Origin of the sequence: Streptococcus sp. 2020WUSS089 (genome assembly GCF_044427405.1) — a bacterium.
Taxonomy (GTDB): Bacteria; Bacillota; Bacilli; order Lactobacillales; family Streptococcaceae; genus Streptococcus; species Streptococcus hashimotonensis.
In genome coordinates, this window is sequence record NZ_JAOTGD010000002.1 from 172,320 (window position 1) to 229,990 (window position 57,671).

58 protein-coding genes and 1 pseudogene (1 of these 59 only partly in view) are annotated in these 57,671 nt (G+C 40.8%); 11 read left to right on the plus strand and 48 right to left on the minus strand.

The genetic code is table 11. The features are described from left to right. The 15 genes from ODU46_RS03265 to ODU46_RS03335 all read right to left on the minus strand — a co-directional run. Positions 1–717: the 5' portion of an epoxyqueuosine reductase QueH gene (locus tag ODU46_RS03265; protein ID WP_105115674.1), read on the minus strand. The gene continues 39 nt to the left of window position 1, outside the view; the window shows 717 of its 756 coding nt (coding positions 1–717); the start codon lies at positions 715–717; its stop codon lies off the left edge, out of view. A 300-nt stretch (positions 718–1,017) separates the two neighbouring features. Continuing rightward, the gene (locus tag ODU46_RS03270) at positions 1,018–1,728 is read right to left on the minus strand and encodes an ABC transporter ATP-binding protein (protein ID WP_002937288.1); all 711 of its coding nucleotides are present in this window, start codon (positions 1,726–1,728) and stop codon (positions 1,018–1,020) included. After that, positions 1,728–2,492 (minus strand): ABC transporter ATP-binding protein, encoded by a 765-nt coding sequence (locus tag ODU46_RS03275; protein ID WP_002937291.1) that lies wholly within the window; start codon positions 2,490–2,492, stop codon positions 1,728–1,730. The genes ODU46_RS03270 and ODU46_RS03275 overlap by 1 nt, the downstream gene beginning before the upstream one ends. Further along, entirely contained in the window at positions 2,492–3,439 is a 948-nt protein-coding gene (locus tag ODU46_RS03280) for a branched-chain amino acid ABC transporter permease (protein ID WP_002937293.1), read from the minus strand. The genes ODU46_RS03275 and ODU46_RS03280 overlap by 1 nt, the downstream gene beginning before the upstream one ends. A 2-nt stretch (positions 3,440–3,441) precedes the next feature. Further along, positions 3,442–4,329 (minus strand): branched-chain amino acid ABC transporter permease, encoded by an 888-nt coding sequence (locus ODU46_RS03285; RefSeq protein WP_012027482.1) that lies wholly within the window; start codon positions 4,327–4,329, stop codon positions 3,442–3,444. A gap of 200 nt (positions 4,330–4,529) precedes the next feature. After that, complete coding sequence (locus tag ODU46_RS03290) at positions 4,530–5,699, minus strand: ABC transporter substrate-binding protein (protein ID WP_398579218.1); 1,170 nt, start codon at positions 5,697–5,699, stop codon at positions 4,530–4,532. Positions 5,700–5,830: 131 nt separating this feature from the next. Then, positions 5,831–6,103: a YlbG family protein gene (locus ODU46_RS03295; protein ID WP_014638365.1), complete on the minus strand. Its 273-nt coding sequence runs from the start codon at positions 6,101–6,103 to the stop codon at positions 5,831–5,833. A 126-nt stretch (positions 6,104–6,229) separates the two neighbouring features. Beyond that, entirely contained in the window at positions 6,230–6,841 is a 612-nt protein-coding gene (locus tag ODU46_RS03300; RefSeq protein WP_223375679.1) for an ATP-dependent Clp protease proteolytic subunit, read from the minus strand. 101 nt (positions 6,842–6,942) lie between these two features. After that, positions 6,943–7,572, minus strand: coding sequence for a uracil phosphoribosyltransferase (gene upp / locus ODU46_RS03305; RefSeq protein ID WP_012027487.1), 630 nt, complete (start codon positions 7,570–7,572; stop codon positions 6,943–6,945). 79 nt (positions 7,573–7,651) lie between these two features. Further along, the gene (locus tag ODU46_RS03310) at positions 7,652–9,268 is read right to left on the minus strand and encodes an alpha-glucosidase (RefSeq protein ID WP_398579219.1); all 1,617 of its coding nucleotides are present in this window, start codon (positions 9,266–9,268) and stop codon (positions 7,652–7,654) included. A gap of 71 nt (positions 9,269–9,339) precedes the next feature. Continuing rightward, positions 9,340–10,788: a sucrose phosphorylase gene (gene gtfA, locus ODU46_RS03315; protein ID WP_398579220.1), complete on the minus strand. Its 1,449-nt coding sequence runs from the start codon at positions 10,786–10,788 to the stop codon at positions 9,340–9,342. Positions 10,789–10,857: 69 nt separating this feature from the next. Continuing rightward, positions 10,858–11,688 carry a carbohydrate ABC transporter permease gene (locus ODU46_RS03320; protein WP_024391950.1) on the minus strand — a complete coding sequence of 277 codons (831 nt, stop codon included), beginning with the start codon at positions 11,686–11,688 and terminating at the stop codon, positions 10,858–10,860. A 10-nt stretch (positions 11,689–11,698) separates the two neighbouring features. Next, complete coding sequence (locus ODU46_RS03325; RefSeq protein ID WP_044692240.1) at positions 11,699–12,571, minus strand: carbohydrate ABC transporter permease; 873 nt, start codon at positions 12,569–12,571, stop codon at positions 11,699–11,701. A gap of 134 nt (positions 12,572–12,705) precedes the next feature. Next, positions 12,706–13,941, minus strand: coding sequence for an extracellular solute-binding protein (locus tag ODU46_RS03330; RefSeq protein WP_167787081.1), 1,236 nt, complete (start codon positions 13,939–13,941; stop codon positions 12,706–12,708). A 12-nt stretch (positions 13,942–13,953) separates the two neighbouring features. Beyond that, the gene (locus tag ODU46_RS03335; RefSeq protein WP_398579250.1) at positions 13,954–16,128 is read right to left on the minus strand and encodes an alpha-galactosidase; all 2,175 of its coding nucleotides are present in this window, start codon (positions 16,126–16,128) and stop codon (positions 13,954–13,956) included. A gap of 105 nt (positions 16,129–16,233) precedes the next feature. On the opposite strand from ODU46_RS03335, the gene ODU46_RS03340 reads away from it, so the two are divergent. Next, positions 16,234–17,073, plus strand: coding sequence for an AraC family transcriptional regulator (locus ODU46_RS03340; RefSeq protein ID WP_002937318.1), 840 nt, complete (start codon positions 16,234–16,236; stop codon positions 17,071–17,073). Between the two features lie 31 nt (positions 17,074–17,104). Here ODU46_RS03340 and ODU46_RS03345 read toward each other — a convergent pair whose 3' ends face one another. Both ODU46_RS03345 and ODU46_RS03350 read right to left on the minus strand, forming a co-directional pair. Next, positions 17,105–18,265, minus strand: coding sequence for a MalY/PatB family protein (locus ODU46_RS03345; RefSeq protein ID WP_024384884.1), 1,161 nt, complete (start codon positions 18,263–18,265; stop codon positions 17,105–17,107). Between the two features lie 3 nt (positions 18,266–18,268). Further along, complete coding sequence (locus ODU46_RS03350; protein ID WP_074391807.1) at positions 18,269–19,360, minus strand: cystathionine gamma-synthase; 1,092 nt, start codon at positions 19,358–19,360, stop codon at positions 18,269–18,271. 477 nt (positions 19,361–19,837) lie between these two features. Between ODU46_RS03350 and ODU46_RS03355 the strand changes: the two genes are divergently transcribed. The 4 genes from ODU46_RS03355 to ODU46_RS03370 all read left to right on the plus strand — a co-directional run bounded on the left by ODU46_RS03355 (position 19,838) and on the right by ODU46_RS03370 (position 21,445). Further along, positions 19,838–20,092 carry a hypothetical protein gene (locus ODU46_RS03355; RefSeq protein ID WP_202846142.1) on the plus strand — a complete coding sequence of 85 codons (255 nt, stop codon included), beginning with the start codon at positions 19,838–19,840 and terminating at the stop codon, positions 20,090–20,092. Between the two features lie 9 nt (positions 20,093–20,101). After that, positions 20,102–20,353, plus strand: a complete 252-nt coding sequence (locus ODU46_RS03360) for a hypothetical protein (RefSeq protein ID WP_024407104.1) — start codon at positions 20,102–20,104, stop codon at positions 20,351–20,353. An 80-nt stretch (positions 20,354–20,433) separates the two neighbouring features. Continuing rightward, positions 20,434–21,183 (plus strand): tRNA1(Val) (adenine(37)-N6)-methyltransferase, encoded by a 750-nt coding sequence (locus tag ODU46_RS03365; RefSeq protein WP_105212362.1) that lies wholly within the window; start codon positions 20,434–20,436, stop codon positions 21,181–21,183. Continuing rightward, positions 21,173–21,445 (plus strand): GIY-YIG nuclease family protein, encoded by a 273-nt coding sequence (locus ODU46_RS03370; RefSeq protein WP_274807082.1) that lies wholly within the window; start codon positions 21,173–21,175, stop codon positions 21,443–21,445. Before ODU46_RS03365 ends, ODU46_RS03370 begins: the two co-directional genes overlap by 11 nt. A 14-nt stretch (positions 21,446–21,459) precedes the next feature. Here the strand turns inward: ODU46_RS03370 and ODU46_RS03375 are convergent, their stop codons facing one another. The 5 genes from ODU46_RS03375 to ODU46_RS03395 form a co-directional block, all read right to left on the minus strand. Next, complete coding sequence (locus ODU46_RS03375; protein WP_398579221.1) at positions 21,460–22,071, minus strand: FMN-dependent NADH-azoreductase; 612 nt, start codon at positions 22,069–22,071, stop codon at positions 21,460–21,462. A 119-nt stretch (positions 22,072–22,190) separates the two neighbouring features. Then, positions 22,191–22,601, minus strand: coding sequence for a GNAT family N-acetyltransferase (locus ODU46_RS03380; protein ID WP_398579222.1), 411 nt, complete (start codon positions 22,599–22,601; stop codon positions 22,191–22,193). A gap of 130 nt (positions 22,602–22,731) precedes the next feature. Then, positions 22,732–24,312, minus strand: coding sequence for a DEAD/DEAH box helicase (locus ODU46_RS03385; protein ID WP_024407111.1), 1,581 nt, complete (start codon positions 24,310–24,312; stop codon positions 22,732–22,734). 433 nt (positions 24,313–24,745) lie between these two features. Continuing rightward, positions 24,746–25,339, minus strand: coding sequence for a YitT family protein (locus ODU46_RS03390; RefSeq protein ID WP_024386456.1), 594 nt, complete (start codon positions 25,337–25,339; stop codon positions 24,746–24,748). A 77-nt stretch (positions 25,340–25,416) separates the two neighbouring features. After that, positions 25,417–25,800, minus strand: coding sequence for a PH domain-containing protein (locus tag ODU46_RS03395; RefSeq protein WP_002936200.1), 384 nt, complete (start codon positions 25,798–25,800; stop codon positions 25,417–25,419). Between the two features lie 226 nt (positions 25,801–26,026). Here ODU46_RS03395 and ODU46_RS03400 point away from each other — a divergent pair, with 226 nt between their 5' ends. Continuing rightward, the gene (locus ODU46_RS03400; RefSeq protein ID WP_318802727.1) at positions 26,027–26,779 is read left to right on the plus strand and encodes a hypothetical protein; all 753 of its coding nucleotides are present in this window, start codon (positions 26,027–26,029) and stop codon (positions 26,777–26,779) included. Between the two features lie 109 nt (positions 26,780–26,888). Here the strand turns inward: ODU46_RS03400 and ODU46_RS03405 are convergent, their stop codons facing one another. The 4 genes from ODU46_RS03405 to ODU46_RS03420 form a co-directional block, all read right to left on the minus strand. Then, positions 26,889–27,167, minus strand: coding sequence for a hypothetical protein (locus ODU46_RS03405; protein ID WP_398579223.1), 279 nt, complete (start codon positions 27,165–27,167; stop codon positions 26,889–26,891). Positions 27,168–27,318: 151 nt separating this feature from the next. Further along, positions 27,319–27,486 (minus strand): hypothetical protein, encoded by a 168-nt coding sequence (locus tag ODU46_RS03410; protein ID WP_398579224.1) that lies wholly within the window; start codon positions 27,484–27,486, stop codon positions 27,319–27,321. A gap of 162 nt (positions 27,487–27,648) precedes the next feature. Further along, positions 27,649–27,885: a hypothetical protein gene (locus tag ODU46_RS03415; RefSeq protein WP_398579225.1), complete on the minus strand. Its 237-nt coding sequence runs from the start codon at positions 27,883–27,885 to the stop codon at positions 27,649–27,651. A gap of 210 nt (positions 27,886–28,095) precedes the next feature. Next, a complete protein-coding gene (locus tag ODU46_RS03420) occupies positions 28,096–29,640 on the minus strand; it encodes a peptide chain release factor 3 (protein ID WP_002935863.1) in 1,545 nt (514 codons plus the stop codon). Between the two features lie 236 nt (positions 29,641–29,876). Between ODU46_RS03420 and ODU46_RS03425 the strand changes: the two genes are divergently transcribed. Next, positions 29,877–32,213, plus strand: a complete 2,337-nt coding sequence (locus tag ODU46_RS03425) for a cation-translocating P-type ATPase (RefSeq protein ID WP_398579226.1) — start codon at positions 29,877–29,879, stop codon at positions 32,211–32,213. A gap of 29 nt (positions 32,214–32,242) precedes the next feature. Here ODU46_RS03425 and ODU46_RS03430 read toward each other — a convergent pair whose 3' ends face one another. The 14 genes from ODU46_RS03430 to yycF all read right to left on the minus strand — a co-directional run bounded on the left by ODU46_RS03430 (position 32,243) and on the right by yycF (position 46,518). Then, positions 32,243–32,941 (minus strand): TIGR02206 family membrane protein, encoded by a 699-nt coding sequence (locus tag ODU46_RS03430; protein ID WP_398579227.1) that lies wholly within the window; start codon positions 32,939–32,941, stop codon positions 32,243–32,245. A 160-nt stretch (positions 32,942–33,101) separates the two neighbouring features. Beyond that, the gene (locus tag ODU46_RS03435) at positions 33,102–33,698 is read right to left on the minus strand and encodes an NAD(P)H-dependent oxidoreductase (RefSeq protein WP_398579228.1); all 597 of its coding nucleotides are present in this window, start codon (positions 33,696–33,698) and stop codon (positions 33,102–33,104) included. 93 nt (positions 33,699–33,791) lie between these two features. Then, entirely contained in the window at positions 33,792–34,331 is a 540-nt protein-coding gene (locus tag ODU46_RS03440; RefSeq protein ID WP_161498328.1) for a Crp/Fnr family transcriptional regulator, read from the minus strand. A gap of 11 nt (positions 34,332–34,342) precedes the next feature. After that, complete coding sequence (gene murF / locus ODU46_RS03445; protein WP_398579229.1) at positions 34,343–35,704, minus strand: UDP-N-acetylmuramoyl-tripeptide--D-alanyl-D-alanine ligase; 1,362 nt, start codon at positions 35,702–35,704, stop codon at positions 34,343–34,345. 158 nt (positions 35,705–35,862) lie between these two features. Beyond that, positions 35,863–36,531: an ABC transporter ATP-binding protein gene (locus ODU46_RS03450; protein ID WP_398579230.1), complete on the minus strand. Its 669-nt coding sequence runs from the start codon at positions 36,529–36,531 to the stop codon at positions 35,863–35,865. Positions 36,532–36,540: 9 nt separating this feature from the next. Beyond that, complete coding sequence (locus tag ODU46_RS03455; RefSeq protein ID WP_398579231.1) at positions 36,541–37,617, minus strand: ABC transporter permease; 1,077 nt, start codon at positions 37,615–37,617, stop codon at positions 36,541–36,543. Next, positions 37,618–37,998, minus strand: a complete 381-nt coding sequence (locus ODU46_RS03460; RefSeq protein ID WP_014637684.1) for an OsmC family protein — start codon at positions 37,996–37,998, stop codon at positions 37,618–37,620. Positions 37,999–38,101: 103 nt separating this feature from the next. After that, positions 38,102–39,148, minus strand: a complete 1,047-nt coding sequence (locus ODU46_RS03465) for a D-alanine--D-alanine ligase (RefSeq protein ID WP_398579232.1) — start codon at positions 39,146–39,148, stop codon at positions 38,102–38,104. A gap of 104 nt (positions 39,149–39,252) precedes the next feature. Then, complete coding sequence (recR, locus tag ODU46_RS03470) at positions 39,253–39,849, minus strand: recombination mediator RecR (RefSeq protein ID WP_172030720.1); 597 nt, start codon at positions 39,847–39,849, stop codon at positions 39,253–39,255. Positions 39,850–39,857: 8 nt separating this feature from the next. Further along, entirely contained in the window at positions 39,858–41,927 is a 2,070-nt protein-coding gene (gene pbp2b / locus ODU46_RS03475; protein WP_105150758.1) for a penicillin-binding protein PBP2B, read from the minus strand. A gap of 91 nt (positions 41,928–42,018) precedes the next feature. After that, positions 42,019–43,404, minus strand: a complete 1,386-nt coding sequence (gene vga(F), locus ODU46_RS03480) for an ABC-F type ribosomal protection protein Vga(F) (protein WP_014637680.1) — start codon at positions 43,402–43,404, stop codon at positions 42,019–42,021. Positions 43,405–43,661: 257 nt separating this feature from the next. After that, entirely contained in the window at positions 43,662–44,465 is an 804-nt protein-coding gene (locus tag ODU46_RS03485; protein ID WP_044681030.1) for an MBL fold metallo-hydrolase, read from the minus strand. A 6-nt stretch (positions 44,466–44,471) separates the two neighbouring features. Continuing rightward, positions 44,472–45,821: a cell wall metabolism sensor histidine kinase VicK gene (gene vicK, locus ODU46_RS03490; RefSeq protein WP_002935841.1), complete on the minus strand. Its 1,350-nt coding sequence runs from the start codon at positions 45,819–45,821 to the stop codon at positions 44,472–44,474. After that, a complete protein-coding gene (yycF, locus tag ODU46_RS03495; protein WP_004298854.1) occupies positions 45,814–46,518 on the minus strand; it encodes a response regulator YycF in 705 nt (234 codons plus the stop codon). Before yycF ends, vicK begins: the two co-directional genes overlap by 8 nt. 193 nt (positions 46,519–46,711) lie before the next feature. Between yycF and ODU46_RS03500 the strand changes: the two genes are divergently transcribed. From ODU46_RS03500 to ODU46_RS03515, 4 genes are read left to right on the plus strand one after another with little or no spacing between them, the layout of a single operon-like run. Continuing rightward, positions 46,712–47,473: an amino acid ABC transporter ATP-binding protein gene (locus ODU46_RS03500; protein ID WP_002935839.1), complete on the plus strand. Its 762-nt coding sequence runs from the start codon at positions 46,712–46,714 to the stop codon at positions 47,471–47,473. A gap of 10 nt (positions 47,474–47,483) precedes the next feature. Next, positions 47,484–48,323 (plus strand): transporter substrate-binding domain-containing protein, encoded by an 840-nt coding sequence (locus ODU46_RS03505; RefSeq protein WP_029187766.1) that lies wholly within the window; start codon positions 47,484–47,486, stop codon positions 48,321–48,323. Between the two features lie 14 nt (positions 48,324–48,337). Then, positions 48,338–49,036: an amino acid ABC transporter permease gene (locus tag ODU46_RS03510; protein ID WP_024410916.1), complete on the plus strand. Its 699-nt coding sequence runs from the start codon at positions 48,338–48,340 to the stop codon at positions 49,034–49,036. Between the two features lie 14 nt (positions 49,037–49,050). Then, positions 49,051–49,710, plus strand: coding sequence for an amino acid ABC transporter permease (locus ODU46_RS03515; protein WP_024384909.1), 660 nt, complete (start codon positions 49,051–49,053; stop codon positions 49,708–49,710). 45 nt (positions 49,711–49,755) lie between these two features. Here the strand turns inward: ODU46_RS03515 and ODU46_RS03520 are convergent, their stop codons facing one another. The 8 genes and pseudogenes from ODU46_RS03520 to ODU46_RS03555 all read right to left on the minus strand — a co-directional run. Then, positions 49,756–50,619: a hypothetical protein gene (locus tag ODU46_RS03520; protein ID WP_398579233.1), complete on the minus strand. Its 864-nt coding sequence runs from the start codon at positions 50,617–50,619 to the stop codon at positions 49,756–49,758. A gap of 64 nt (positions 50,620–50,683) precedes the next feature. Further along, a complete protein-coding gene (thrS, locus tag ODU46_RS03525) occupies positions 50,684–52,633 on the minus strand; it encodes a threonine--tRNA ligase (RefSeq protein ID WP_398579234.1) in 1,950 nt (649 codons plus the stop codon). A 148-nt stretch (positions 52,634–52,781) separates the two neighbouring features. After that, positions 52,782–53,108, minus strand: coding sequence for a MazG-like protein (locus ODU46_RS03530; RefSeq protein WP_398579235.1), 327 nt, complete (start codon positions 53,106–53,108; stop codon positions 52,782–52,784). Positions 53,109–53,376: 268 nt separating this feature from the next. After that, positions 53,377–53,751: a hypothetical protein gene (locus ODU46_RS03535; protein WP_395423508.1), complete on the minus strand. Its 375-nt coding sequence runs from the start codon at positions 53,749–53,751 to the stop codon at positions 53,377–53,379. A 14-nt stretch (positions 53,752–53,765) separates the two neighbouring features. Beyond that, entirely contained in the window at positions 53,766–55,079 is a 1,314-nt protein-coding gene (locus ODU46_RS03540; protein ID WP_024384913.1) for a glycosyltransferase family 4 protein, read from the minus strand. Continuing rightward, a complete protein-coding gene (locus tag ODU46_RS03545) occupies positions 55,080–56,078 on the minus strand; it encodes a glycosyltransferase family 4 protein (protein ID WP_014637671.1) in 999 nt (332 codons plus the stop codon). A 103-nt stretch (positions 56,079–56,181) separates the two neighbouring features. Next, the gene (locus tag ODU46_RS03550) at positions 56,182–56,595 is read right to left on the minus strand and encodes an LPXTG cell wall anchor domain-containing protein (RefSeq protein ID WP_398579251.1); all 414 of its coding nucleotides are present in this window, start codon (positions 56,593–56,595) and stop codon (positions 56,182–56,184) included. Continuing rightward, positions 56,575–57,476: pseudogene (locus tag ODU46_RS03555) on the minus strand (DUF445 family protein); the annotation flags it as partial. The pseudogene ODU46_RS03555 and the gene ODU46_RS03550, both read right to left, overlap by 21 nt. Between the last annotated feature and the right edge of the window lie 195 nt (positions 57,477–57,671).

Here is a 57,671-nt window from a genome sequence, read left to right on the forward strand (position 1 = left end):
ATCTCTGTGCGTTTTTAAAAATTCCAAGGCTTCTTTTTTTACCTGTACGAGATTGACACCTTGGGCATTGGCCCCATAGACACAGCCACAATAGCACTGGCGATAAATGTCATACTCTTCACACATTTGAACTGAACGCTGATAGCCTCCATTTTTCTTAAAGTCACTCGGAAGATACTGGGTATCGTATAATTTCTGCACCTCAATCCCAACAGCATTGATGGTCTGCGAATTCTTATGTGGACTGATTGTCAAAGCCGAACCAAAATAGTCAAAACCAAGCTCAACTGCCTTCTCCGCAGTCTTATCCAACCGATAATCATAGCAAACCTTACACCGATCTCCTCCCTCTGGCTCATTGGCTAGATGCTGAGTTTTCTTGAAAAATTCCTGAGGGCTATAGTCAGCTTCTAGGTAGCCTACCGACTGTCCAGTTTTCTGATTAAATTCTTTGACAAACTGGGCCGTCACGGCTGCCCGCCGCTGGTACTCCGCCTTTGGATGAATATTGGAATTCGCAAAATAGATGGTTACATCTGCATATTGAGTCAAGTACTCCAATGTATAGGTCGAACATGGTGCACAACAGACATGCATGAGAATTTTCGGTCGAAACCCCGCTTCCTGCCACGTGCTTGCCATTTTTTGAAACACTTTATCATAGTTAACCTTTTGATTCGGTGATAGAGTCGATAAAATCTCTTCAACTTTAATCATACAAACCTCCAAATATACATTCATTATACTATATTTGAAGACCACTGCATAGACAGTAATAACATGAGAGAAGGCTCCCCATTTCCAACCTAAAAAGGTCCCCCGGACATTGATATAAAGAAAAACGCCTGCCGGCATCTCTCATCTCCAACTTAAAACGTGGGGTAACCCACTTATAAAGAAAACCGCTTACCAGCGGTTCTCATTTCCAACCTAAAAAGGTCCCCCGGACCCTGATATAAAGAAAAACGCCTGCCGGCGTTTCCTATTTCCAACTTAAAACGTGGGGTAACCCACGTTTTAACCACCCAGATATGCTTTTTTGACTTCTTCTGATGCGAGGAGTTCTTTTCCTGTTCCTGAGAGGACAACTTTTCCTGTTTCTAGAACATAGCCACGATCTGCAATAGCGAGAGCTTTGTTGGCATTTTGCTCAATCAAGAGGACAGTTGTTCCTTGTTTTTGGATATCTTGGATGATATCAAAAATTTCTTGAATGAAGATTGGAGCCAAGCCCATTGATGGTTCATCAAGGAGCAAGAGCTTTGGTTGGCTCATTAGGGCACGTCCCATGGCCAACATCTGTTGCTCACCACCTGAAAGGGTAGCTGCATCCTGGTTTTTACGTTCTTCCAAACGTGGAAAACGAGCAAAGATTTTTTTCAAGTTTGCTTGGTTTTCTTCACGATTGTTACGAAGGAAGGCACCCATTTCCAAGTTTTCCATAACTGTCAAGCCTGCAAAAACATGACGACCTTCTGGAACTTGTGATAAACCGTCTGCTACGATTTTACGTGCAGGAACTTTTTGAATCTCATTTCCAAGGAAAGAAATCGTCCCAGCTGATGGACGAACAAGTCCTGAAATAGTACGAAGGATAGAGGTTTTACCAGCACCATTAGCGCCGATAAGTGTTACAACTTCACCTTCATTAACCTCAAAGCTAACATCTTTAACAGCTTCGATAACACCGTAGTTCACGGAAAGATTTTTTACTTCTAACATTGCCATTAAGCTTCACCTCCAAGGTAGGCTTCAATTACACGCTTGTTATTACGAATTTCTTCTGGTGTACCATGGGCAATCAAACGACCGTACTCCAATACGTATATACGCTCCGTCACTTCCATAACTAAGCTCATATCGTGTTCGATCAAGATGATAGTAATGCCAAATTCTTCTTTGATCTTACGGATAAGTTGGGTCAATTCTGCCGTTTCTTGTGGGTTCATACCAGCTGCTGGTTCATCCAAGAAAAGAATTTTTGGTTCAGTCGCAAGGGCACGAACGATTTCCAAACGTCGTTGTTGCCCGTAAGGAAGGTTTTTAGCTAATGTATCTGCATCTCCATCCAAATCGAAGATTTTCAAAAGTTCAATCGCTTTTGTTTTCAACGCTTCTTCATTCTTATAGAATGCTGGAAGACGGAAGAAACTTGCAAATACTTCTGATTTACCATGGTTGCCAAGACCAATCAAAACATTTTCCAAAACGGTCATATTTTTGAACAAACGAATGTTCTGGAAAGTACGACCAAGACCAAGCGAAGCAATTTTTGATGGTGCTTTACCGTTCAAAATAGTCCCTGCAAGAGAAATTGTCCCCTCGCTTGGCTCATAAACACCTGTCAAGAGGTTGAAAAGAGTCGTTTTACCAGCACCATTTGGACCGATAAGACCAACCAATTCCCCTTCATGAAGTTCCATGGTCACGTCACCAACGGCAGTCAGGCCACCGAAGTTCTTGGTTAAATCTTTTACTTCAAGTAATGCCATTACTTAACCTCCTTCTTCTTGAGTAGAGCTGCTACGCTGAATTCCTTAGTTCCCAAAAGACCTCCTGGACGGAAAATCATCAAGAGAATAAGAGCTAATGAATAGATAATCATTGAAATATCAGAGTAACTCTTGAGGAATACGTTCAAAATACCAAGTACAATGGCTGCTACAAAGGTACCTGTGATAGAGCCCAAACCACCCAATACAATGATAATCAAAACGTTAACGGAGGTCATAAAGGCAAAGTCTTTCGGAACAATTGTCCCAACATATCCTGCATGGAGACCACCTGCAATGGCTGCCGTCATGGCACCAAATACAAAGGCTGAAACTTTCACAAATGTTGGATTGACACCTACAGATTCTGCCGCAATTTCATCCTCACGAACAGAAATTGTAGCACGTCCCATCGGACTGCGCAAAAAGTTAACTGTCACCAAGGTTGTGATGATTACAAAAATATAAACTAAAGGCCAGCTTGTAAAGAGTGGAATAGACATAATACCTGCTGCACCATTCGTTACACTACCACCATTGATAATTAAAATACGAATAATCTCTGCAACACCAAGAGTCGCAATTGCAAGGTAGTCACCTTTCAAACGAAGGGTTGGAATACCAACTAAAAGAGCTACTGCACCTGAGATTAACATCCCAACAATCAAGGCGATAGCAAATCCACCATAAGTTGGCATCATTTTCCCAAGAATACCTACTGCATAAGCACCAATAGCCATAAAACCAGCATGACCAAGTGAAAATTGACCCGAGAAACCAACAATCAAGTTTAAACCAACTGCCAAGATAATTTGAATACCAATTTGCTGAACAATCTGGATGTAATAAAAATTCAGAATCCCTGCTGATACAAGACCTTGAATAAGTCCAAAACCAGCCAATAAGATAGCCAACCAAATCGCATTAACTTTTAAATTTTGCTTCATGGTTACACCTTCTCTTTCACATTTTTACCAAGAATACCACTTGGACGCACCAAGAGGATGATGATCAAAACAGTATATACGATTGCATCGCGGAAAGTATCGAATTCAATCACATAGGTAAATGTTTCGATGATACCGATAACGAAGCCACCAAGCGCAGCACCTGGAATAATACCGATACCGCCCAATACTGCCGCTACAAAGGCTTTCAAACCTGGGGTCATCCCCATCAAAGGCTCAATCTGGTTGTAGTAGAGACCTAGGAGAACACCCGCAGCACCCGCAAGAGCTGACCCAAGAGCAAAAGTAAAGCTGATTGTACGGTTTACATTGATCCCCATAAGCTGAGCTGCATCGCTATCTACAGAAACCGCACGCATGGCCTTCCCCATTTTTGTACGTTTGACAATTAATTGAAGAGCGACCATCAACGCAAGCGATACACCAAGAATAATCAACTGGATATTGGTAACAGAAACTGGACCAAGGTTAAAAGTCACAGCTTCGATTGCTTGTGGAAAGGCTTTTACGTCTGCTGTAAAGAATTTAATCATAGTGTATTCTAAGAAGAAGGATACACCGATAGCCGTAATCAAAGCTGCAATACGTGTTGAATTACGCAAAGGACGATAGGCTAAAAACTCTATAACGACACCGAGAATAGCCGTCCCTACCATCGCTAGAATGAGAGCAACAAAGAAACGCGTTCCGCCATCTGCAATAAAAGTTAAATTATTTAATAGGAAGTACCCCATAAAAGCACCCATCATATACAAATCACCATGGGCGAAGTTAATGAGTTTGATAATTCCGTACACCATGGTATAACCAAGGGCCAAAAGGGCATAAACAGAACCAAGAATCAAACCATTGACAAGTTGTTGAAGCATAGGTTCACCAATCTTTCTAAATATTTTTCGAGCTCAATAGCATTATTACATTATACAAAATTTTCTGAAAATAAGCAAGTTAGATAGAGAGTTTAATCATTAAAATTACCGAAAATTTAACCAAATTTTAAAGCAACATGTATACTATTCTATACATTCTGGCAAGTGAAAAAGAGGGATTTCCCTCTTTTCGTCCACTATTAGTCAATAGAGATAGTATCTACAGATGATTCTTCTCCGTTTGTTAAACCAACAACATAAACTGATTTAACGACATTGTGCTCTTTGTCAACAGACATTGTACCAGTCACACCTTCAAAGTCTTTCAGAGCTGCAAGATTAGCTTTCACTGCTGCTGAATCAGCTGCACCTTTTGCCGCTTCTGCTGCCATGTAAACCGAGTCGTAAGCTAGAGCTGAGAACATTGATGGCTCTTCATTGTATTCTTTCACATAGGCATCATAGAATGCTTTTGCTTTTTCACTTGCTGATGTTACAAATCCAGAAAGGTAGTAAACATTTGATGCTGCTGATGCAGTTGCCAATTCAGTAAATTGTGGTGAGTCAAAACCATCTGAACCAAGAATTGGCTTGTCAATACCCAAACCGCGTGCTTGCTTCACAATTGTACCTGTTTCATTGTAGTAACCAGGCATGATGATGGCATCAAATTCTTTATCTTTCAATTTTGTCAAAGCAGCTTGGAAATCCTTATCGCCAGAAGCAAATGTGATTTCTGAAACAATTTCTCCTTTGTAAGCCTTCTTGAAAGCCTCTGCTACACCCTTACCATAATCAGAAGAGTTGTCAAAGTAAAGAACAACTTTCTTAGCTGACAAGTTCTCAGTAGCGTATTTAGCCATAATTTGACCTTGGTATCCATCTGTAAAGGTTGTACGGAAGAAGTATTCTTGGACCTCACCTTTATCGTTCACAACCAGGTTTGTTTGAGTTCCTGAAGGAGTAATCATAGGAACACCAGCAGATGTCAATGCTGGAATAGAGGCTGCTGAAGCTCCTGATGTAGCAGGACCAATCACAACGTTTGCCCCTTCACTTGCCAAGCTTGTTGCAACAGTAGCTGCCTCTGCTGTTTCAGACTTGTTGTCTTTTGTAATCACTTCGATTTTTTTGCCGTCAATACCACCCGCAGCATTGATTTCTTTCACAGCAAGGTTGGCACCTTTTTCCTCTGTTTGACCATAAGATGAAACAGCACCTGACAACTCCAAGTTGTAGCCGATTTTAAATGTATCACCTACAGAAGAACCTGCGGCTGAAGTATTGGTTGTCGAAACATTACCACATGCAGCAAGTAGAGCTACAGAGGCAAATGTAGCAAGCGCTACTGCAAATTTTCTTGTTTTCATGAAAACTCCTTAAATCTTTCTTAAATTTTACGATGTATCTAATATACTGAATTATCTGAAAATTGTCAACAAAAAAAGAAAAAATTTTTAAAATAAAAAATTAGCAGGTATGTATCCCCTGCTAATTCCGACTATCCTGCGACTGATGGTTCTTCATCTCTCCATAGATTACCTACAAAGTTTTGGTCTAATTCCTTAATGTACGAAGGAACCACTTTTTTTACAAAACGTTCCTTTTTCAATTTTAATATGGTAGCTTCTACTAGTTCTTGATCCATATACACCAAAACATATCGCAATCGTTTGGAATGGTAAACAATATCTCCATATTGACTGAGTTTACGTGCATCACGATTGTAGTGTAAATAGACAGTTAAGCAAGTGCGATTTTTCTTCTCAAACATGTCTTCTCCTCTAAAAATTCTCTTTCTATATTATACCGTTTTCAATGATAAATGAAAAGCTCCAACTACCTGTAAAAGAGTTGGAGCTAATAGGAATAGTCAGTGTTATTACATATTTGTCACTGCTTATTTGACTTTTGTATTGTCCATAATCTGGTCAATAAATCCGTAAGCCAAGGTTTCTTCTGCTGACATCCAGTAATCACGTTCTGCATCCTTATGGATTTGCTTGACTGTCTTACCTGAATTGTCTGCCAAGATTTTTTCTAGCTTATTACGTGTTTTTAATAGGTGCTCTGCTGCAATAGCCATGTCTGTTTGCTGAGTGCCACCACCTGTTCCACCCATCGGTTGGTGAATCATGTACTCTGCATTTGGCAACATGAAACGTTTGCCCTTGGCACCGCTTGATGCAATGATGGTTCCCATGCTCGCAGCTGTTCCCATAACGATGGTTTGAACATCAGCTTTAATGAAATTCATCGTGTCTACAATGGCAAGACCTGCTGACACCGATCCTCCTGGCGTATTAACATAGAGGTAAATATCCTTTGTAGGATCTTGGGCATCAAGGAAAAGCAATTGTGCAATGATAGAGTTTGCCATATTGTCCTCAACTGGTCCTGTCAACATGATAATGCGATCCTTGAGCAAACGGGAATAAATATCATACGAGCGCTCACCACGGCTAGTTTGTTCAATAACTACTGGAATCATAAAATTACTCCTTTTCGAGATTTTCTGTACCCATTATATATGAATAGTCAAAATTGGTCAAATAAAAAACACGATTTCAGGAAATGAAAAAGAAACCAGCAGAGCTGATTCCTTTTAATCAATTATTTTGTACCGAACAAGCGGTCACCTGCATCTCCCAAACCTGGTACGATGTAGCCTTTTTCATTGAGTTTTTCATCCAAAGCTGCTGTGTAAATATCAATGTCTGGATGTGCATCTTGAAGAGCTTTTACACCTTCTGGAGCTGAAACAAGAGCAACAAATTTGATATTTGAAGCACCGCGTTTTTTCAATGAATCAACTGCAAGAATAGCTGAACCACCTGTAGCAAGCATTGGGTCAACTACAAAAATATGACGTTGATCAATGTCTTCTGGTAATTTCACAAGATACTCAACGGGTTGAAGGGTTTCTTCATCGCGGTACATACCGATGTGACCAACTTTAGCTGCTGGTACCAAGCTTAGCAAACCATCAACCATACCAACACCTGCACGAAGAATTGGTACGATAGCTAATTTTTTACCTGCAATTTGTTTCTGAACTGTTTTAGTGATTGGCGTTTCAATCTCCACATCTTCAAGTGGCAAGTCACGCAAAACTTCGTAACCCATCAGCATCGCGATTTCATTAACCAACTCACGAAAATCCTTTGTTGAAGTAGATGTACGACGAAGGATAGACAACTTATGCTGAATGAGTGGGTGTGAAATGACTTGGAATTTCCCCATGATGATAAAACCTCTCTTTTTTGTTTTTTCTATTTTACCAAAAAAATTGAAAAAATGCTTGAGAATATGGCAAATTTATTTATTTTTTGAAAACGATAGCTTCAAAAGGTCTCAACATCCCTTTATTAATCGCCTCTTCGTTTTCATAATTGTTCATAAAAATAGAATATTCTTCCACAGCTATAGTATAAGCCTGCTCCTGGCTTGAAAAGTTTACTAATATGATGAAATCATCCTGTTCATCATATTTACGGTAAGCCATTACCGAGCTATTTCCAGTCTCCATCACTTCATATTTTCCTTCAGACATACAAGGATACTCTTTCCGAAGAGCGATTAATTTTTTATAGGTATAGAAAAGCGATTGTTTGTCTGCAAGTGCTTTTTCAACGTTGATGTCTTTGATAGTATCTCCCAAAGCCAGCCAGGCTTGACCTGTACTGAAGCCCGCTCCTTCTGCTCCTGTCCATTGCATTGGACGGCGAGCATTGTCACGACCTTTGGCATTTATAGAAATAATCAATTCCTCCTTGGTGAAGCCATTTTCAATCCGTTCCGCATACATGCGACGTGTTTCAATATCGTCCGCTTGGCTAATATCTGTAATCGGAGTATTGATCATACCGATTTCCTCACCTTGGTAGATATAAGGTGTCCCTGACATAAAATGAAGATAAATAGCCAACATTTTACCACTTAGCTCACGAAATGCAGGTTGATCATCACCGAAGCGAGAAATGGCACGAGGTAAATCATGGTTATTCCAGAAAAGTGAGTTCCAGCCTTTACCAACCAGTTCAGTCTGCCATTTGGATAGAACCTTATGCAGACGAGCTGGGTCAAGCGGTGCCAAATCCCACTTTTCTTTCCCTTCCTGCTGATCAAGTCCTACGTGTTCAAATTGGAAAATCATCGAAAATTCTTTTCGATCAGGATGCGAATATAACTGAGCATTTTCTGGATTGGCACTCCAGGTTTCCCCGACAGTCACTAAGTCGTATGCACCAAAGGTTTTCTCATTTAATTCCTGAATAAGAGGATGGAGAGTCGGTCCATCAGCTGTAATTAATTTTTCCGGTTCTTTTCCAATCAAATCAATCACATCTAGCCTGAAACCGCCGACACCTTTTTCAATCCAAAAATTGATCATGTCCCAGATTTCTTGTTTCAGAGCAGGATTTTTCCAGTTCAGATCTGGTTGCTTAACAGAGAATTGGTGGAGATAGTATTTGTTCAGATGTGGAACGTATTCCCAAGCAGAGCCTGAAAAGGTCGAGCGTAATTCATTCGGCTCATCAGCCCAAACATAATAGTCATAATAGGGATTATCTGGTCCTTTGAGGGCTTCTTGAAACCAGAAATGTTCATCCGAGGTATGATTGAGCACCAAATCCATGATTATTTTGATATTGCGCTTATGGCCTTCTGCAATCAGCTCTTCCATATCTTCCATGGTCCCAAATTCTGGAGCAATTCCTTGGTAGTCACTGATGTCGTAACCATTGTCATCCATGGGTGACTGATAAACAGGACTGAGCCAAATAGCATCAATTCCTAGCTCGTGAAGATAGTCTAATCGGCTGATAATCCCTCGAATATCCCCTACTCCATCTCCATTTGAATCTTGAAAACTACGAGGGTAAATTTGGTAAATGACGGACTTCTTCCACCAATCTGTCTTTTGTATTTCTGACATTTGATTGATCCTTTCTGTACAATCTTATTTACGCAAGAAAAGGGGAATCCCCCTCTTTCTATATAATCATATTATAACTCAATTGTGGTAATTTTGCCCTCTTCTATTTCAACAATTTCAAAGGTTTTTTCTTTTAGGTTTGCTGTTAGACGGGCAGACACCCCTGCATCTTGATTATTCCAGAAAATTTCCATACTTGTTTCATCCAGCATCTTAACAGAAAACTCTCCGTCGAAAGCTGGACTTGTATTGCGGAATTTAAGGAGTCTGAACAAGGATTGTACAACTGGCCGTTGTACTTCGTGCTCAATTTCTTCCAAATCATAGTAATGGCGATTGATATTGCGACCTTCCTTACTTGATTCTAAAAGTTCAATATCATTTTCGCCTGCAAGTAAACCAACATAGTAAATCTGTGGAATACCTGGTGCAAAACATTGAAGAACTCGCGCTAATAGGTAATCTTGATCGTTATTGCCAAGGGCAGAATAATATGTACAGTTAATCTGATAAATATCCAAATTATTATAGGCTTCTGTACTATAAATTTTCTTCACATTAGCACCTTGTGCATATAAGGCTTCACGCGTCTCCTCTGTCTCCTCATCCGTCAGCAAATCCTTAACGTCCACAACACCTATTCCATCATGTGTATCAAGAGTTGTAAATTGCTTACGAGGGCAAATCTCCATCCAGTGAACCAGACGATTGACATGACTAGAATACAAAGCGTGGAGAACCAGCATTGGCAAGGCAAAGTCATAAACATAATAATCCTGTTCCGCAATTTTTTGCTGAATGGTGTAGTGTTCATGAATTTCTGGTAAGATTTCTACATCTTTTGGTGCTAATAACTGACGTGGAAAATGGAGCATTTCCCAAATATCAGGCTCCACAAAGAAACAGTTGGTTCCTATTTTTTTATTGGCATAAGCAAAGGCGTCCAAACGAATAATCGAAGCTCCATGTTCTGCCAACTGTTCTAAATTTTCTTGGATGAACCGACGTGTTGTCTCTGTAGTCACATCCAAGTCAATCTGTTGCTCATCAAAGGTACACCAGACCTTCTCCTCGCTACCATCAGCAAATGTTGCAATTCTATATGGAGCACGAGGTTTGCGTTTGTATATCAAATCAACATCTTCTTGTGTTGGCTCACCATTTGGCCAAAAGTTTTTATAGCGAATAAACAAATCCGCATAAGCTGATTTATCTTTCTTTTCAAGAAAATCAAGGAAATAAGGAGATTTTGCAGAAATATGATTGATCATAAAATCGAACATGAGATAGTAGTCTTTGCTTAGTGCTTCAATATCTGACCAATCTCCAAATGCAGGATCTACCTTTGTATAATCCATTGGCGCAAACCCACGGTCACCTGATGATGGGAAAAACGGCAGAATATGGATACCTCCCACAACATCCTTCAATGGCCCCTCAAGAACTTTTTTCAAATCCTTGAGATTCTTGCCTAAACTATCCGAATAAGTAATCAACATAGCTTGATTTTTAATTTTCATAGATTTTCTCCTTTGCAAGCCTTTTCTTTTTTCATTGTTAGAAAAGGTTGAACAAGTCAACCTTTCGATTTATTTGACAGAACCACTCGTCATACCTGAAATAATATGTTTTTGGAAGATGAGGTAGACAAGTAGGATTGGGATAATTCCTACAACATAGGACGCAAATGATGGTCCATAATCACTGAAATACATGCCTTGATAGTTGTATTGGAAAAGAGGTAAAGTCCACATACTTTGATCACGGTTCAATACTAGTAAAGGCAAGAGGAAATCGTTCCAAACCCAGAGGGCATTGATAATCAAAACAGTTGCATGCATAGGTTTCATAAGTGGGAAAATGATTTTCCAGTACATGGTAAATTTATCACAGCCATCAATAGCTGCCGCCTCATCCATTTCTTCAGGAACAATGGTCTTAATATAGCCGACGTAGAGGAAGAGGGCCTGAGGAACTGCATAGGTCAAATAGAGGATAATCAAACCGACAATATTGTTCAAACCAAGGCTTGACATTAATTTGGTCATTGGGAGCATAATCACTTGGAAAGGTACAAAAATCCCAATAATCAAGAAAAAGTAGATAAAGTTAAACACTGTCTGGCGTTTCATTTGACGGGCTACGGCGAAAGCTGCCATTGGAATAACCAGTAAAATCAAGCCAACAGCTACAATCGTAATCAAGGCAGAATTGCCAAAATATTGTACAATCCCATCATTAAACAAGCGTTCGTAGTTATTTAAGGTGAAATGTTCAGGAAGACCAAAGAAGTTGCTCGTGATTTCCTTGGTTGGTTTAAACGAACTTATAATCGTCACAAGTAGCGGAATAAACATGAAGAGAATACCGCTGAAGAGCACGAGATAGACCCACCAATTTTTTTGTTTTTGAGTATTCATGACAGTCCTCCTAAATTTCAAATTTCTTCGAAATTCTCATCTGAATCAATGAGATGACAATAATGAAGATGAAGAGTACTACAGCCAAAGCATTGGCATAAGAGAATTTGTTGTCTACAAAGGCATAGTTGTAAACGAGTAAACCCAAGGATTCTGTTTTGCCATCTGGTCCACCACTTGTCAATGCAAAGATAAGATCAAATGCTGTCAAACCTGATTTCATAGCCAAGATGAAAACCATACTGATAGATGGCAATAAGAATGGAAGCTCAATGTTGAAGAACTGTTGAGAACGACTTGCACCATCGATTGCAGCTGCTTCTTTCACATCTTCTGGAATACTTTGTAAACCAGACAAGAAGATGATGACTGGCATCGCCAACCCTTGCCAAAGAGCTACAAAAAGTACAGCTAGAATGACCGTATTTTCTTGAACCAATAAGTTTTCCATCAACCAATCGATATGCAGAATCTCACCAATCTGTGTAAAACCATAGTTGAACAATTGGACAAAAATCAATCCTAAAGTGACTGTGGATAGCACTGCTGGGAAGAAATACCAAGTTCTAAAGAAACCAACTGCTTTAATCTTACGATTGAGGAGACTAGCCAACCAAATCCCTATAACAATTTCTCCGATGACCAAACCAATGGTGAAGATAATGGTAAAAGTCATGGAAGTATAAAAATCAGGATTTTTTAAAATATCTAAGTAATTCTGAATACCGATTAGTTTGAAATCAGATGTTAATCCATTCCAATCCGTCAAGCTATAATAGATACCTGTAAATAGAGGATAGAAGAAAAAGATTAACTGTAAGCCAATTGGTATGGCAACAAATAGATAGGGCCAATATTTAGCAATAAATCCTTTTTGATTCATCATGGTACTCCTTTATTAATATGTTATAGTTACTTAGTCTCAGTTCAAGGAATCCCATAGGGCTACTAAAACTGACACTAGGCAACTATAAGGAGGCTAGGCTGCAACTAGCCTCTGCTTATAGTTTTTCTGAATTATTTTTTCATTGGGTCAAAGAATGCATTCAGTTTTTTCACTAATTCTGCTGAGTTTGGATTTTTAACCATTTCAACAGTGATATTCCAGAACTCTTCTTCTGATTCCCATTCAGATTGCAACCAAACAACGTGTTTGTCAGTGAAGGCATATTGTGTCACTCCAGCAGTTTCTTCAAACTTGCCTTCAGTGTCTACTCCTTCAACTGAAGTTGGTGAGCCATCTACATCATAGTATTTTTGCATTACTTCTGGACGAGAGAGGTATTCTAGGAATTTTTTAGACTCTTCTGGATGCTCTGTATCTGCGGAAATAGATAGAGCAAGGTCTGCTGCACCGATGGTATAGTCGCCACCTTCTTTATCACCAGGGAAGGTAAACATACCATATTCAAATTCTGGTTCTTGTTGGTTAACAGCTGTAGCTGCCCATGTACCTTGTGGAAGCATGAGAGCATCTCCTGCCGCAAAAGCTGCCACTGCATCTGCATAGAGTGCTCCTGTTGCACCTTTTTGTCCATTATCTGTCAACAATTGCAAGCGTTCTAAGACAGCTTTTGTTGTAGCGTCATCTTGAATCGCTCCCTTTGCACTGCGGATCAGAATATCTTCAGCACCATCAAATCCACCCGCAACAGTTACCCAAGCTAACTGATGGTAGCCGTTCAATGACCAAGCATCGTTCAATGAAAGAGCAAACGGTGCTGCACTACCATCAGCCTTGATTTTGTCTACCAAAGCCACAAATTCAGCATAGGTAGTTGGAACTTCGAGCCCCAACTCTTTGAACTTATCTTTATTATAGTAAATACCATAGGCATTTGCTGTCAAAGGAAGGGTGTAATTTTTTTCATTAACAAGATAAGGCGTTACAGCACCATCTTTTAGATGACTAAGACCTGCATCATCACCAATTTCTAGGAAACGACCATCCGCTGCGTATGCTTTGAAGTCCGCATTTTGTGGATAAATGTTGATGACATCTGGCGCTTCGTTATTTGCCATACGGGTTTTTAAAACAGTTCCTGCATCTGGTACATTTGAAAATTTAACATCAATCGTAGGATTTTCTTTTTCAAAATCATCAATAATTTCCTGCAGAGTCGCTTGCATTTCAGGTTTTTGTGAGAAATATTCAATTTCTACCTTATCGCTACTACTTGCATTCCCACAAGCAACCAAAAAGCTGGCAAAAGCACAAACCGATGCACATTTTAAAAATGTTTTCATTTTCATTATAAAATCCTCCTAGATTTTGTTAAAAATATATTGTACACTAAAATAATCTTTTTGAACATGTGGCATTGTAAGACCAATGTTCATCAGTTCATCCCCATAGAATGTTTCTCCCAATTGAGGGCATTCATACAAGGCATCTGGGTCTAGCCCCTTCAACCGGACATGAAGCAATGGTGCCTCCGGTTTAGCAAGAATTTTTACAAATGTAAAGACCGCTTGATTCTTATCTTGACTAACATAATTGGCAGCCCAGGTATTGGTCGTCTTTTTCAGACGGTAGAGCTGACCGAATTGTATAGTTTCACGAATGGAGTGATAGGTTTCGATTTGCTGACTGATTTCATCCAATTCCTTTTCCGAAAGTTTCGTTAAATCCAGCTCGTAACCAAATGCTCCTCCCATCATAGCCACATTGCCTCGTGTAGCAAGAGGTGTGATACGACCAACCTGATGGTTTGGAACGGCAGAGACGTGTGCACCAATTGAGGAAGGGGGATAAATCAAACTAGTACCTTCTTGAATAGATAAGCGCTCAATCGCATCTGTATCATCACTTGCCCAAGCTTGCGGCATGTAATACATGATTCCCAAATCATTACGACCTCCACCGCCTGCACAGGATTCGAAAAGAATATCTGGGAACCCCTTGGTAAGGTGGTCTAATACACGGTAGAGACCTAGCATGTAACGATGGTGGAACTCAAAGCGCTGGTCATTTGCTAAACCTTCAGGGATATTGGTGATATTACGGTTCATATCCCATTTTACATAAGAAATATTGGCTGATTCTAATATTGAAGAGACGCTATCAATGATGTAGTCACAGACTTCCTGCTTGGTCAAATCCAAAACTAATTGTTCTCGGCTGTAAATTGGTAAGCGTCCTTCTGTGCGAATTGCCCAATCAGGATGTTCACGATAAAGATCGCTATCAATAGAAATCATCTCTGGTTCAAACCACAGTCCGAATTTCATGCCAAGCTCATTTATTCGCTCTGCTAAGCCATTCAAACCATTTGGCAACTTATCCAAATTGACTTTCCAATCGCCCAATGAACTTTCATCGTTGTTTCGTTTACCAAACCAACCATCATCCAGAACAAATAATTCAATACCAGCTCGACTTGCGACCTGAGCTAACTGTAAAATCTTTTCTTCTGTAAATTCAAAATAGGTCGCTTCCCAGTTGTTGATTAAAATGGGTCTTGGTTTGTTTACAAACGATGATCGAATGAGGTGTTTTGTGATAAAGTGATGACTATTTTGTGTCATGCCAGTAAATCCTTTATCAGTATATGATAAGAGAACTTCTGGAGTTTGAAACCGGTCATCCTTATCCAATTGCCATGAGAAATAGTGACTTTCCAATCCTAATCCCAATCGACTGGTTTCCATGGCTGTCGTTTCGACAAATGCTGTAAAGTTGCCACTATAGACAAGGTGGGCCGCATAAACATCGCCCTTGTCCTCACTTGCATCGGGTGAGGCTAGTGCTAAGAAGGGTGTTCTTGAGTGACTTGAAGCACCTCGAATGCTACCAATCGAATACTGACCTTTTGTCAATGGGGTCTGTGTCCACTCTTTTTCATAAGCATAGCGTCCTGTCAAGCTGTGAATAATGAAATCTTGATGTGGAAAATCAAGAGTTGCAGACAAGACCTTCTCTAGTTTGCATGGATATTTGCCAGTTTGAATTGTAGCTGACCGTGCGAGATAAGAAGCTTCTTCAAAAACAGAATACTGAAGTGTTACGGTAACATCTGTCAACTGATCATAAAGATCAATTTCAAGACTCTCTACTTCTTCTTGATTTCCAAAACTTGCTGGTAACCCCCTCAGTTCTTTTTTCCCCTTGTATAATCGATACTCTTTGTATTTTAGGTCAAGAGTAACTCCAAATTCGTTCCGAACATCTATTGCTGAGGTTCTAAAATCTCCCAGACCATTGCTAGAATATTCGAGTGGGAGGACATCCAATGAATATGTCCTATCCCCAGTAATTGGACTCGGAGAAAACGATCGATCTAAATATGTTATTTTGTTTCCATCGCTAAATTTTTCGATTTTTTTCCCAAAATAACGATGAACCAGATCTCCTGTTTCCAACACTTGGATGATATAAGAGAATTCTCTTGTTTTCAGGTGAAAAATCTGTTTTATTTCATGAATCTCAATCACATTCATCTCTCCCATCTCTTCTTTATGCTATTATTTTACAAAATGAAAACGCTTTATTTAATAGCCTTTTGTATTTAAAACATGTTATAATGTTTCCTAAGGAGGAGTAAGATGAATATTCTGAACATCTATAACGAGCTTGATAGTCACAACTTTGACCTAAATGTAGACCATTACGGTGCCGAACAATGTGACAAGGGCTATTCCTTCGGTCCTACTATCCGTGATAATTTTGTCCTGCATTTTATTACAAAAGGAAGAGGAAAAATTCTTGTTGATGGAAAAACAAGCTATCTTGCTGCAGGCGATTTATTTATTCTTCCAAAGGATGTTTCCATTTTCTATCAAGCTGATGATATAGATCCTTGGACCTATATATGGGTTGGCTTTAGTGGATCACGAGCAAAAGACCTACTGAATCAAAGTCAACTGCTAGAAAACTACTACCTCCACTCCAATCTAGAGTCACCAATTCTAGGCTACATGCATCAGATTAACCATGTTCAGATGCATCCCATCCCCTCTATCACAGAATTGGTCTTAATTGGCTATCTCAATCAACTCTTAGCAGCACTCATCGAGGAATTTCCAAGTGAAACATTAATTAAGCCTGAAACACAAACCAAGCATTATGTTCAGCAAGCCATCAAGATGATCCATAACCACTATGCTCATCCAATTAAAGTTTCTGAAATAGCAGATTTTCTAGCTCTAAGCCGAAGCTATCTCTATAAAATTTTTAAGCAGGAAACTGGCTATTCTATCAAAGATTATATTTTACAAGTAAAAATGAATCGTTCTTGTCAACTATTAGAAGATGCTTCTCGGAGTATCACTGAAATCGCCTATTCTGTCGGCTACCAAGACCCTCTTACCTTCAGCGCGGCCTTTAAAAATTATTTCCATATGAGCCCGACAGAATTTCGAAAAACACAAAAAAATAAGGATTAGGTGATTATACTTACACCTAGTCCTTATTTCTTTATCCAAAAACCTTACCAAGTCGCTGACAAGCTTCTTCAATGACATCAAATGGAGCTGCCACATTCAGACGTGCATGGTGCTTACCTTCCTTACCAAAGGTCAAACCATCATTCAAAATCAACTTCGCTTTACAATGAAGAATATCAAAGAGCTCCGCATGCTCTAACTCATAAGCAGAAAAATCAAGCCAGATGAGGTAGGTTCCCTGGGGCTTCATGACCTTGATCCTTGTATGGGTTGTCAAATACTCCTCAACAAAGTCTATATTTCTCTCCAAAATAACCTTCAACTCCTTCAACCACTCATCTCCATAAGTGAAAGCAGCTTCCGTGGTTAACAAGCCAATCGTTGGAATCTCGTGCTGATTATTTATCAATTGACGCTTAGCGAAAGTCTTGCGAATGCTTGGATTTTCAATGATTGCAAAGCTATTTTTTGTACCAGCAATATTGAAGGTCTTGGTCGCAGATGATAAGATGATTGAAAACTCTTTAAAACTTTCATCCACTGTGTTAAAGGAATAATGCTTGTGACCATATAAGGTCAAATCTTGATGGATTTCATCTGAGACAAGGATAACACCATGTTTCTGACAAAGACGTCCAATCGCCAAAACTTCCTCTCTTGTCCAAACCCTACCACCTGGGTTGTGGGGATTACAGAAAATATAGAGTTTAACTTGATTCTCTACAATGTCCTTTTCAAGCTGGTCAAGATCAAGCCTAAAAATACCATCCACATCAACTAGTGAATTGGTGACTAGCTGACGATTGTTTAATTTGACAGTCCGTGCAAAGGGTGGGTAGACTGGCGTGTTAATTAGGACTGCATCCCCTTCTTCGGTCAAAGATTGAATAGCTACAGATAAAGCAGGAACAACTCCTTCGATGAGTAGGATGGATTCTCTTTCAATCTTATAGCCATGCTGTCTATCTTCCCAGTCAATAATAGACTGATAGAGGCTATCACTAGCATAAGGATAACCAAAAACATGATGATCTGCGTAGTCACGGATAGCTTGGCGAATTTCTGGAAGTGGCTCAAAGTCCATATCTGCAATCCACAAGGGTAAGAGTTCTTTATCCGTCTCTACCTTTCTCCATTTTTCTGCATGCTGGGATAGGCGATTCGGACTATCTATAAAATTATACTGTGTCATATCTTATCCCTCCAAGGCTGTTTTTAAATCTGCAATCAAGTCTTCCGCATCCTCTATACCAATAGATAAACGAAGTAAATCATCTGTCAAACCGTAAGAATGACGGGTTTCAGCTGGAATATCTGCGTGGGTCTGAGTGGCTGGATAGGTAATCAGACTCTCTACTCCACCCAGACTTTCAGCAAAGGTAAAGACTTTCAGGGTGTTGAGAATATGGGGAATCCGACTTTCATCTACCACCTTAACAGAAATCATCCCACCTTTTCCTGTGTAGTAAACTTGCTTGACTGCTGGACTCTTCTCCAAATAGGCAACAATTTTCTGAGCATTTTGTGTCGCCCGCTCCATTCGAAGCGAGAGGGTTTTGAGTCCACGCATGAGTAAGTAAGAATCCAGTGGAGATAGGGTTGGCCCCGATGTATTTTGGTCATAAAAGAGCTTATCATATAGGGCTTGATCATTGGTCATCAAAGCGCCAGCTAGTACATCATTATGCCCAGATAGGTACTTGGTTGCTGAATGTAGGACAACGTCCGCTCCTAGAACAAGTGGATTTTGATAAATAGGGCTATAAAAAGTGTTATCGACAATTACCTTAGCACCTTTGGCATGGGCGATAGCCGAAACCTTAGCGATGTCAAACTCCACCATGAGTGGGTTGGTCGGCGTCTCCAGATAAACATAGTCTGTCTCTTCGGTGATGGCTGCAATCAGCTCCTCCTCGGTGTTTGCATAGGTAAATTGAAATCTACCGATACTCTCTTGCTCATTGAACCAGCGGAAGGAACCACCGTACAAATCACGCGCCGCTACCACTTGACTCCCTACAGGAAAACCATTAAAAAGTAAGGCCAGAGCAGCCATTCCCGAGCTCGTTGCTAGGGCATAGTCGGCTTTTTCAATAGCTGCCAAAGTCGTCTCTAGACTGGCACGTGTCGGATTTTTTGTTCTCGTGTAGTCATAACCTGTCGATTGACCAAACTCAGGGTGTTGATAGGTCGTCGAAAGGTGAATAGGGGAAATCAATGCCCCAGTTTTTTCATCGTTATTGATGCCAGTATGTGCCAAAATCGTATCAATCTTATAATCTATCATAACATCTACTCCATTCTAACTTACAATCTAGTCTAGCATGAAATAGGAGATTTGGTGTGAAAAATATCCAAAAATACTTATAGAAAAACAGCAAGCTTTGTTATAGTTTTTATTTATAACAATATCTCCCCCCTTACATATACTTGCTGGATTATCCATTATTAATTTGATATAATGACAAAGAGGTGGTCATTATGAAAATCAGATTCAACAAATACTTCTACCGTTTCAGTAATTTTTATTCTATGGTATTTTGGATTTGCTTTCTGCTACCAACTGCCAATGATAGCTTTGATCAGTGGCCACTCTGGTATACAAGCCTAATTCTAATAATCATTCCTATTCATATTTTCAGGGCTTTTTTCCTCAACGAAGAAAAGGAGCTCACTCGCATAGGTTATATCTTCTATATCGGATTGATTGTATTGATTATTTTCCTACGTTTTATTTTTGGTAAAAAGCTGAAAGGAGACAAGAATGTTTAAACAATTCAATACAGCATTTTATCGAACTTGGGAATTTTATTTCTCCATTCTTTGTATCCTACAAGTGATTTATGCTGCTGTAAATGGACCGTTTTGGTTTATCCATTTTCTCAAGCTTGGAGTCGGACTTTATGCTGGTTATCTAGCTTTCTTTAAGTCACGTAGCTGGATAAAAAAAACATGGCAGATTTATCTGACGATTGGATTGATTGCTAGTTGGATAATCATTTCCTTCTTTGTATTGTGAGGATTTTCTATGTTTAAGGAATTTAATAAAGAATTTTATCGGAGTTTGAATTTTTATTTGATGATATTGTTGCTTCTAGGAAGTGTAGGGGAGTGGCTAAATAAGGGACCTAGCCTCTGGCTTGCACTCTTGCTATTTGCGACTGTCGGTACTGCCCGTAGTGCCTTTTGGTCTAAAGAATGGATCTTGAAAGCAAATTGGCAAATCTATCTCTGTATCGCCTTCTTGTTGGTCGGGGCTTGGATTGAATTTTTTAGTTAGATTGAAAGGAGCGTGATATGCGCTCCTTTTTTCTTCCAAAATGGACTGAGATTTTCTGCTAAAGATGGTATAATAAAACCATGCAAAAAATTGAGTTATTAGACGGGGAGCGGATTGACCAGCTCTTCTCGACAGATGTTCAGATTATTCAAAATCGGGAGGTGTTTAGCTACTCCATCGACAGCGTCCTCCTCTCACGTTTTCCAAAAATGCCTGCTCAGAAGGGGCTAATTGTTGACCTTTGTAGTGGAAATGGGGCGGTGGGCCTCTTTGCCTCCACACGTACTAAGGCTCAGATTATTCAGGTCGAGTTGCAGGAACGACTTGCTGACATGAACCGCCGCTCCATCGCCCTCAATGGTCTGGAGGAACAGGTTTCGGTTATCAATGACGACTTGGCAAACCTGCCCCAGTATAATTTGAGGTCCAAGGTGGATTTGATGCTCTGCAATCCTCCCTACTTCAAGGTAGACGAGGGTTCAAACCTCAATGAAAGCGAGCATTATCTTCTGGCCCGACACGAGATTGCAACCAACCTAGACAGCATTTGCCAGGTGGCCCAACAGGTGCTCAAATCCAATGGTCGCTTGGCCATGGTCCACAGACCCGACCGATTTTTAGATATTTTGGACACACTAAGAACCTACAAACTTGCTCCCAAACGTATCCAGTTTGTCTATCCCAAGGCCAGCAAGGAGGCCAATATGCTACTAATTGAGGCTATCAAGGACGGCTCGGTGGACGGTCTGCACATCCTGCCACCTCTGGTTGTCCATGAAGAAAACGGCGACTATACTCCGGCTATTCATGAGATTTATTATGGAAAATAAGGCCTACTTTTATGTCTTGGAATGTGCCGACGGGAGTCTATATACTGGTTATACGACTGATGTGGAGAAGCGGCTTGCTACCCATAATCGTGGGAAAGGGGCCAAGTACACCCGCGGACGCTTGCCTGTCAGCCTGCTCTATCAAGAAGCCTTTGCTAGTAAGCAGGAAGCCATGTCTGCCGAGGCACTCTTTAAGAAACGGAATCGGAAAAGTAAGTTAAACTATATCGCAGAGATGACTCAAAAACCTCGCTCCAGATAGAGCGAGGTTTTGGCTTAAAATGTTTCCAAAATCCTATCAATTTTGGACATTGCCTCAGCATAGATAGCCTGAGCCTGACTTGGATCAGCTGATTGCCCTTCAATGAAGACCTGATGGATGTCTTCAAAGCCCAGAAACTCAAAGATAGACTTGATGTATTGGGCTGCTGGATCTTGACCTGCGTAAACTCCACCATTGGACTGGATATGCAACAATTTTTTGCCCTTGACCAGACCGATAGAGCCTTCAGATCCATACTTGAAGGTCAGTCCTGCAACGTTAATGGTATTAATCCATGACACTAATTGACTTGGCACATTGAGGTTCCAAAGGGGATTGACCACGACAATCTTATCTGCTGCAAGAAATTGTTGGGTCAAGGCATTGTAGCGGTCCAACTGCTCCGCTTGTTCAGGACTGATTTCTATACCTTTTTTTGCTGCTCCCATAGCCTCTAACAAGGACTTGTCTAAGGCGGGAATCTGGTCTTCAAAAACATCTACTAGTTCAATCCGATCTTCTGGGTGCAAACTGGCGTACCGAGTTTGAAACTCTTCCAAAGCCCGCAAGGCGTAGGACTTTTGTGCGTCGAGGGGGTGGGCCTTTACAATTAATACGGTTGCCATTGTTCATCTCCTTTGTTACTAATTATTGATAAATATATTCTACTCTTTTTTATTTGAAATTCAAATCATTTGCTCGAAGCAAAAGGCTGGTCTCCCAGCCTCTGCATTCAAAACTGTTATCATTTTTTTAAATAGGTGTAGGCGACACAGTCCAGGCTATCAACGGCTGTAAAGCCAATTGCCTCATAGAAAGACCGCGTTTTCTCAGTATTGTCCGTCAAGAGATGCAGCTGATAAATCCCTGAAAAGTGGGTAATGGCCTGCTCCAAAAGCTGACGCCCAATTCCTTGTCGCTGATAGGTTGGCAGGACCAAGATGTCCTGAATAAAAACGATTGAATGGCCGTCACCAACTGCTCGCAAGAGACCCACGAGACGATCACCGTCAAAGGCCGCAAGAACAAACAGGCTATGTTCCAAAGCCTTCTGTAACATGGCAGGCCGGTCAGTATAATTTGTCCAACCAACTGAATCATAGAGGTTAAGGACAGCTTGAAAATCAAGTTGAGGATGTTGTTTGTAAGTAATCATGATCTTCTCCTTTGTATTGTTTTTTAGAATACAAAGGCTTTATCCATTGCCAAAATGCCCATGGTCTTACCTCCTGTTTTGCTACTTCTAGTATAACAAAAACCGCTCCAATTATGAAGCGGTTTTGAGCTTATCTCTCGCCTTTATTGCGGATAACAAAGCCTGTTTTCTTTTCACTTGATGTGCGTTGGTGTGGTTTTTTGTTGTCCTGACGGCGGTTGTCACGTTTGAACTTGTCATCACGACGGTTGCGGTCGTTACGATCACCACGGCGTCCTCCGCGGTCTCGGTTGCGGTCACCGTCACGACGGCCACCACGATCACGGTCGCGACCACCACGGCCACCCTTGCCCTTAGCTTGACCAGGTGCAAACTTGAATGGCAAAGGTTTTTCACGCGCAATTTCTACCTCTGGCAGGCTTTCTGGATCCTGAACAGTCAAGGTCAATACATAAAGCGCTAACTCTTCAGGGGTAAATTCAGCTGCCAACTTGACTGCATCTTTCTTGAACTTATCGAAATTGCTACGGATGGTTTCATCAGCCATTTCGCGCTCAATCTTTTTCAGGGCAACTTTTTTCTTAGCCTCAAAGGCCTCCTGAGCAGTTGCTGGCTTGAGACCTTTCATACGTTTCTTGGTCAAATCTTCGATGATAGCCAAGTAGCCCATTTCGTTTGGCGAAACAAAGGTAATAGACTGACCTGATTGACCCGCACGACCTGTACGACCGATACGGTGCACATAGCTTTCTGGATCCTGTGGAATATCGTAGTTATAGACATGCGTTACACCTGAAATATCCAATCCACGCGCCGCAACGTCTGTCGCAACAAGGACATCAATCTGATCGTTTTTAAAGTCACGAATAACACGGAGACGTTTATTCTGGTCCAAATCTCCGTGGATACCTTCTGCACGGAAGCCACGCAATTTCAAACCACGAGTCAATTCATCGACACGGCGCTTAGTACGACCGAAGACGATAGACAATTCAGGCTGGTCAACATCCATGAGGCGTGTCATGGTATCAAATTTTTCATGTTCTTTGACACGGACATAGTATTGGTCAACGTTCACATTGGTCAATTCCTTAGCCGCAATCTTAACATGCTCAGGCTCTTTCATGAACTTGACACCGATACGCTTGATTGGCTCTGGCATAGTTGCAGAAAACAGAAGGGTTTGACGGCTTTCTGGTACACGTTCGATGATTGCTTCAATATCGTCCAAGAAGCCCATGTTGAGCATTTCATCAGCCTCATCAAGAATGAGGGTTTCAACACCGTCAAGCTTGAGGGCCTTGCGTTTGATTAGATCCAACAAACGCCCTGGCGTACCAACAACGATGTGGGCACCTGAGCGAAGGGCCTTGATTTGTTTTTCAATGCTTGATCCACCGTAAACAGAGCGGACTTTCACACCCTTTTCACGACCAAATTTGAAAAGCTCTTCCTGACTCTGAACCGCCAACTCACGCGTTGGGGCAATAATCAGGGCTTGTACAGCTTGATTATTGATGTCAATTTTATTGAGGGTTGGCAGACCAAAGGCTGCAGTTTTCCCTGTACCCGTTTGGGCTTGACCAATCACATCTTTTCCTTCCAGAGCAAGCGGAATGGTCTGCTCCTGGATAGGTGACGGCGTTTCAAAACCTGCCTTCTCAACGGCAAGCAAAATATCTTCTGATAATTGTAAATCTGTAAATTTCAATGTATTCTCTTTTCTAAAAGGCAGTGCGAAGCTACCTTATCTAACTTTTTTGTAACAAGATATCCGGGTCGAACCACTGATATTGGATTTGCAACTTACCAAGTATAACACAATCTAACAATAATAGTTAGTATTTACCTTTAAAAACTTAATAATACGTTTTCATGAGGAGTCCATCATTTTTATAGTCATTTGAATTAGCTTTGATACATTGACACTTTCGGTTTGCCCTACTCGAGTACCAGCTCCTTGTCTGAAAGTTATACTCTTCGAAAATCAAAATCAGACGTTGTTGACTTGATTTGATGAACTTCAGTTCTATCTGCATCTGCGTCGCCTAGTCTGTTTTTAATTTTCATTGAGTATTAATTCATTCGACTATAAGAAAAGAGAAAACTAGTTATACATGCACAACTGGGTTTCTCTTGTATTTTTATTTATGATTATTCTTTTTCAATGCTTGCAAGAACCAGTCCAAACTTTTACTGATAATGACAACCATTACCAATGTCCAAAATGTTTTTACAAGCCCAATTTTAAAAGCCAAAGGAGTTACCACAAATACATCAAAAATGAGAATAACGGTGGAAATCTTCCATTTGAAATATTTATTACACAACAATGCAATAATATCACTTCCTGCCGTGGACCCGTTTCCATAAATGACTAGAGCCATTGATAAACCTGTCACCAATCCCGCCAAGAGAGCAGAGGGAATCAGGGGCAACCATTTTATTTGCAGAAAAGTCGTATAATGCATGGTTAAGGACATAGTAGCAACCGCTAAGAAAGTATAGAAAACCGTTAACTTACTCAAAAAGCGATAGGCTAATACAATCAAAATCCCATTCAAAACAAAACTGGACAGACTTGTTTCAATCCCTGTCGTATAAAACAAAAGTAGGGTAACACCAGTAATCCCACCTTCGCCAAATTCATGTGGAATGATGAGCATATTCAAAACAAGGGCATATAGGATTGCCCCAAAACATATCAATAAGCAGTCTCTCCATTTTATCTGCATCATCTTCTCTCCTCACAAACAGTCCACCTTAGTATATCAAAAAAAGCAGAAAGCGGATAGCCACTTTCTGTACTTTTTTCCTATTTTCCTAAGACAGCTGAAGCCAGAGCTTTTTGAATAGCAATGACACTCTTATCGCTCTTAAACTGAAGAATTTCAGCAGGTTCAACAGCCGAAGAAATCCATATTTTCAGCTCAGCATCTAAGTCAAAATGACCAGAGGTTTCTACCGTAAAGCGTGAAATCGAGCGGTAAGGAATCGATTTATAAGATACCTTTTTCCCAGTCATTCCTTGCTTATCGACCAAAATCAATCGATATTCTGTAAAAACAATCAAATCACGAACCAGACTAAATGCCATCTCAACCTGTTCATTATCCAGTAGAACATGCTCCAATTCCTGTTCAATCTTATCATTATCCATTTGCGAGGCATTACCTAGTAAACCTGAAAATAGTCCCATAATATGGCTCCTTTGGTATTTTTCTATAGTATAACACAAAATAATGAAAATAGGCTACTTTGTCCTTGTCAATCATACGTCACAAGACTTCCGCTCTCCTTCTTCATCTACTTCTGTAAGGCGAGGAGGCTCGACACTTCCTCCTCACCTCTGTACACTAATATAGCCATTGACAGAGCAAACAAACTATAGTATATTGAAAAAGGGGGAACAGAAGGAGAATATTATGGAAAACACAGCTACTCAAGCTTTCGAAGAACTCGTTGCGGAACAGAAAAAGAAACGTAATCGCATTCTTGGAATAATCATCACTATCTTTACGACTATTATCGTATTTTTTGCCTGTCTTGCATTATTCAAATATAATAGTGGCAACATTAGCGGTACGTGGCGCAATTCCCAAGCTGAACAAGATATTGTCGAAACCAGTATCAAGGAATTGCAAAATCAACTTCCAGGTATCGATAAAACGTGGATTGATGCAACTTATACGATGACAGTCGTAGATAAGAAAGCTGTCTTCACCGCTACAACAAGCTTTGATATTCCTAAAATCGCAAAATTAACCTTGGATCAAGCTTACAAGGTAATGTTAGAGGAAGCACAAAAAGAAGCAAGTTCTCTAGGAATTTCCGTAGAAGAATACTTAACAACCGCTCTCGGAGCAGACTATGAAAAGCAATTGAAATCATTTCTACCTACACAAGCCGAGGCGGAAAAAGAATTTCATAAGTACCAAGACGAGTATGCTAAAGAACTAGGTGCCACATACAATCAAGAAACTGGTACTATCTCAGCTACCTTTTTCGAGGGAGAAGTCGATCAGCTCTTCCATACCGTGACCATTACAAAAATTAATGACGCAGCCATCAACCAGCTAACTACATATGATATTTCTGTAAAAGATATTATTTCCTATTCTCGCAAGGGAAATACCACTATTATTAACGGAAATGAAGAATTTACTCTAGAAAAATAACAAACAAGGACGAGTTGTACAAAGCTCGTCCTTTTATGATTTTCATATCAAGATGTAGCATACATACTCAGAAGCTTATAATGCTTAATTGCTTTAAGGACTTTAAACATCATAACTCAACCTTCTCATCAAAAACGGATAAGAATGACAATTTAAACTTGAGATAGCGTGGCAAATAATCAAAATAAATATCACAAATGAAGAATCCAACTGCTATAAGAGAACTTATCAAAAATACCTGCTGATTTCCAGACAAAGCCGACTCAGAAACCCGAGCATAGACGAAACCTGTCGCTGCTAAAATCAGAGCATAAACAACTGAAACCAAGCTATAGATAAAAAATTCTGAACGACACTTTTTTAGGTAATGGAACATTGCTATCGGCATCTCTGATTGATTCGAGTATTTGTTTTTAATACAATTATATTAAAATAGTGTATATTTGCAAAAGAAATATAAAAAAGCCAGGACTTGCCTGACTTCTTAAGTTAATTTGTTATTCATCTAAATTGATTGTTGTTTATTTCTATATTTTCAGTCACAAATTAAGACGGCTAATCCCATGCTTGTCAATCATATTTCGCAGGTATCGATTAATCGAAAGTCGAATATCCTGAATTGATTTTATATCACGAATGACTGTACCATCATTTAATTCTAAATCATAAACTTCATAGTTCTCGTCTACAAATTCATCAAACTTCATTTTTTGAACAAAATCTTTGAAATCCTTAAACTGTTGTAACCAAAGTTTTGTAAATTCTTGTTGATAAGCTGGAGACATTGGCGTTTTTAATTTTGGTTGGTCAAAATATAATTTTAAGTCATACAGTAAACAATCAATCCTATCTAAATAGGCAACGTAACGCTAGGTATTAATTGTTGGTAATTTATGTTTTGGCCAAATAAAATGTAAGTCACTGTTTCCACGTACTCTTTTATAATCTTCAAGCCATTTATCAAAGTCACCATTATGTAATTTCACTAATTGTTTCCGACCACAAACTATATCAGCTGACAACCTAATTCTTTGTCCAGCAACCTCCACTTCAAGATGCGTTGGAGTAACCTTTTCCAGTGGGGCAAAATCATAACGTTGAGACAAAACTCTGTACAATCAATATCTCTGGCATCCGGATCCCATAATAGAGTTGTAAAAATCACCTCAATACTTGAAGTAGAAGTCGTTTGAAGAAGTCGATAATAGTCACTATTATAAAATTGATTAAAACGTTGTATATTTTCCTTATAAACCTTCATCAGCTCACCACCTATATCGCCGTATACAGAAATAAAACAATCTAAAATTCCTTTGTTACATCTTCTCCTCCAACTCCACATCAGGATATTTGTCCGCGAACCAGCGGAGGGCGAAGTCGTTTTCAAAGAGGAAGACGGGTTGGTCAAAGCGGTCTTTGGCTAGGATGTTGCGGCTTGATGACATGCGTTCATCCAGGTCTTCTGGCTTGATCCAGCGGACTGTCTTTTTACCCATTGGAGTCATGACTACTTCGGCATTGTACTCGCCTTCCATGCGGTGTTTGAAAACTTCAAACTGGAGCTGACCAACGGCACCCAGCATATACTCGCCAGTCTGGTAGTTCTTGTAGAGCTGGATAGCCCCTTCCTGTACCAGTTGCTCGATTCCCTTATGGAAGGATTTTTGTTTCATGACATTTTTAGCGGAAACTTTCATGAAAATTTCGGGTGTAAAGGTTGGCAGCGGTTCGAACTCAAACTTGTTCTTGCCTACTGTCAAGGTATCTCCTACCTGATAGGTCCCTGTATCGTAAACCCCGATAATGTCACCCGCCACTGCATTTTCCACATTCTCACGAGATTCGGCCATGAACTGGGTCACGTTGGACAACTTGGCTCCCTTGCCTGTACGAGGTAGGTTAACCGCCATACCGCGTTCAAATTCGCCCGAAACCACACGGACAAAGGCAATGCGGTCGCGGTGACGAGGGTCCATGTTGGCTTGGATTTTGAAGACAAAGCCTGAAAAGTCTTTGTTGAGCGGGTCAATGACATCCCCTGTCGTTGTCTTGTGACCATGTGGCTCTGGAGCAAACTCCAAGAATGTATCCAGGAAGGTCTGCACACCAAAGTTTGTCAGGGCTGAGCCGAAGAAAACAGGTGTCAAATCGCCGTCCAAAATCGCCTGTTCTGAAAATTCATTCCCAGCTTCCGCCAAAAGTTCAATATCATCCAGAACTTGGGCATAGAACGGGTTAGACCCAAAGAGCTTGTCACCCTCGTCCAAGCTTGCAAATCGCTCGTCACCTCGGTAGAGTTCCAAGCGTTTGTTATGGAGGTCATAGAGTCCCTCGAAAGATTTCCCCATACCGATTGGCCAGTTCATTGGATAGCTGGCAATGCCCAAGACTTCTTCCAACTCTTGTAGCAAATCAAGTGGCTCACGACCGTCACGGTCCAACTTGTTGATAAAAGTGAAAACAGGAATATTGCGGTGCTTCACAACCTCAAAGAGCTTTTTGGTCTGGGCCTCGATACCTTTGGCAGAGTCCACCACCATGACAGCCGCATCCACCGCCATCAAGGTACGATAGGTATCCTCAGAGAAGTCCTCGTGCCCTGGTGTATCCAAGATATTGACACGCTTGCCTGCGTAGTCAAACTGCATAACAGAGGAGGTAACAGAGATACCACGTTGTTTCTCAATATCCATCCAGTCAGACTTGGCAAAATTACCAGTCTTTTTCCCCTTGACCGTACCTGCTTCACGAATCTCACCCCCAAAGTAGAGCAACTGCTCGGTAATGGTTGTTTTACCCGCGTCCGGGTGAGAAATAATCGCAAAGGTACGGCGTTTCTTGATTTCTTCTTGTAGTGACATAATGTTTCCTTTTCATTTTTTGTATTTTGATTCATAGCAGAGCTGAGCTCTTATCTTATTCGATTTACATTGGATTCATCCTTATTCTTTACTAGACAACTCTCTTATTATATCGGAAATAAGGGAATTTTTCAAACTATTGAAGAATAGGTCTACAGACCTATACTGTTGTATTATAAATATGTTACAATAGGTATGAGATGTATTCTATATACTAGAAAAAGAAAGATAAAATAATGAACAAAAAAATAAAAGGTTTATCAACCAAGGAAGTACAAGAACGTATTCAAAACCAGCAAACCAATCATTTTAAGACAAAGACCAGCGCCAGCAATTGGGAAATCTTCAGACGAAATGTGTTTACATCTTTTAACGCACTCAATTTTGCCATTTTCTTAGCCTTACTAGCTGTTCAGGCATGGTCCAACCTTTTCTTCTTCGGAGTCATTGTCCTCAACGCTGTTTCAGGAATGCTGACAGAATGGCGGGCACGACGAATGATTGACAAACTCAACCTGATGAACAAGGATTTTATCCGAGTTGTTCGTGACGGCGAGACAATCTCTATTGCACCAGAAGATATTGTCTTAGATGATGTTCTCTTGCTGTCTGCTGGCGAACAAGTTCCTAGTGATGCTATTGTTTTAGAAGGTATAGCCGAGGCAAACGAGGCCATGTTAACTGGTGAAAGCGACTTGATTGTGAAAAATAATGGGGCTGAATTATTGTCTGGTAGCTATCTAGTTAGCGGACAGATTTATGCAACAGTCATCCATGTTGGCGCAGAAAACTATGCCAATAAGCTCATGCTCGAGGCGAAAACTCACAAACCTATCGTCTCTCGTATTCTTTACAATATGGATAAAATTGCTAAATTTACAGGAAAAATTATCATTCCATTCGGACTTGCTCTTTTTCTAGAAGCCTTTTTCATCAAACTTCTTCCCTTAAAAGACTCAGTTATTACCAGCTCTACTGCCCTACTAGGTATATTACCAAAGGGAATTGCTCTGCTAACCATCACTTCTCTCTTAACTGCCGTTATCAAACTGGGAATGAAAAATGTCCTCGTACAAGAAATGTATTCCGTCGAAACACTTGCCCGAGTTGATGTTCTTTGTTTGGATAAGACCGGAACGATTACTCAGGGGAAAATGACCGTCGAAAACCTGCTCCCCTTAACCGACCATTATTCACTTGACACTATCCAACAGATACTCGCTACTTATATCCAGACAAGTGAGGATACTAATTCAACAGCTCAGGCCATTCGAAAAGAATATGGTGATTTAGAGCACCACTATAAAGCTAGTCACATCATTCCATTTTCTAGCGATAGAAAATGGGGAGCAATGACAATAGAAAACATTGGTCGCATTTTTCTAGGGGCACCAGAAATGTTACTAACACAAAATCCTCCTTCTGTTTCTGAGGCACAGGCTCGTGGTTCCCGTGTCCTGATTCTTGCGCTTAGCCAACAGTCCCTTCCTTCTTCTCAAAATCAGCTACCTGAGAATATTGAACCTCTAGCTCTATTAGAAATTGCCGACCCAATTCGAGAAGATGCCGCAGAAACACTAGCCTATCTTCGCTCGCAAGAGGTGATACTAAAAATAATCTCTGGCGACAATCCTGTGACTGTCTCACACATTGCTAAGGAAGCTGGATTTGCTGACTACGATAGCTATATCGATTGTTCCAAAGTTGACGACGAAGAACTAATTGCCAGAGCTGAAACAACCGCCATTTTCGGTCGCGTATCCCCACATCAGAAAAAATTGCTCATCCAAACCCTCAAAACGCAGGGACATACTACTGCAATGACCGGTGACGGGGTCAATGATATTCTTGCACTACGCGAAGCTGATTGTTCCATTGTTATGGCAGAAGGCGATCCCGCTACTAGACAAATCGCTAATCTAGTCCTCCTAGATTCTGAATTTCGAGATATTCCTGAGATTCTCTTTGAGGGACGACGCGTTGTTAATAACATCTCCCACATTGCTCCCATCTTTCTTATCAAAACAATCTACTCTTTCTTACTTGGCCTTATCTGTATCGCTAGTATCACCCTTGGTAAAGCAGAATATTTGTTAGTTTTCCCATTTATTCAGATACAAATGACCCTCATTGGTCAATTTGTTGAAGGTTTTCCTCCTTTTATCCTAACTTTTGAACGAAATATCCGCCCCGTAGAAAAACATTTTCTCAGAAAATCTCTTCTCTTAGCCCTACCAAATGCTCTCATGGTTGTTCTCAGTGTCCTTATTTTCCATTTACTGCAAGTCTTTGGATACTTAAACTTGCATGACATGCAAACACTCTCTTATTATGTTCTTGGTTCAACAGGTCTACTGGCTGTCATTCGTGCCTGTTTGCCACTGACAAAAGCTCGACTGGCTCTTATTATTTATTCCGTTTTCGGTTTCTTCATCAGCTCCCATTTCCTACATGGTCTGATTGAAATTCACCCCCTAAACAGTCACACATTGCCAATCTATTCTGGATTAATGCTTATTTTTATCCCTGTCTTTTTCTGGATTAGCTCCAAACAAGGCGCATTTAAAAACTAAAATAAGACTTGAAAAACTAATTTCAAGTCTTATTTTTTCAATATATGCGAATTCATTTGTTTGCTTTCTTTTTTCAAATAGGCAATCAGCATAGCTTGTATACTCAAAATAGAGAAACAGAGTAGGCAAGTTACCAAGAAGAAATTCAAAGGAATATTATTAGTATTCACTAAGGGTGCCTGTCTTAAAAATCCATAATTTCCACCAGTTAAAAGAGCTACTCCTAGAATCAGCATATTCATAATAAGTGTATATTTCACTACCTCTTTTCCCTTCAACATCTCCCCTTCTAAATCAGATAATAGGTACAACATACAATTAACGGTCAAGGCATAGTGGCCAATAACAAAAGTAAAGAAGGTAAGGTGTGGAAAAGCAAACGGGTCAAATACCGGATGAATAAAGGCTGAAAGCGATCCGAAAAGACCGAGATAAGCAAAATAACGTTTCAAAGGCCCAGGCTTAGCCCAAAGAATAAAGAGCATGGCCAAGCGACAATGATAAAAAGGAAGACTCTCTGAAAGAGGAAAATCAGCTACGATATACCAAGTATAAAGGGAGACAATCTGTATAAATTGAAGCCACCAAAAAACAGTATGAAACCATCTCTTTTGGTAACAACGAAAACAAAGATAGAGCATGAAAAACCAAATAATCATGAGAAACAGATGTTCCAATACGTCCAGGTTCGGTGCTTCAGAAATCTGATTACTAAAAAAATCACTCATCTTATTAAATTCCTTTCTTTCCCCAGGAATCAGTATATCAACTTTTCGACATTTTGACAAGACTTGCTAAAAAAGAGAGGTCTTGCCTCTCTACTTTTCTATTGCTTCCACCACTTTTCCAAGGTTCATAGAATTAGAGCCTTTAAAGAAGATTGACTTATCACTGTTGAACACGCTGATAAATCCGTTTTTCAATCTGCTCTAGCCAAGATTTTCTCTTTCTATCATCAACCATTTTTACCATGTTATAGCTCATCCATTTCACATCTTTGTAACCTGTCTTCTGAAATGTTCCCTTGATTAACGCATTTTTGATAGCATTCCCATAAATTAGTTGATACAAAAATTTAGGAGTATTCATAGTTGTGATTATGGTGATAGTTTTTAGCTTCTCGTGACGTGCCTGCATACTATAGCCATTTGCTTTATAGTCGTAAAATGCTCCTGGAAAAATAACTTTGTCAATGAAGCCTTTCATCATCGCTGGCATCAACTCCCACCAGATCGGAAAAATCAAGATGAGATGGTCTGATTCTCCGATACGCTTTGAATAAGCTTGGGCTTGTGGATCAACCTGCTGATGTTTCACAAATCCGAGCAAATCTTCACTAGTCATCACAGGATTAAACTTTTCTGCATCTAAATCAATAACCTGCACTTGACTACCCGCCTTTTGAGCGCCAGCTATACTGGCTTCTAAAATAGCGTGATTATATGATTTTTCATAGGGATGGTTATAGACAATTGTTGTTTTCATTGAAATTTCTCCTCTGTTTTTTTATTGTTCCTTGTTTATCATTCAAGGTACAACCAGTATATTACAATCTAAAAAGACCGACATTAACAAATGTTAAGTCAGTCGTTTTTTTATTCTAGAAAGTGATACAGGAGTTATTCCTAGGTAAGAAGATAAATAAATATCTGGAACTCTCCATAACAGGTCAGATTTTTCTTGAACTAATTCTAAAAATCGTTGCTCAGGTGAGTTTTTTATTCGTGACAGAAAAAGATGGTTGTATTTAATCATTTTCTGACTTAAAAGTATTGTCAACGAGCGATAATACTCTGGGTGTTCTAGTAAAAATGTTTCAAATAGTTGCCGATTTAGGCAAGAAACCACAGTATCTTCAATAGCTTGAAGACTGTAAATACTTTCTGTCTTCGTTAAAAAACTTTCAAGAGACGAAACCGAATCTCCCTCAAAGAAAAACTGAATAGTGATGTCTTTTCCGTCATGGTTATGCCACAGTCTCAATGCACCGGACTTTACAAGATAAATCATATGCGAGACTTGACCTTCATCTAAAAGATGGTCTTTTGCCTTTATTTCTTTATATATTAAATGTGGCTGAATATCTTCATGTTGAAACAATTCATCTAGGATTGACAATTCTATTTCTCCTATTCTGCTAATTCTTCCACCACTTTTCCAAGGTTCATAGAATTAGAGCCTTTAAAGAGGATTTGGTCTTTCCCACCAAGGACTTCCTTGACTTGCTTCACCAGGTCTTCAAATTGGTCCTGCTCTGCATTTTTCCTAAAGAAATAGACTTTTCCAATCGGAAACATCTGACTAGCCAGCTGGGCCAATTCTTCAATGTCCTGACCGTAGAAAATGACGGTGTCTAGCACATCGGGCGACAGGCTTAGAATCATCTGATTGTGGAGATCGACTGACTGGCTACCCAGTTCTTTCATATCTGCTAAAACAGCGATTTTCTTGCCGCCTTCATTGGCTGGAATGCTAGAGAAGGTTTCCAAAATCAAGCGCATAGCGGTTGGATTGGCATTGTAGCCATCGCTGAGTATGTCGGCTCCGTTGGCTGCTTTTTTCCACTCGGTGCGGTTGCGGGTCAAGTTAAGACTGGCAAGGGCCGACTTGATGGCCTCATCAGGCACACCCAAGGTCTTCCCCACATAGCTTGCTACCATGGCATTGGTGGCATTGTACTTGCCCGTTACAGGTAGGAAAATGTCGCCGTCCATAAAGTTGACGGTGAAGGTCAGGCTATCTTTTGACTCGACCAGACTGGTCACCTGCAAATCAGCCTGCTCACCGAAGCGAATAAGTTCTACATGGCTTGGCAAGAGTTTGTCCGCAATCGGATCAGCTGGGATCAAGAGTTTACTACCTGGCTCCATTCCATCCGCAATCTGTAACTTCCCTTTGGCGATCTCTTCACGTGAGCCGAAAAATTCCAGATGGGCTTCTCCAAAAAGGGTAATAACTGATAGACTTGGTTTGGCAATTTCAGATAGGAGATGAATGTCTCCCAAGTGGTCTTGGCCCATTTCCAATACCAGTTTTTCTGTATCGTCAGGCATATGGAGGACGGTGTAAGGCAGACCAATTTCGTTGTTGTAGTTGCCTTGTGTCTTGTAAGTCTTGTAAGTCGTCGCCAGAACATCGTGAATCATGTCCTTGGTGGTCGTTTTACCGTTTGAGCCTGTCACAGCAATGACTTCTACCCCTGTTTTCTCTAGGTAGTAGGCCGCTAATTGTTGAAGCGCAGCCAAGCAGTCATCTACTAGGATGTGGGGAACATCAAGGCTGACTTCCGAAAGGGTTACTGCGCAGCCATTTTCAAAAGCTACAGGAATAAAGTCATGACCGTCACGCGCCCCCTTGAGGGGAACAAAGAGGTCGCCAGTTGTGACGAGTCGACTATCGAACTCGACCTTGTTGAGTGCTGTATCAGGATAAAGACTAATATCATTTTTTGCGCCCAAGACCTGAGCGATTTCGTGTAAGGTTAATTTCATTGTTTTCTCCAATATAGTCTTTTAGTTTACTTTTAGTACTAGGCAACGAGCCGCAGGCATAACTGAAGTTAGGCAAGGTGAGTTAACGACGTAATAAAAGATAAACTAAATGACGATAAACTAAAAAAGAGCTTTCGCTCTTTTTATTATACCACTTTTTATCGAACTTGAGTGAGGACACCATCTTTCATCTCATATACCTTGTCGCATTTTTCAATCATGCGCTGATCATGCGTTACCATGATGATGGATTTGTTTCGTTCTTTGGCTTCCTTTGCTAATAACTCAACCACTTCAAAAGCACGATTACTATCTAGACTGGCTGTCGGTTCATCAGCAAGAATCAAGGCTGGGTCATTGTAGAGTGCACGTGCAATAGCTACCCTCTGCCGTTCTCCGCCTGACAAATCCTTAGGGAACTTGTTTTTGAGATGGTCCACACCCAATTCAGATAGAAGTTCGTTTCGCTTGCCCGGATCAGCTTTCTTATTGACCTTATCAACCAAGGTTAATTGTTTTTCGACTGTTAAAAATGGGATCAAATTGGAAGCTTGCAAGACAAAACCAATGTCCTTATAGCGCAATTTAGCACGTTTTTTCTCAGGTAAATCAGAATAATCCGATTGATTGATTAAAACACGACCTGTTGTCGGCGTTTGTAAACCACCTGCCAAGGTCAAAAATGTTGACTTCCCAGACCCAGATGGTCCAATGATGGCAACAAATTCGCCTTCTTCAATGCTAAAATTAGTCGGTTTAAGAGCCGTAATGGTTTGACTGCCATCTTGGAAGGTCTTACTAATATTTTCAAAAATAAGTGTTTTCATAACAACCTCCTAAGATAGATTTCGTAATGGATCTACCTTAAAGATAGAACGTACAGAGAAACTAGCACCTAATAGGGCAAATACAACTAGTGCTAAGCCGATTGCAATATAGAAGGTCCAGTTATTCTCAAATGGAACAGCGCTTGGCAAGGCAAGGGATGACAAATAAGTTCCAGCCAATCCAAGGACGGTTCCCAAACCAGCAAGTAGGAAGGTTTGAGCCAGTACAGAACCTGAAATATAGCCATTTGAAAGACCTTGAATTTTCATCAAGCCAAAAATCGGTGATTTCTGTGTTGTCAAAACAAAGATAAAAATACCAATCACAATGGCTGAGATGACAATCAAGAATCCTATCATAAAGCCAAAGGTCATATTTTGTGCCTTATATCCTGGCAGATTTTCAATAAAGTCTGCAATGGCAACTTTTTCCAGCTCATCTGGTACAGATGCGACATCTCCACGAACGACAATGGCACTGGCAAGATTACTCGTTGCTGCTTGTTGTTTATCAGCCTGCATCAAATCTGCAAATGCCGTAAAGTCCATATAAACGACAGGTGCCACTCCAAAGTATGCATTGTCTGTATACCCAACAATGGTTACTTTTTTATCCGAACCTGATAGATAGATTTGATCTCCAAGCCCAAAACCTTCTACTTCTGACAAGGTTTTGTCTACAACGACTTCTCCCGTTTTTTCATACAAACGACCTTCAACAATATTTGGGATGATAAAACTATCAGACTCAACGGCAAAGATGTTTACTTTTTCTTTTTCGTCTGAGGTGGCATTTTCATCCACATAGGCAACTCCAGCTTGTTGGCGAATCAAGGTCTTGTTACCAGCGTCCACCTGGTCAAGCAAGGCTGTATCAATTTTTGAAGCTGTAATCAAACGATTACTTTCTGAATTGAGCAAGACATAATCTGCTTGCCATTTATCAACTGCTGTCCTGTTTTCCTGCATGAGTCCATAAGCCAAACCTGTCAGGAAAAAGACCAAGTAGGAAATCAGTATTAACAAACCTAAAATCAAGCCGTAACGCAACTTATTTTGTCGCATTTCTTCAATTGCTAAAAACATCTACTCCACACTTTCTAAGACATAAAAACTTGTCTCAAACTTCAAGTCTTCCCTCAAAAGAGCTTTGACTTTACATTTCTTTTCCACATAGGCAAGAATCTCTTTCTGCTTTTGCGCTGAAACCGACTCTCCAATTCCAATCAACACCTCAAAATGCTGATTGTCCAAGCGACTTTCCACCTGAACAGGCATGGTTTTATTGCCTTCTTGGCTGGCATAGTAGCCCTGCACACACATGGTCACACAGGCAGCTAAGCCAATGTTCACAAGGCTTACGGGAGTTTCTCCCTGCTCTGTTACACCAAAAGTATGAACTGGTTCTCCATAACCTTGAGAAACTGCCTGAAACAGACCTTCCCCTTTTACTGTCGTTTGATACATAAACACCTCCACATACTTGAAACCATTCTATTCTTTTTTGCAAACCTTTGCAAGAATGTGAACTAGAAAAAGATTGGAAGTTTTCCAATCCTTTTCATTCTCATTAAATCAAATGACTTTCACGTTTTTCAAACATTTCCTTGGCCAAACGAACAAGCTCTTCAATCAAGTCTGGGTAAGCAAGTCCCATATTATCCCAAAGGAGTGGATACATAGACCACTGAGTAAAGCCTGGCATGGTGTTGAGCTCATTCAGGAAGATGTCTCCGTCTTCAGTCAGGAAGAAATCACAGCGAGAAAGGCCACAACCACCGATAGCCCGGAAGGCCTTGGCAGCATTGTCCCGCATGGTATCCATGATAGACTCATCAATCTTAGCTGGAATTTCCATGGTGATTTTGTTGTCGATGTATTTGGCATCGTAGTCATAAAAAGCAACGTCTTTGACTACTTCACCAGGAAGTGTCGTTTTCACGTCAGCATTTCCCAAAAGACCAACCTCAATCTCACGCGCATTAACCCCCTGCTCAACGAGGACACGGCTGTCATACTTGAAGGCCAGATCAAGTGCCTTACGCAAGCCAGCTAAATCCTCAGCTTTTGAGATACCGACACTTGACCCCATATTAGCTGGTTTTACAAAGACCGGATAAGTCAATTTTCCTTCAATCTCTGCAATCTTTTCATCGATATTTTCACCCTCGATAACTGCTACATAAGGTACTTGGGAGATTCCTGCTGATTCAAGAACGCGCTTGGTAGTAATTTTATCCATGGCAACGCTGGAAGACAAGATATTGGTGCCAACATACGGCATACGAAGCACTTCCAAGAAGCCTTGAATTGACCCGTCTTCTCCCATTGGTCCATGAAGAACAGGGAAAACGACTGCCTTTTCTTCATAAATATCGCTCGGACGGATTTTTTGCTCTTCAACAATTGTCGCGTTTGTCATGAGTTTTTCATCGGCAGACGGTGTTTGAGAAAACTCTTGCGTCTTAATAAAGTCCCCTGTCTGGCTAATGAAATAGGTTTTGACAAAAAATTTATCATAATTGATGGCACGCATGACGCTTTCGGCAGATAAAACAGATACTTCACGCTCTGCAGAACGCCCACCATATAGTAAAATCAAGGTTTCTTTTGACATATATTTTCCTTCCTGTATCAACGCTATTACTCTTAGTATAGCATAATTTAACAAATCATATCTATCCTATCTTAAAATTAGGAACGTATCTAACTACAGAACAGCTATAGCTCTGTGCGGTTTTCAATAGCCCTCAACAGGGTCACTTCATCTGCATATTCAATATCACTGCCTACCGCTAAGCCACGAGCTAGTCGGGTTACTTTGATTCCCGCAGGTTTGAGGACACGCGAGATATACATAGATGTAGCCTCTCCATCTGCTGTTGCATTGGTCGCCACAATAACTTCTGTAACCTCATTGTCCATCAGGCGAGTGAGGAGGGTTTTCAAATTAATATCATCTGGTCCGATACCATTCATGGGAGAAATCAAGCCATGCAAGACATGATAAAGACCGTGGTATTCTTGGATATTTTCCAAGGCTGTCACATCTCGACTGTCTTCTACAATTAAAATGGTCGACTGGTCACGGCTGGTATCTTGACAAATACCGCAAGGGTCCTGGTCTGTCAAATTGCCGCAAATGGAACAATAGGTCAAATCTCTCTTAGCCGCCAGGAGATTTTTAGCAAATTCGTTGACTACATCATCTTCCATACCAATGGTATAGAAGGCCAGCCGCGTAGCTGTCTTAATACCGATTCCTGGTAATTTGGAGTAACTGTCAATCAACTTGGCAATGGGTGTAGGATATAGCATAATTCTCCTTAGTTCATTGGGTAAAGTGAATTGTATAAATTAATGATTTCTGTTGTAATTGCTTTTGTTGTAGAATTTTCGTTAGTCAAGTTTGGAAGTACGACTGCAACTGCGATTTGTGGATTATCACTAGGTGCATAGGCAACAACGTTGGTATTTACTGCAGTTACTACTTCACCTGAAGGAGTTGTAGTATAAGTTTCGGCAGTACCAGTCTTGGCACTGATGGTCACGGCCGCACCACGACCGATAGCACTACCTGTATTAAATCGTCCTCCACCATTTACAAGTTGATAAAATCCTTGACGAAGGAGAGCCATTTCATCAGCTGAAATATTGACTTGATTCATCTCTTTACCAGAAACTGTTTCAATCAAATCTCCCAATCCACCTTGGGGATTATTTCCATAGATACCTTCTACAAGATGAGGAGAAATCCTTTTTCCATTATTTGCTACTGTCGCTACATATTGAGCCATCTGCATCGGTGTATAGTTATCAAACTGTCCAAATGCATTCATAATAAAGTTTGCGGTGGAATATTCTTCTGGTAAGAAACCTGTTGATTCAAGTGGTAAGTCAATTCCTGTTGGAGCACCTAATCCATATTCCGCAAAAGTAGAACGAAGTTTTGTCATCGCATTTGTCAATGTATCGCCATCATTCAAATACATGTTAGCTGAGTAGGTCTGACCAAGTAGTCCCAAAGCAATCTTAACCATGTAGACGTTAGAAGAATATTCCAGAGCCTCTGTCGCATCAATATTAAAACTACCATAGGCCCACCAAGATGTAATTGGTGCTGAACCTGCAAAATAAATCGGTTCATCTAATAATACCTGATTTCCTGAGATAATGCCATTCTCCCAACCAGATGAAATAGTTGCACCCTTGACAATAGAACCTGGTGTAAAGACGCTTGTGATGGTGCCAAGAGCATCTTCGTTAATGGTACTTGAGCCTTTTTCATGACTGTATCCAGACATGGCAAGCACCGCACCTGTTGAAGGTTCCAATGCGACTGCATAAACTCCTTCCGAGTAAAGTGCACTACCAGTAGCCAGCTCACTTTCAAAGTATTTTTTCAAAATAGCATTGACTCCATCTTGGAAGGCTAAATCAATAGTCAGTTTAATATTATTGCCCTGCTGTCCTTCTTGGATTGTCTCAATACTTTCGACATTTCCGTTTCGATCTAGGTTGATTTGTTTTTTCTCACGTTGACCTTGCAAGACTTCTTCATATTGTTTCTCGAGGTAGGCAGTTCCCACACGGTCATTTGATGAGTAGCCCTTAGAGAGATAGTATTCCGCATCTTCCGCAGGCAAACCAGCCTGTTCACTCGTTACTGTACCAATAATAGAGCTGAGGGAAGTTGGTAAAATCGTCCGTTGCCAGTTGTTAGTTGTTGAAATGCCTGGAAGTTGACTTTCATTGGCTACGATATGAGCAACTTGTTCAGCAGTTAGAGTATCTGTTACCAAATTAACAGTAGAGAAGTAAGTAGCTCCATTCATCTGCTTAAACAATTCAATCGCCTTGCTGTCTTGCTCAGAATATTGCAATGCTTCAGCAGGGATACTATCAACCGCATTAGAATAAATTGTCGATTCACTCAGGTAGTTGCCATCAGAATCGTATTTTTTATCTTCTGGCAAGGCCTCGACTACCTGACGATAAACTTCTTCATCCGCTAAATAATAGTCAGCCTTGTCACGTTGAGTAATTGTTACGTCCGACACATTGACCCACTGCAAGAGTTTATTAGCTACTTCTTTCATTTCTTGAGCAGACATCTTGTTGGAACGTGTGAAGGAGACAACCTGCTGAATCTCGTTTTCAACCAAAGGTTTTCCTTGCGCATCGTAAATCTGCCCACGGATAGAGCCATTGCTGATGATTTTCTGACTGGCAGTAGACAGCTTATTACTATAAAAATCATGATTGATGATCTGCATATCTGCCAGACGCAATATCAAAACTAGGAAAAGGAAAATCACGATAGAAAATAAAATATTTAAACGAAGGGAAATAAAATTTCCATCGTGTTCCAAAGGCTTGTTCTTTCTTTTTTTCACTTCAAAGACCTCATTCTAGAAATATCTTTCTTATTATACCACAGGCAAAAAATATTTTTTAGACAGAGCCTCCTTTTCAGAAAATATTTCCTTATGATTTCTTTACGAGACAAGCTTGCACTATCTCCCATTGACTGTGAACAGATGTTTCCACAAACTGTTGATCATGGGAAACCAAGAGGACACTTCCTTCATATTCCTTCAAGAATGTTTCCAAAGCTTCAATAGCTGCCATATCTAGAAAATTTGTCGGTTCATCTAATATCAAAAGATTTGCATCCGCCAACAATACCTTAGCTAAGGAGAGACGAACACGCTCACCACCAGACAGATTTGCTACCTTCTGCTGAGCCTTATCGTAAGAAAGTCCTAACATACCTAATAAATTGAGAATCGTCATCTTATCTTGAAGAGAGGTACAACTAACATTTTCAAAAGCAGTCTTTTCTTCATCAAGGTTTATCAAATCCTGTGCAAAATAAGCAATTTTTAACTTAGGATTATAATAGCCTGCCAATTCTTTCCTTAATAATTTTCGGACAAAACTGGTCTTTCCAGAACCATTCGCCCCCACTAAGGCTAACTTCTCTCCAAACGTCATCCCTATCTGAGGGAAATCAAATAGATACACTTCATCCACAAAAACTTGACCTGCTTGCAAAAGAAATAGTCTGTGTAAATCAGTATCTAAGGCCCCTTTTGATTCCATTTTAATATGAGCCTCCCTTCTGGGCTGACTAACCTTTTCCAACCTCTCAATCCTTTTCTCTAACTGTTTAGCAGACTTAGCCATTGACTTGGATTGACTATCATAGGAACCCATCATAGCACTGACTTTCCACTCAGACGATGAAACACCTTTCTTTCTCTTCCCCATCTTCTGAGCCTTGACCTGACGCTCTTTTTGGGCTTTTTTTAGTTGAGCGACTTTTTTCTGATAGGCTTCATAGGCCTCCTGCTGCCCTTCTCGCCTAGCCCGGCGACTTTCTACAAACGCCTCATAATTCCCTGTATAGACCTGAATACTTCCTTCTTCTAAATGCCAAATGTGACTGGCTATTTGATTGAGAAAATGCCGATCATGACTAACAACTAGTAGACTACCTCGATAGCGTTTGATTTGTTTGATTAGCTTTTCCTGGTGTTCTTGGTCTAGATTAGCTGTCGGCTCATCCAGGATTAACAACTGCGGTCTTTGGGCAAAAGCCTCTTGAATAGACTTCCAAACCTGTTCCCCACCTGAAAGCGAGCTCCTTTCCTGTAACTGGGGTACATAGGCCCAGTCTGCTTTTACCTCAATTTGACCGACAAAATCCCTATCCAGTCCTAGTAAGATTTTCAAAAAAGTAGACTTGCCAACACCATTATTTCCAACCAAACCAACCTTTTGACCAGCTTGAAGGCTCAACTGCTGGATTGTAAACAAACTACGTCCCGCAAATTCCTTCTCTAATTGAATACATTTTATCATTTCCATATAGACCTCTTTTCTTCACAAAAAGGGCTTCTATTCTTCAAAAAATGACACAAGAAAAAAGCCATGCAAAACATGACCTTTCCCTATGGAAAAAGTCACATGAATAGTAAGCCCTTATGAGCAGTCTTATCCCTTGTATTCTCGGTTAATATAACCTCACTACAATTTTTAAGAATGACTAATAAGTAGCTTAATTATTCATGTAACTTCACCTCACGTATTTTATATATTTATTCTAAACAAGTTCAATGAATTTGTCAAATCTTGGTCAAGGCAGTCGCTGTATCTGGCGATGTGTCATAGACTTGGAAATCTACTCCAACTCCTAAATCAGCCTGCGCCAACTGATTAACCATGGTCATGTGAGCCAATTCCTTGATATTGTTTTCCTTTGACAAATGCCCTAGGTAAATCTTTTTGGTCCGATTTCCAAGTGAGCGAATCATGGCATCAGCTCCATCTTCGTTACAAAGATGGCCCTTATCGGATAGAATCCGTTGCTTCAAATTCCATGAATAAGAACCCGAGCGCAAAATTTCAATATCATGGTTCGATTCAATCAAATAAGCATCGGCATTTTCTACAATTCCAACCATGCGGTCACTGACATAGCCTGTATCCGTCAATATAACAAAGGATTTGTCATCCTTCATAAAACGGTAAAATTGCGGACATGCAGCATCGTGACTAACTCCAAAGGACTCAATGTCTAGGTCGCCAAAAGTCTTCATAGCACCCAATTCGAAGATATGTTTTTGAGCCACATCAATCTTGCCCAATTTGCTCTCCATAGCCTGCCAGGTCAATTCATTGGCATAAATGTCCATCCCATACTTACGTGCTAAAACACCGATACCATGGATGTGATCACTATGTTCATGCGTTACCAGGATAGCATCAATATCCTCAGGCTTTCGGTCAATTTCCGCCAAAAGACTGGTAATCTTTTTCCCTGATAAGCCAGCATCCACTAAGATTTTCTTTTTATCTGTTTCCAAGTAAAAACAATTCCCGCTGGACCCCGAAGCTAAAATACTATAATTAAAACCTTTTCCGATCATATTCTCCTATTCTTCCTCATCTGAATCATCCCACTCATCTAGTGCGATGTCCTTGCTGTACGGCAAGACAATTGTAAACGTTGAGCCATGACCATATTCGCTTTTAGCCCAGATAAAGCCCTTATGTTGTTTTACGATTTCTTTTGCAATAGCTAAACCAAGACCTGTACCACCTTGGGCACGAGATCGTGCCTTGTCCACGCGATAGAATCGGTCAAAAATTCTAGGTAAATCTGCTTTCGGAATCCCCAGACCTTCGTCTGAGACGGACACAATCAACTGGCTATCTGTGGTCTTCATGCTGAAGGTAATTGTCCCGCCGTCTGGCGAATATTTAATGGCATTATTTAAGATATTATCCAAAACCTGAGTCATCTTATCTGTATCAATCTCAACCCAAATAGGACTGATTTGATAGTCACGAACAATCGTATAGACCTTATCAGAATCAGCATTTTTCATTTGGTCAAAACGGTTAAGAATAAAGGTCACAAAAGCAGTAAAGTTTATCAGTTCGACATCTATCTGACCAACCTGATTATCAATGCGCGATAAACTTAGGAGGTCTGTAATCATCCGCATCATGCGGTTGGTCTCATCTAAGGATACCTTAACAAAACTCGGTGCAACAGACTCCGTTAGCGCTCCCTCATCCAGAGCCTCTAGATAGGATTTGACGGAAGTCAATGGCGTACGCAATTCATGACTCACATTTGACACAAACAGCCTACGTTCCCGTTCTTCCTTGGCCTGCTCGGTCATATCATGTAAGACGACAACCAAGCCAGAAATCAGACCACTCTCACTACGAATCGTGGCAAAATTAGCGCGTAAAGTCAGAAATTCTTCGTTTTCATTGGTGTGATCAATCACAATCTCAGGTGTCTGAGCCAACAAATCTCTCAATGTATAACGGTCTGATAAATCTAAAACCTCTAGCAGGTGATACTGCTCCTGCTTTTGGCTAGAAAGCCCCAACTGTTTCTGGGCCATATCGTTAATCATGATAATCCGTCCGATACGGTCTGTAGCAATAACACCGTCACTCATATAGGACAAGATGGAAGTCAGACGCGTCTTTTCTTGTTCTAAATTATCATGAGTTAAGCGGATGACCTCGGACAGATCATTAAGAGAATTCGCCATGTCTGTGATTTCAGGACTTCCCCTCATGTCTAACACATCTGCATAATTCCCCTCAATTAAGGCGTTGACTTTTTGATTGAGTTGTTTAATTTGCTTATTATCCCGATAGTTTTCAATCAAAAGGACCGTCAGAGCAATTAGAAAGCCAATCAAAATGACAACAAACCAAAATTCTGCCGTGGTCATTAAATAACGTAATTGATTAATCATTTCCTTTTATAAAATATCCCACTCCGCGACGAGTAAGAATGTATTCTGGTCTGCTTGGTGTATCTTCAATTTTCTCACGCAGACGACGAATCGTTACATCCACCGTGCGGACATCACCAAAGTAATCATAACCCCAAACTGTTTCCAATAGATGTTCTCGAGTCATAACCTGACCTAAGTGTTTGGCCAGATGGTGGAGCAATTCAAACTCACGATGGGTCAGCTCCAGCTCTTTGCCATGCTTCTTAGCGACAAACGCATCAGGCAGAATGACCAAATCGCCAATCACCAACTCTGGAGTCCCTGTTGACTCAATATTTGTCTGCGTCTCTGCCAATTCACTACGACGAAGAAGAGCCTTAACACGCGCCTGCAATTCACGATTAGAGAAGGGCTTGGTCACATAATCATCCGCCCCGATTTCAAGCCCGATAACCTTATCAAATTCGCTATCTTTAGCAGATAACATCAAGATTGGAACATTGCTGGTCTTACGAATCGTTCGAGCGACTTCTAGTCCGTCCAATTCTGGCAGCATCAAGTCCAAAATGACAATGTCAGGAAACTCAGCCTCAAAGACTTCCAAGGCTTCACGTCCATCGAAAGCTGTCACAACTTCATATCCCTCGCGCGTCATATTAAACTTAATAATATCTGAGATTGGTTTTTCATCATCTACAATTAATATTTTTTTCATTAGTATCTTACCTTTGCTTTATTTCTTCTATTATATCAAACTTACCTAAAAAATTCATATTTCAAAACTATCTGACACAGCTATGTCACATTTTATAACATACAATACATTAAATTGTCAGAATTTACTTGACATTGTATATAGGCAGTGCTAAGATGGGAATACCTAAAAAACACTATGCAAGGAGAATTTTATGGCTTTAGTAGAATTTAAAGATGTCAACAAATACTATGGCGACTACCACGCCCTACGCAATATCAACTTGGAATTCGAACCTGGACAGGTTGTCGTTCTCCTTGGACCTTCCGGATCCGGAAAATCTACTCTCATTCGCACGATTAACGGTTTAGAGGCAATTGATGAAGGAACGCTCATTGTCAACGGACATGATATTTCCTCTACTTCTATCAAAGAGCTCGTATCACTTCGCAAAGAAGTTGGCATGGTTTTCCAGCATTTTAACCTTTACCCACACAAAACCGTGTTAGAAAATGTTACTTTGGCACCTATTAAGGTTTTGGGAATCGATAAAGCTACGGCTGAAAAAACCGCTCAAAAGTATCTTGAGTTTGTTAACCTCTGGGATCGGAAGGATTCCTACCCTGCTATGCTATCCGGAGGCCAAAAACAACGTGTCGCCATCGCTCGCGGCTTAGCTATGAAACCTGAGCTTCTACTCTTCGATGAACCAACATCTGCCTTGGACCCAGAAACTATCGGCGATGTACTTGCAGTTATGCAAAAATTGGCACGTGACGGGATGAACATGATTGTCGTAACACACGAAATGGGCTTTGCCCGTGAAGTAGCTGATCGCATCATCTTCATGGCCGAGGGAGAAGTTTTAGTTGATACAACAGATGTGAATGGCTTCTTTGATAACCCGACAGAGCCTCGTGCCCAACAATTCCTCAGCAAGATTATCAACCACGAATCTGACAAAGTAAAACTCTAGGAGGAAGTCTATGGATAAGAAAAAAATCAACATTTTCTTTGCAATTAGATTATTGGTCTTCGGACTTATTCTTCTCGTTTTCGCAAAACAACCAGTAGCTCAAACAGAAACACCCGCATCCATTACCAATAGTGATCAAGTTCAAGCTATCATCGATAGGGGCGTGCTCCGCGTCGGAGTGAAACAGGACGTTCCTAACTTTGGCTACAAGAACCCTGATACTGGTGAATTCGAGGGAATGGAGATTGACATTGCTCGCAAAATTGCGGACGAGTTAGGGGTGGCGATTGAATTTACCCCTGTTACGGCACAAACTCGCGGACCACTGCTTGATAACGGTCAAGTCGATATGGTCATCGCAACTTTTACCATCACCGAGGAGCGCAAGTTGCTCTACAATTTCACAACTCCTTACTACACAGATGCTGTTGGCTTCTTGGTCAATAAGGATAGCGGAATTAAGACCTTTACCGACCTGGATGGAAAGACAATCGGTGTGGCTCAGGGTTCTATTACACGTACCCTCATCTCTGAACTAGCAGATAAGTATGGCATTTCAGTAAACTTTGCTGAACTTGGTTCTTATCCAGAACTCTCTGTCTCGCTACGTGCTCACCGTACAGACGCATTTTCTGTAGACCAATCTATCCTTTCTGGGTATATCAGCTCGAAATCTGAACTCATGGACTTTAGCTTCTCAGCTTCTGACTATGGAATCGTTACTAAATTATCTAACAAAGACCTTAACGACTACTTAAATAGTCTCGTAGAAAAATGGACTGCCGATGGTAGCCTACAAAGCATCTATGATGCCAATGGCCTCAAACCAGTCACAGAAACTGACGAATAGAAAGGTGAAACAATATGACAGTTTTAACAACTAGTCCTTACGCTTGGGAGAATTGGATCAGTTATTTCAAGGATTTCCCAACCTTTTTCCAAGGCTTTCTCTTTACCTTAGCCATTTCTGTCGGGGCCTTTATCATGGCCATGTTTTTAGGAATTGTCTTTGGTAGTCTCTCTTCAAGTAAAAATAAAGTTTTAAAAATCATCGCACGTGTCTATGTTGAATACTATCAAAATACACCGCTTTTGGTTCAGTTCATGATTGTTTATTATGGACTTCCACTGATTTCAAATTATGTCCTCATGCCGTCCATCTACTGGACAGCTGTTATCTGCGTGGGCCTCTATCACGGTGCCTATATCGCAGAGGTCATTCGTGCAGGGATTGAGGCTGTGCCTACCGGGCAAACTGAAGCCGCACTTTCACAGGGATTTACCCAGGCTGAAACCATGCGAATCATCATATTGCCACAGGCCATTCCTACGATTCTGCCACCTTTGACCAACCAAGTAGTAAACTTAATCAAGAATACGGCTACTGTTGCCATTATCTCTGGAGCTGATATTATGTTTATGACAAAATCTTGGTCTGCCATGAATGCCAACTACATACCAGCCTTTGCTGGTGCTGCTTTCCTTTACTTCATCATGTGCTTCCCTGTTGCAAGCTGGGGCCGTCGTATTGAAGAAAAGAATAAGTCTGCATTTTCACACTAAGAGGAGGTTGAACGATGAATTATGTTTTAGAATTACTCAAACCTTCAACCTTCCAACTCTTGTGGAACGGCTTGAAACTCACTCTCTATATTTCCAGTATTTCCGTGGTCTTGTCTGTCCTGTTTGGTATGATTTTGGCCATTATGCGAAATGGAAAAAATCCACTCTTCAAGTGGATTGCGACAATCTATATCGAGTTTGTGCGTAATGTCCCAAACTTGTTGTGGATTTTCACTGTCTTCTTGGTCTTCCAAATGAAGTCAACGCCTGCTGGTATCACTGCTTTTACTATTTTTACCACGGCAGCCATGGCCGAGATTATCCGTGGTGGTCTCAACGCCATCGGACCGGGCCAGACCGAAGCTGGTTTATCACAGGGTTTTACTCCAGTGCAAATCATGGTCTATATCATCATGCCGCAGGCCATTCGCAAGATGCTGCCAGCCATCATCTCGCAGATTGTAACGGTCATCAAGGACACTAGTTTCCTCTACTCCGTTATCGCCTTGCAAGAACTCTTTGGTTCTAGTCAAATCCTCATGGGACGCTACTTTGAGGCAGAACAAGTTTTCGCCCTCTATCTCATGGTCGCCTTGATTTACTTTAGCATCAACTTTGCCATCTCAAGCCTGTCACGTTATGTGGCTAAGTCTTGGGCGAGCAGCATAGAGTAAGATTTCTCCCAGCCAGTCGGTTGGGAGTTTTTGTGTTTGTAACAACTATTTTAAGAATGAATAATGATGATCTTTTACCTTGATTGTTACGAAAAAACTTGTCGACTGCACTCCAGGTCTACGAAAACCAATTCTATAGGTTCCGTCTTCCACATTAGAATAGTCAAATGTTTCGACTTTCTGTTTTAAATCAGCTAGTAATTTATCTTCCTCTACTAAGTCGTTTTCTAAACCAAGGTCCTTCTTATTAAAAAATTCAACTTCAATTACCGCCATTTCTTCCTCCATGAGCCAGTCTAAATTAATATCATAAAAACCTGCAAAAGCCCGACCATTATAGCGATTTTCCTCTACCTTTTCATAAAACTTTATCAGTTTTTCATCCTGAGTTTCAAGCCTACCATCCACTTCAAACAAAGTGAAATCTTTTTCTTCCATCAATTTAAATATCTGCTGTGCCTGATTCAGTAAATATTTACCTCTCGGCTGATGCCACATAGCTTGGTCAACGATACCATCAAATTGATACAACATTCCGCTTGGACTATCATCAAAATAGACCGTCATATTTAGTAGTCCGTTTAATGCCTCCTGTCCTTCAATTCGGTTATTGACCAAAGTATCAGAGGATTGAAGTGTAATTGACTGACCGTCTATAACTTCGGTATAATCATACTCTAAAACATCCCATGGGTTACCAATGGCTATAGGACGAAATTTTGTCAACTCCACCTTACCAGTGAAACCATATGACTCCATCCCCTGTTCAAGCATCATCTGATACGATATCAATTCCTCTCGACTAGCCACCCTAGGACTAAATAAGAGACACAAACCAACTATCATGACAATAAAGAAACCAACAATTCCTAACATCAGACCTACAATAACTTTTATTACTCTCTTCATTATTACCATCACTTTCCTTGACTATTATACCAAAAAAGAAGCCCTTTTGGACTTCTTACTTTATTTATTCAGCATCAGCTGGACGTGACTTGCGAGCAATATCTGCTAAGATATGGTCCACAAATTCTGATACAGACTGAGTTTGTGTTGCCTTGCTTCCGTAACGACGAACGTTGACAGCATTGTCTTCCATTTCCTTATCACCGACGATGAGTTGGTATGGAATCTTGCTAGTCTGACTCTGACGAATCTTGTACTGCATCTTCTCGTTCCGCTCATCCACGTGTACACGAACGCCACGGTCTTGCAATTCTTTGGCAACCTTCCAAGCGTAATCCAAGTGAGCTTCCACAGAGATTGGAATCATAGTCACTTGGGTTGGAGCCAACCAAGTTGGGAAGGCGCCCTTGTAGGTTTCAATCAAAATGGCAGTGAAGCGTTCCATGGTCGAGATAACACCACGGTGAATCATGACTGGGCGGTGCTCCTCACCGTCAGCACCAATGTAGGTCAGGCCAAAGCGTTCTGGTAAGAGGAAGTCCAACTGAATGGTTGACAGAGTTTCCTCATTACCAAGGGCAGTCTTAACCTGAATATCCAACTTCGGACCGTAGAAGGCTGCCTCACCCTCTGCTTCAAAGTAGTCCACGCCCATTTCATCCATGGCACCCTTCAGCATACGCTGGGCATTTTCCCACATCTCATCGTTGTCATAGTACTTCTCTTTGTCCTCTGGGTCACGATAAGACAGACGGAAACGGTAGTCGTTTAGGTTGAAATCTGCGTACACATCGATAATCAACTGGAGAGCTTTTTTGAACTCTTCTTGGATTTGCTCAGGTGTCACGAAAATATGACCGTCGTTAAGAGTCATCTCACGCACCCGTTGCAAGCCAGTCAATGCACCAGATTTTTCATAGCGGTGCATCATACCAAGCTCCGCAATACGCACTGGCAATTCACGGTAAGAACGCACATGGTTTTTATAAACTTGAATGTGGTGCGGACAGTTCATCGGACGAAGCACAAACTCCTCACCGTCGCCCATGTCCATAGTTGGGAACATATCTTCTGAATAATGCTCCCAGTGACCTGAAGTCTTGTAAAGCTCAACAGAAGCCAACGGTGGTGTGTAAACGTGCTGGTAGCCTGAAGCTAATTCCTTGTCTGTGATGTAACGCTCCAAGGTACGACGGATAGTCGCTCCATTTGGCAACCAGAATGGCAAGCCTTGACCAACTTCTTGGCTGATCATGAAGAGATCCAATTCCTTACCAAGTTTACGGTGGTCACGTTCTTTGGCTTCCTCACGCATTTGCAGGTAAGCCTTGAGGTCTTTCTTGTCAAACCAAGCTGTACCATAAACACGTTGCATCATTGGATTTTCGCTCTTACCACGCCAGTAGGCACCAGCCACATTGAGCAATTCAAAAATCTGGATACGGCCTGTTGACGGAACGTGTGGACCACGGCAGAGGTCAACGTATTCACCTTGGGTATAAATGGTCAAACCGCCCTCATCATCAGAATGTTCCTGAATCAATTCCAACTTGTATGGATCGTTTTTGAAAATCTCAAGAGCTTCTTCCTTGGTCACCTCACGGCGTTCTGAAGGGAAGTTTTCCTTGACAATCTTCATCATTTCTTCCTGAATGCGTGGCAGGTCTTCATTTGAAATCTGACCAGCCGCATTGTCCGTGTCATAGTAGAAACCGTCCTGAATAGCTGGACCAACCCCCAACTTGATGTCTGGGAAAAGACGACGAGCCGCTTGGGCAAACAAGTGAGCCGCTGAGTGACGCAAGATGTCCAAGGCATCCTCATGGTCAGGTGTTACGATTTCAAGCGTGCCGTCCTCTTCGATGGCACGAGTGGTGTCAATCAATTTACCGTTGAACTTACCAGCAAGAGCCTTTTTCGCCAAAGACTTGCTGATGCTCTCTGCAATTTCAAAAGTTGTCACGCCAGCTTGGTACTCACGAACAGCACCATCTGGGAAAGTAATATGAATCATAATATAAGATATAAAGGGCGTTAAGCGGACACAGACAAAATAGGAAACAGAACGACGACGCAAGCGTCTAGTTCTCGTTTATCTTTTTGGCCCAGTCCGTAGCCCGTATTCAGTTCAACCAAATACGGATGCCCTAGTCCTTTCTATTTTATTTATTTTTAATCCCCAATAACTCTTCTTTCTGAGTTAAAAAGGTTTCCATTTCTTTTTGAATGTCAATATCCAGTCGGTCGGCTAATTCGATCAACCACCAGATATTTTCAGCCATTTTATGCTCCAAGGTATAGGGCGTTTCATCATAGTAACGACCCTGCTTGGTCATAATCAGGCGGTTCATATTGCCAATATCATTGGTCAAAGCCAAGAGGTCCTCTTCAATAGACCACTCTTTGTCATGGTGCTTAACTTCCAACTCTCTGTAAGCCTTGCGAATGGCTAGGCAGCGGTCAATCGTTTCTTGTGGAATACTGGTCAACTTCATCTCCTTGTTTGGTCAAAAAAGAAAATACGACGCCCTCGCAAAAGGACGTCGTAACGTGGTTCCACCTTCATTCGCAGTCACGCTAAAAAGCCTGACTACCTCAGATTGGCGATAAGGGAACCACCCTTTTATGTTTGCATAAAATCATACCGAGTAGTGTCAATCCTATCCTCTATGTGCTTGCACCCACCGCACACTCTCTCAAAGATTTCCTAGAATTGATAAGTCTCTAAAAGCTATTATAACAGGATTTCCTGATTTTTCAAGGATTTTTCCTCATTTTCTTTCTTAGAGAAAATAGCAGAGCTCCTATCCCATTTCCAATCAGAGCACATAAGGTGTAGACAATCTGATAGAGAATAATCCATTCCTTAAAGAAAAAGATGGTTACAGGATAAAGCAGTAAAACCAAGGCAAGAAGGCTAGGAGAAAAGCCATAAAAAAATCCATAAAGAAGACCCGTTAGGAATAACACAATGGGAGTATAGAGCAATATATTCCCAACCACCAGCTCCTTAGAAAACATGGTGTCACTAATCAGATGAAAGGCAATTAGATAAATACCTGCATACATGGATAGAACAATGAGAGTTGCCAAAACCAGATTCTTCCAACTCTCTTTCCGAAGCTTTTCCATTTGAAACCTCCAAATTATTCAAAGAAATTCCGGATTGATTTTACTTGTTCGACTGATTTTTTCAATATTTTTGCTGTTGTGTCTGTTGATTTAACTACTACTTTTTGCGGTAGGTAAATAGCCTCTTTGATCAAAGCTTCTGCTACGCTATCTTGATTAGTATGTTCTTTTCTAAAATCATACGAAATCTTCAAATCTAGATAATATTCAAAAACCTTGCGCCCAAAATTCGTAGAAGAAATCTCATAGAGCTTCTTATCAAGCACATACGGATTCATTGGTGGTGTAGCAATAATTGCCTCAACGACGGCATCTGCCAACTCCTGTTCTCGAATGAAGAGTGTCCCAAACATCTTATCTGTTATAACGTTTTTTAAGTAGGGATTGCTATGTGCCAAAATAGGAGTTCCAGAAGCTAAGCTTTCTAAGAAAGTTAGTCCCTGTGTTTCACTGGTCGAAGCAGAAATAAAGAAATCCGCAGCTTTATAATAAAGCGCTGTATCACTTGGAGCAATCATCCCCGTCAACTGGATGTGTTCATCTAGATTAAGCTCCGCTATCATTTCCTGAAGATCATTTGTATAAGGTCCACCTCCGACAATGACCAACTTCACCTTGGGATTTTCCAGCAAAATTTTTGGCATTGCCTGAACGATTGCTTGGATATTCTTCTCGTGAGAAATCCTAGACAGACTTAACAACATCGTTTCATCACTAGCAATTCCTAGTTGTTCCCGCAACTCATCTGTTTCATCCTTGCCAATTTCTGGTCTATCAAACTTTGCCAAATCAATTCCTGTCGGAATTACTCGTTTAGAAATCGGAACGTTGTAACTCATTAAAAGATCTTCAACAATCTCACTGGGGCAAATTACCCCATCCAGATCTTTTAAAAATGCCCGTACTAAATATTTAACCATCCCAGGACGAATAATCCTCCCCTTGGCAATATAGTGTACGTAGTCTTCATACTGGGTATGATAAGTATGTACCACTGGAATATCTAGTTCCTTGGCAATCATTTTCCCCAAAATCCCCAAAGAAAATTCTGTATGAGTATGAATAATATCTAGTTTATAGCGACTTGCAATTTTTAAGGCATCTGTAAAACCCGCGTAAGCCACTCGACGATCTTTAAAGGCAAAAAAAGGTACGCTAGGAATTCGGATAATGTCCCAATCTTCGTAGCGATTCACATCCTCATCTGTCGTCGTAAAGATAAATACCGTATGTCCCAATTTCTCCAACTCTGTCTTAAGAGTCCGAATCGAAGTCGCGACTCCTGAAACCTGTGGAAAATAGGTATCCGTAAACAATCCAATCCGCATTTACATCTCCAATACTTGTCGATAGGCATCCACCAATTGGTGGGAAACATTGTCAATCGAGCGACTAACCGCAACCTGGTAGCCCGCCTCACGTTTATCAACCTGCTTGTCTAAGATTTTCTGAATAGAATCGACAAAATCATCCACTGTATGTCCCAATTCGGCAACGTTTTCGTCAATCCAACCATCGTAAACTGGAATATCTCTTAGAACAACATGCTGATGACTAGCAAGAGCTTCCAGAACAACAATCCCTTCTGTTTCCTCATACGATGGGAAGAAAAAGGCATCCGCTCCGCTCATTGCACCTTGAAAAACAGCACCTTTAAAATAACCTGGAAACTCGACATTCGCTGGATGATCTCCCTCAACAATTTTTCTAATATATGACGGAATCAGCCATTTATTGATTGAACCGAGCCAAATGAAGCGGACATGCGGCATCTTTTCGGCTACCTTGACAAAGTCTTCAATTCCTTTACGTCGGAAGTAGAGTCCTGCACAGACAACAACTGGCTGACCTTCTTCAATTTTAAAATGCTCTCGAAAGATTGCTTCCTTACGTTCATCCTTCTTATATTTATCTAAATCAATACCATTCGAAACGGCTATAATTGGCGTTGTCACACCGTAAGACTGGATAAGTTTTTTTGAATACTCTGAAGGAGTGATGACAAAGTCTGCCTTTTGGTACATGCTTGCTAGATATTTCCCTACAAAAGGAGCTAGGGTATTCGAACCGATAAAGGAATTTTGAAAATCTTCCTTCGTAGAATGTCCATGCATGATTACCTTTTTTCCACTCCGTTTGGCTGCATGTAGCAATAACCAGGAGCGTGGACCATAGGTATTGATATGAATGACATCATAATCTCCCAGCAGGTCTGTTGTATAAGGAATGCCTGCCATATCTAGTGCTTCCATCTGGTGTTGAAGCGCCCGACCAATTCCTGATTTCTCTAAAACAGTTTTACCTTCTAAATACAATAGTACTTTCATAATACCATTATAGCCCTTTTTTACATTTTTTCATATTTTAAACTGTATTCTATCAAAAAAATTAGCCAGCCGAAACTAGCTAATTTTTCTTCTTTTCAGAGAATTACTCCTCTTCTTCCTCCTTATTCTGTCTGCGTCGCTTATACAAACCGCCAAGAAGGAGGCCTGCTCCAAGGATTCCTGCCCAAGCTGATGATTGTTCACCAGTATTCGGTAATGCACCTTGTCTACGCGGAGCTTGAGAGTGACGAGGCGGGGTTGATTCTGACTCTGAGATGGACTCAGATACAGATTCAGAAATTGACTCGCTGACTGACTCTGAAATAGATTCAGATACAGATTCGGAAATTGACTCGCTAACTGATTCTGAGATGGATTCGCTAACTGATTCTGAAATTGACTCGCTGACTGACTCTGAAAGGGACTCACTTACTGACTCGGAGATGGACTCAGAAACTGATTCTGAAATTGACTCAGATACAGATTCCGAAATAGATTCGCTGACTGACTCTGAGATAGACTCAGAGACGGATTCTGAAAGTGACTCAGATGTAGATTCCGAAATAGATTCGCTGACTGACTCTGAGATAGATTCGGAAATTGATTCACTTACCGACTCTGAGATAGACTCAGATACGGATTCCGAAATGGATTCACTCACTGACTCTGAGATGGACTCAGAGACAGATTCGGAAAGAGACTCGCTGACTGACTCTGAGATAGATTCTGAGACTGATTCGGAAATTGATTCGCTAACTGACTCGGAAATCGACTCAGAGACGGATTCGGAAAGAGACTCGCTGACTGACTCTGAGATAGATTCTGATGTAGATTCCGAAATGGATTCGCTGACCGACTCGGAGATGGATTCAGATACGGATTCTGAAATAGATTCGCTAACCGACTCGGAGATGGATTCTGATGTGGATTCGGAAATTGACTCGCTGACCGACTCGGAGATGGATTCTGATGTAGATTCAGAAAGAGACTCGCTGACTGACTCTGAGATAGATTCAGATACGGATTCCGAAATGGATTCACTTACTGATTCGGAAATTGATTCGCTGACCGACTCTGAAAGGGACTCAGAGACGGATTCTGAAATTGACTCATTTACCGACTCGGAGATGGATTCAGATACGGATTCTGAAATCGACTCGCTGACCGATTCAGAGATAGATTCAGATGTAGATTCCGAAATGGATTCGCTGACTGACTCTGAGATGGATTCAGATGTAGATTCCGAAATAGATTCGCTAACTGACTCGGAGATAGATTCAGATGTAGATTCTGAAATCGACTCGCTGACTGACTCTGAGATGGACTCAGATACAGATTCTGAAATTGACTCACTTACTGACTCGGAAATTGACTCGCTGACTGACTCTGAGATAGATTCTGATACAGATTCTGAAATTGACTCACTTACTGACTCGGAGATAGACTCAGAAACTGATTCTGAAATCGACTCGCTGATCGATTCAGAGGTAGATTCTGATACAGATTCTGATACAGATTCTGAAATTGATTCTGATGTAGATTCCGAAATAGATTCGCTAACTGACTCGGAGATAGACTCAGATGTAGATTCTG

Bases quoted from the DNA above. Each gene is read 5' to 3' on its own strand.
- ODU46_RS03270 (WP_002937288.1), bottom strand. From the start codon at position 1,728: ATGGCAATGTTAGAAGTAAAAAATCTTTCCGTGAACTACGGTGTTATC.
- ODU46_RS03275 (WP_002937291.1), bottom strand. From the start codon at position 2,492: ATGGCATTACTTGAAGTAAAAGATTTAACCAAGAACTTCGGTGGCCTG.
- ODU46_RS03280 (WP_002937293.1), bottom strand. From the start codon at position 3,439: ATGAAGCAAAATTTAAAAGTTAATGCGATTTGGTTGGCTATCTTATTG.
- ODU46_RS03285 (WP_012027482.1), bottom strand. From the start codon at position 4,329: ATGCTTCAACAACTTGTCAATGGTTTGATTCTTGGTTCTGTTTATGCC.
- ODU46_RS03290 (WP_398579218.1), bottom strand. From the start codon at position 5,699: ATGAAAACAAGAAAATTTGCAGTAGCGCTTGCTACATTTGCCTCTGTA.
- ODU46_RS03295 (WP_014638365.1), bottom strand. From the start codon at position 6,103: ATGTTTGAGAAGAAAAATCGCACTTGCTTAACTGTCTATTTACACTAC.
- upp (WP_012027487.1), bottom strand. From the start codon at position 7,572: ATGGGGAAATTCCAAGTCATTTCACACCCACTCATTCAGCATAAGTTG.
- ODU46_RS03310 (WP_398579219.1), bottom strand. From the start codon at position 9,268: ATGTCAGAAATACAAAAGACAGATTGGTGGAAGAAGTCCGTCATTTAC.
- gtfA (WP_398579220.1), bottom strand. From the start codon at position 10,788: ATGAAAATTAAAAATCAAGCTATGTTGATTACTTATTCGGATAGTTTA.
- ODU46_RS03320 (WP_024391950.1), bottom strand. From the start codon at position 11,688: ATGAATACTCAAAAACAAAAAAATTGGTGGGTCTATCTCGTGCTCTTC.
- ODU46_RS03325 (WP_044692240.1), bottom strand. From the start codon at position 12,571: ATGAATCAAAAAGGATTTATTGCTAAATATTGGCCCTATCTATTTGTT.
- ODU46_RS03330 (WP_167787081.1), bottom strand. From the start codon at position 13,941: ATGAAAATGAAAACATTTTTAAAATGTGCATCGGTTTGTGCTTTTGCC.
- ODU46_RS03335 (WP_398579250.1), bottom strand. From the start codon at position 16,128: ATGAATGTGATTGAGATTCATGAAATAAAACAGATTTTTCACCTGAAA.
- ODU46_RS03340 (WP_002937318.1), top strand. From the start codon at position 16,234: ATGAATATTCTGAACATCTATAACGAGCTTGATAGTCACAACTTTGAC.
- ODU46_RS03345 (WP_024384884.1), bottom strand. From the start codon at position 18,265: ATGACACAGTATAATTTTATAGATAGTCCGAATCGCCTATCCCAGCAT.
- ODU46_RS03350 (WP_074391807.1), bottom strand. From the start codon at position 19,360: ATGATAGATTATAAGATTGATACGATTTTGGCACATACTGGCATCAAT.
- ODU46_RS03355 (WP_202846142.1), top strand. From the start codon at position 19,838: ATGTTTAAACAATTCAATACAGCATTTTATCGAACTTGGGAATTTTAT.
- ODU46_RS03360 (WP_024407104.1), top strand. From the start codon at position 20,102: ATGTTTAAGGAATTTAATAAAGAATTTTATCGGAGTTTGAATTTTTAT.
- ODU46_RS03365 (WP_105212362.1), top strand. From the start codon at position 20,434: ATGCAAAAAATTGAGTTATTAGACGGGGAGCGGATTGACCAGCTCTTC.
- ODU46_RS03370 (WP_274807082.1), top strand. From the start codon at position 21,173: ATGGAAAATAAGGCCTACTTTTATGTCTTGGAATGTGCCGACGGGAGT.
- ODU46_RS03375 (WP_398579221.1), bottom strand. From the start codon at position 22,071: ATGGCAACCGTATTAATTGTAAAGGCCCACCCCCTCGACGCACAAAAG.
- ODU46_RS03380 (WP_398579222.1), bottom strand. From the start codon at position 22,601: ATGATTACTTACAAACAACATCCTCAACTTGATTTTCAAGCTGTCCTT.
- ODU46_RS03390 (WP_024386456.1), bottom strand. From the start codon at position 25,339: ATGATGCAGATAAAATGGAGAGACTGCTTATTGATATGTTTTGGGGCA.
- ODU46_RS03395 (WP_002936200.1), bottom strand. From the start codon at position 25,800: ATGGGACTATTTTCAGGTTTACTAGGTAATGCCTCGCAAATGGATAAT.
- ODU46_RS03400 (WP_318802727.1), top strand. From the start codon at position 26,027: ATGGAAAACACAGCTACTCAAGCTTTCGAAGAACTCGTTGCGGAACAG.
- ODU46_RS03405 (WP_398579223.1), bottom strand. From the start codon at position 27,167: ATGCCGATAGCAATGTTCCATTACCTAAAAAAGTGTCGTTCAGAATTT.
- ODU46_RS03410 (WP_398579224.1), bottom strand. From the start codon at position 27,486: ATGAAGTTTGATGAATTTGTAGACGAGAACTATGAAGTTTATGATTTA.
- ODU46_RS03420 (WP_002935863.1), bottom strand. From the start codon at position 29,640: ATGTCACTACAAGAAGAAATCAAGAAACGCCGTACCTTTGCGATTATT.
- ODU46_RS03425 (WP_398579226.1), top strand. From the start codon at position 29,877: ATGAACAAAAAAATAAAAGGTTTATCAACCAAGGAAGTACAAGAACGT.
- ODU46_RS03430 (WP_398579227.1), bottom strand. From the start codon at position 32,941: ATGAGTGATTTTTTTAGTAATCAGATTTCTGAAGCACCGAACCTGGAC.
- ODU46_RS03435 (WP_398579228.1), bottom strand. From the start codon at position 33,698: ATGAAAACAACAATTGTCTATAACCATCCCTATGAAAAATCATATAAT.
- murF (WP_398579229.1), bottom strand. From the start codon at position 35,704: ATGAAATTAACCTTACACGAAATCGCTCAGGTCTTGGGCGCAAAAAAT.
- ODU46_RS03450 (WP_398579230.1), bottom strand. From the start codon at position 36,531: ATGAAAACACTTATTTTTGAAAATATTAGTAAGACCTTCCAAGATGGC.
- ODU46_RS03455 (WP_398579231.1), bottom strand. From the start codon at position 37,617: ATGTTTTTAGCAATTGAAGAAATGCGACAAAATAAGTTGCGTTACGGC.
- ODU46_RS03460 (WP_014637684.1), bottom strand. From the start codon at position 37,998: ATGTATCAAACGACAGTAAAAGGGGAAGGTCTGTTTCAGGCAGTTTCT.
- ODU46_RS03465 (WP_398579232.1), bottom strand. From the start codon at position 39,148: ATGTCAAAAGAAACCTTGATTTTACTATATGGTGGGCGTTCTGCAGAG.
- recR (WP_172030720.1), bottom strand. From the start codon at position 39,849: ATGCTATATCCTACACCCATTGCCAAGTTGATTGACAGTTACTCCAAA.
- ODU46_RS03485 (WP_044681030.1), bottom strand. From the start codon at position 44,465: ATGATCGGAAAAGGTTTTAATTATAGTATTTTAGCTTCGGGGTCCAGC.
- vicK (WP_002935841.1), bottom strand. From the start codon at position 45,821: ATGATTAATCAATTACGTTATTTAATGACCACGGCAGAATTTTGGTTT.
- yycF (WP_004298854.1), bottom strand. From the start codon at position 46,518: ATGAAAAAAATATTAATTGTAGATGATGAAAAACCAATCTCAGATATT.
- ODU46_RS03500 (WP_002935839.1), top strand. From the start codon at position 46,712: ATGGCTTTAGTAGAATTTAAAGATGTCAACAAATACTATGGCGACTAC.
- ODU46_RS03505 (WP_029187766.1), top strand. From the start codon at position 47,484: ATGGATAAGAAAAAAATCAACATTTTCTTTGCAATTAGATTATTGGTC.
- ODU46_RS03510 (WP_024410916.1), top strand. From the start codon at position 48,338: ATGACAGTTTTAACAACTAGTCCTTACGCTTGGGAGAATTGGATCAGT.
- ODU46_RS03515 (WP_024384909.1), top strand. From the start codon at position 49,051: ATGAATTATGTTTTAGAATTACTCAAACCTTCAACCTTCCAACTCTTG.
- ODU46_RS03520 (WP_398579233.1), bottom strand. From the start codon at position 50,619: ATGAAGAGAGTAATAAAAGTTATTGTAGGTCTGATGTTAGGAATTGTT.
- thrS (WP_398579234.1), bottom strand. From the start codon at position 52,633: ATGATTCATATTACTTTCCCAGATGGTGCTGTTCGTGAGTACCAAGCT.
- ODU46_RS03535 (WP_395423508.1), bottom strand. From the start codon at position 53,751: ATGGAAAAGCTTCGGAAAGAGAGTTGGAAGAATCTGGTTTTGGCAACT.
- ODU46_RS03540 (WP_024384913.1), bottom strand. From the start codon at position 55,079: ATGCGGATTGGATTGTTTACGGATACCTATTTTCCACAGGTTTCAGGA.
- ODU46_RS03545 (WP_014637671.1), bottom strand. From the start codon at position 56,078: ATGAAAGTACTATTGTATTTAGAAGGTAAAACTGTTTTAGAGAAATCA.